Origin of the sequence: Umezawaea tangerina (genome assembly GCF_003002815.1) — a bacterium.
Classification (GTDB): Bacteria; Actinomycetota; Actinomycetes; order Mycobacteriales; family Pseudonocardiaceae; genus Umezawaea; species Umezawaea tangerina.
On record NZ_PVTF01000015.1, the window covers coordinates 170,725 to 228,395 of the forward strand.

Below are 57,671 nucleotides of genomic sequence, written 5' to 3' on the forward strand. Positions count from 1 at the left end.
GTACAGCGCGGGCACGAACCGGTCGACCAGGTGGCCTTCGGGGTCGTCGACCTCCAGCAGCTCGGCCGGGTCCGCGGTCTCGTAGACCGTGCGCGCCAGGGTGAGCATCAGCGGCGTGTCCAGCACCGGGGCCAACCGGTCGACCACCGGTGCCCACTTGTCGTTGCGCGTGGCCAGCCGCAGGTACTTCGCCACGTCCACAGAGGACAGGTCGGCCAGCTCGACCACCGCGGCGCCGGTCACCACGTCGCCCGCCGCCGCGTACTCGTCGACCCGGCTGGTCAGCACCACCGGGTCGCCCTCCCCCAGTGCCGCGTTGATCCCGCGGACCGCCTCGGCCCGCAGCTGAGGGGCGATCTCGTCGAACCCGTCGAGCACCGGCAGGATCCGGCCCGCCTCGACCAGTGCCCTGGTGTCCCGGCCGTAGGACCGCTCCAGCCGGTCGGCCATCCACTCCCGCAGGTCCTGGCCGGCGGGGTTCCACGACGCCAGGGTGAAGACCACCGGGACGCGGTCGGTCTCGACGCCGAGCACGAACCTGGTGGTGAACACCGTCTTGCCCGATCCCGGCCGTCCGAGCACCACCAGCCGTCCCGACGGCACCGCGGCGTAGACCTCGGCGACCCGGTCGAGGGTGCCGTCGAGGTCGAGCGGATCCTCGCGGTCGGGGTCGCGGTGCACGGCGGGCCAGTGGTCGGCCAGCGCCGCCGGGGCGCCGGTCCACCGCACCGGCAGCGGGTACGGGTCGTGCACGCCGCGCACGCGTTCCTCGCGCTGCCACTGGGCGCGCACGGCGGCCCTGAGGTCGGCGGCGACCCGGTCGGCGTCCGGTGTCCCCGAACGCCCCTGCCACCACTGCGACAGCGCCAGCAGCAGCCCGGCGGCCCCGAAGAGCATGCCGAGCACGCTCGACTTCTGGTCGGCCAGCTCCCAGCCGTCGCCGCGCAGGAACAAGAAGAGGCCGGTGGCGGCCACGAGGGCCACCACCGGCCAGGTCCACCGGGGTGAGGGCATCAGGACATCATGCCGGGACCTTCACCTCGTCGACCTTGTTTCGACGGAGCCGGAGCACGAGCGTCGTGATCAGCACGAGCGCGAGCAGGCCGTAGGCGACCATCGCGAACGGGCTGTCCACCAGGGCGACCGGGTTGCCCTGGCTGATGGTCAGCGTCCGGCGCAGCTGCTCCTCCGCCATCGGCCCCAGGATCATGCCCACCACGGCGGGCGCGACCGGGTAGCCGTGGCGGCGCATGAAGAAGCCGACGACACCGATCACCAGCAGGACGACCAGGTCCTCCACGATGAAGTTCACCGCGTACGTGCCGAGCGCGGCGAACAGCAGGATGCCCGCGTACAGGTACGGCCGCGGGATCTGCAGCACCTTCACCCAGATCTTCACCAGGGGCAGGTTGAGCACCAGGAGCATCACGTTGCCGATGTAGAGGCTCGCGATCAGCGCCCACACCATCGCCGGGTTGTTGGTGAACAGCTGCGGACCCGGCTGGATGCCGTAGCTCTGGAACGCCGCGACGATGACCGCCGCGGTCGCCGTCGTCGGCAGGCCCAGCGTCAGCAGCGGCACGAGCACGCCCGCCGCCGCCGCGTTGTTGGCCGCCTCCGGTCCCGCGACACCCTCGATCGCGCCCTTGCCGAACTCCTCGGGGCGCTTCGCGAGCTTCTTCTCGGCCGCGTAGGACAGGAACGTCGAGACGTCCGCGCCACCGGCCGGGATGGTGCCGATCGGGAACCCGATCGCGGTGCCGCGCAACCACGGCTTCCACGAGCGGGCCCAGAACTCCCTGGTCATCCACTTGCCGCCCAGCGGGACGACCTCGACCGGCCCGTGCCGCAGCCGCGACGCCACGTACAGCGCCTCGCCGACGGCGAAGAACCCGACCGCGACGACGACCACGTCGATGCCGTCGGCCAGCACCGACATGCCCATGGTCAGCCGGGGCTGGCCGCTGAGCGTGTCGGTGCCGATCAGCCCGGCGAACAGGCCGAGGGCCAGCGAGGCCAGCCCCCGGCTGATCGACGAGCCGAGCAGCGCGGCGACCGTGACGAACGCGACGACCATCAGCGCGAAGTAGTCGGGCGGCCCGAGGGTCACCGCGAGGTCGGCGATGGTCGGCGCCAGCACGGTCAGCAGCACCGTGGCGATGGTGCCCGCGACGAAGGAGCCGATGGCGGCGGTGGCGAGCGCGGCGGCACCGCGCCCGGCTTTCGCCATCTTGTTGCCCTCGAGCGCCGTCACGATCGAGGACGACTCACCGGGCGTGTTCAGCAGGATCGACGTGGTCGACCCGCCGTACATGCCGCCGTAGTAGATGCCCGCGAAGATGATCAGCGCCGCGGTGGGCTCCAGCGTGTAGGTCAACGGCAGCAGCAGCGCCACCGTCATGGCCGGGCCGATGCCCGGCAGCACGCCGACCGCGGTGCCCAGCGTGACGCCGAGCAGCGCGTAGAGCAGGTATTCCGGCTGCATCGCGGTCGCGAAACCCTCGAGCAGCAGCGTGACGTTATCCATCGAGGAGTGGCACTCCCTCAAAGATCCCGGCGGGCAGGGAGAGCCCCAGTCCGGACGCGAAGGCCACCTGGATCACGAGGGACAGCACCACCGCGATCAGCAGCACCTTCCACCACGGCCGGGCGCCCAGCGTCCAGGCGGCGCCCGCGAACAGCAGCATCGCCGCCACCGGCCAGCCCACCAGGTCGATGAGGACCAGGTGGGCGACCAGGAAGGCCAGCAGCTTCACGACCGTCAGCCAGTCGGTCCTGGCGTCCGCGTCGACGTCCTCGGCGTCCTCCTGCTCGCCGAACTTGCCGCGCACGGTGGCCACGACGGCCGCCAGCCCGGTGGCGACGAGCAGGACCCCCACGGCGTAGGGGAAGGCACGGGGGCCGATCGAGCTGGCCGAGGCGGGCACCTTGATGGTGCCCGCTTCGACCAGCGTGAAGATCCCCAGGACCACGATCAGGCCGCCGAAGACGTACTCCTCGATCTGCCGGCCGCGGACGGGGTCCGCGGTCGGTGTCGGAGAGTCGACAGACGTCACTTCACCAGCCCGATCTCCTTGAGAGTGGTCTGGATGGTGTTGATCTCGGTGGTCAGGAACTTGGAGAAGTCGTGACCGGTCAGGAAGGTGTCCGTCCAGCCCTTCTTGGCCAGCTCCGCCTTCCACGCCTCGCTGTCGTGCATCTCGGTGACCAGCTTGACGAGCTTGTCCTTGGCGGCCACGGAGATGCTGCCGGGGGCCACGACGCCGCGCCAGTTGATGAGCTCGACGGCCAGGCCCGCGCCCTTGAGGGTCGGGGCCTTGAGGTCGGCGTGCTCGTTCGGACCGGAGGTGGCCAGCGCGCGCAGCTTGCCCGACTTGATCTGCTCGGAGTACTCGCCGACACCGGAGATGCCGGCGTTGACCTTGTTGCCCAGCAGCGCGGCGAGCGACTCGCCACCGCCGGAGAACGCGACGTAGTTGAGCTTCGAGGGCTCGATGCTCTTCGCCTTGAGCATCATCGCGGCGAGGATGTGGTCGGTGCCGCCCGCGGAGCCGCCGGCGATCGAGACGCCCTGGCCCTTCGCGGCGATGTCGGCCAGCAGGTCGTCGACCTTCTGGTACGGCGACTCGGCGGGCACGACGATGACCTCGTCCTCGGCGGTGAGCCGGGCGATCGGGGTCGCGTCCTCCAGGCGCTTGTCCACGCCGTTGGACTCGACAGCGCCGACCATGACCAGGCCGGTGATCATCAAGTAGCTCTCGGACTTCTCGTTGGCGAGCTTCTGGAGCCCGACCGTGCCACCCGCGCCGCCCACGTTGCTCACCTGGACCGACTTGACCAGGTCGGCAGCGGTGATGCTGGCCTGCATGGCCCGCGCGGTCTGGTCCCAGCCGCCGCCGGGGTCGGCGGGAGCCATGATCTCGAGCTTCGCGAGCGAACTCGACGAGGAACCCGATGCGCCACAACCCGCGAGCGCCAAGCCCACCGCGATCGTCGCGGCCGCCACCGTGCGCGCTCCACGGGCGTGAATCGTTGACATTGTTGGAAGCCTCTCAGTCGCCGGAGCTCCTAGTGCCCCGATGGCGGCTGAGGCTAGGCAGACCGCGCGTGATCGTTAACGCACTGGCCGTAACGGTCGTATTGGTCGTTACGGTCGTGAAGCGGCTCACCAGGCACTTGGGCCAGAATGCGCAGCATGCGTCGGTCGTACTCCCTCGGTGTCTACCTGCTCGCCCTGCAGGTGATCATCGTTCTGGTCACGACCTGCACAGCCGGTCTACTCGCGGCCAAGCTCCAGAGCGACCGGATCCGCGAGGCGTACAAGGACCGGATGCTGTCGGTGGCCGAGAGCGTCGCGCGGCTGCCGTCGGTCATCGACGCGTTCGACACCCCGCACCCCGCCGAGACGATCCAGCCGCTCGCCGAGGTGCTGCGCAAGGCGTCCGGCGTGACCTACGTCGTGGTGACCGACCGCGACGGCATCCGCTACGCCCACCCGGACCCGAGCCGCATCGGCCAGAAGGTGTCGACGGACCCGTCGTCGCCGCTGTCCGGGCAGGTGTTCGTGGGCACCGAGACCGGCACGCTGGGCACGTCGCTGCGGGCGAAGGTGCCGATCAGGGCGAACGACGGGACGATCATCGGCATCGCGTCGGTGGGCATCCTGGAGACCCAGCTGTCCTCGGACTTCGCCGACGACCTGCCCGAGCTGATCGGCTGGCTGGCCGCCGCGGCGCTGATCGGGTCGCTCGGCGCCGCGCTGGTGACCAGGACCGTGCGCAGGCGGACGTTCCGCCTCGAACCCGCGGAGATCGGCCAGCTGCTGGAGACGCGCGACGCGATGCTGCACGGCATCCGCGAGGGCGTGGTGGCCGTCGACGACCGCGAGCACCTGGTGCTGGTCAACGACGAGGCGATGCGGCTGCTCGACCTGCACGAGGACCCGACCGGCCGACCGGCGGCCCAGGTGCTGGAGCGCGGCGGGCTGCTCGACCTGGCGCGCGGCGCCGAGGACATGGCCGACCGGCTGGTGCTCGCGGGCGAACGGGTGCTGGTGGCGAACCGGATGACGGCCAAGTCGCAGGGGCGGCCGGTCGGCGTCGTGCTGACCCTGCGCGACCGCACCGAGCTGCACGACGCCCTGCGCGAGCTGGACGGCCAGCGCACCATCACCGAGGTGCTGCGCACCCAGGCGCACGAGTTCTCCAACCACCTGCACGTCATCAGCGGGCTGCTGGAGCTGGACCGCCCCGCCGACGCCGTGCGCTACATCGAACGCGTCGGAGGGGCGGGGTCGCTGTCGTCGGCCACGGTCGACGGCGCGATGGCCGATCCGGAGCTCGCGGCGCTGCTGCTGGCGAAGGCGGGCACCGCCCACGAACTGGGAGTCACCTTCCGCTTCTCCCCTGAGTCCTCGGTCACGAGGGAGGCGGGTGACGACGCCCTGACGGTGTTGGGCAATCTGATCGACAACGCCGTCGACGCGGCCGGGGCGGGCGGCACCGTGCACGTGCTGGTCCGCTCCGACGGCGACGGCGCGCGCATCCTGGTCGAGGACGACGGACCGGGCATCGAGGAATCGCAACGCGGGAGGATCTTCACGTTGGGCGTCACCACCAAGCAGCCGCGCCGCACCCACGGCCGGGGCATCGGACTGGCACTCGTGTCGCGGGTAGTCACCCGCCGCGACGGCCACGTCGACATCGGCGAGTCCGAGCTCGGCGGCGCCTCGTTCGACGTGTGGCTCCCCACCCCCGTGGGGGCGGACGCGTGATCCCCGTGCGCACCCTCGTGGTCGACGACGACTTCGCCGTCGCCGCCGTGCACCGCGCGTTCCTCGACGCCCTGCCGGAGTTCACCGTCGTCGGCGAGGCCCACCACGGCATGGACGCCCTGCGCGCCGTCGAGGAACTGCACCCCGACCTCGTCCTGCTCGACATCCACCTCCCCGACATCTCCGGCCTCGAGGTCCTGGCCCGCCTCCGCGCCCGCAGCGGCCCCCCGGTCGACGTCATCGCCATCACCGCCGCCCGCGAAGTCGAGACCGTCCGCCAGGCCATGTCCCGCGGCGTCGACCACTACCTCGTCAAGCCGTTCACCCGCACGTCGTTCCTGGAACGCATGAACGCCTACCTGGCGCAGCGGGCCGAGGTGCTGCGGGTCGGCCGCGAGCCGGTGCTGGACCAGGAGGCGGTCGACCAGCTGCTGTCCGCGGGCCAGCGCAAGCCGCGGTCGACGGCGTTGCCGAAGGGGCTGTCGGCGGTGACGTTGAGGTTGGTGACGGAGGCGCTGCGGTCCACCGACGGGGACATGTCGGCGCAGGAGGTCGGGGACAGCGCGGGGGTGTCACGGGTCAGCGCGCGACGGTACCTGGAGCACCTGGTGGCCATCGGGAAGGCGGAGGTGCAGCCGCGGTACGGGGTGTCGAACCGGCCGGCGCACGGGTACCGGCTGGTGTGAGAAAGGTTGCTCGCATTCCGCAGTAGTGCGGGATTCACAACGTCATTCGCGGCTTTATCACACGTCGTCCAAGAGGGTGCACCACCAACTACGCGAACCCGCGAACCCCTGCGCGGGAATCCGAAAAAGACGAACCACTCACAGTGGAGCGAATCAGGCCGATTGGATGATTCCCGGCGGACGACGCTCACAACACCACGTTCCGGACGATTCACCTCGGTCAGGTCCCGACATCGAGGAGGACGTCTTGGACGACAAGGAAAACCGAAGACGTACGACTACGACCAGCGCGGTTCGACGTCCAACAGGACGCACCACAAGATTCCTGACGATGATCGTGGTGTCCGTTCTGACCGGACTCGGGCTCGTGTCGTCACCCACCGCCATGGCGGGCACAGACGACTACCCGTCGCAGTGGAAGAACGCCGCCCAGGACAGCAAAGTCGACTCGTGGGGCTATTACAACCGCGAGTGCACGAGTTTCGTCGCCTGGCGACTCCACTCGCGCAACGGGTTCGAGATGCCCAGGGCGATCGGCAACGCGGGTGGCTGGGGATCCTGGTTCTCCTCGCACGGCTACGCGGTCAACAGCTCCCCGGCGATCGGAGCCATCGCGGAGTCGTCGGGCCACGTCGCGTGGGTGGAGGCCGTGCACGGAGACGGAACGGTCACCATCGAGGAGTACAACCGGAACTACACCGGCACCTACGGCTCGCGCCGGGTCACCGCGTCCGGCTTCCACTACATCCACGCCAAGGACTTGGCCACCACGTCCAACGGCTCCCCGACCGGCAGTTTCGACATAGCCACCCAGAACGGGACCGGCGTGCGTTTCCGCGGGTGGGCCCGTGATCCCAACACGTCCGCACCCATCGCGGTCCACGCCTACGTCACACCCAACCACGGTGTCGCCACCACTGCTGACATCCAGCGCTCCGACGTGGGAACGCACGGGTTCGACGTCACTCGCGGAGGGATCATCGCGGGCACCTACAACGTGTGCGCCTACGGGATCAACGCACCCGGAACACCCGGTGAGAACGCATTGCTCGGCTGCAAGTCCATCACCCTGACGCAGAGCCCGATCGGGAGCCTCGACGTGGTGGAGCAGAACGGCAGCGGCGTCCGGTTCGCCGGATGGGCGATCGATCCCGACACGTCCGCACCGATCGCGGTGCACGCCTACGTCACGCCCAACCACGGTGTGGCGACGACCGCCGACGGGTCGAGGCCCGACGTCGGCGCGGTGTACCCCGCGAGCGGCGCGGACCACGGCTACGACGTGACCCGCGGAGGGATCGTCGCAGGCACCTACAACGTGTGCGCCTACGGGATCAACACACCTGGAACGGCCGGCGAGAACGCGTTGCTCGGCTGCCGGACGATCACGTTGAGGTAGGCCGGTACACCCGGAACGCCGAAGTTCGTTCAGCGGCAACGGATCCCGCGGGTACCGGCTGAGGGAGGCCGGTACCCGCGGGGGGTTTCAGGAGGCGCGGAACCAGCGGCAGCCGTAGGGCGGGAGGGTGATCTTGGCGGTGCCGTTCTTGAGCACCTTGGTGGTCCCGTCCTGCAGCTGGTCCTCCAGTCGCTCGAAGTCCTTCATCGGCAGCTTGACCGTGACCTCCGCGTCACCCAGGTTGTGCACGGCGACAACGGTTCCGTCGGCGTCGCACCGGTGGGCGAGGACGGCGGGGTTGTCGACGTCGAGGATCTGGAAGTCGCCCCAGGCGAACTCGGGGCAGTCGCGGTAGCGCTCGACGAGCAGGCGGATCCACGACAGGAGGGAGTCGGGGTCGCGGTGCTGCTGGTCGACGTTGACGTGCTTGGGCGAGAACTTGCCCTCGACGACGGGGCCGGGCAACGCTTTCGCGTCGGCGGTGGAGAAGCCGCCGTTGACGCCCGCGTCCCACTGCATCGGGGTGCGCACGGCCAGCCTGCCCTCGGCGGCGAGGTTCTCGGCCATGCCGATCTCCTCGCCGTAGAACAGGACCGGTGTGCCGGGCAGGGAGAACAGCATGCTGTACACCATGCGGATGCGGCGCTGGTCGCCGCCGAGCATCGACGGCAGCCGCCTGCGCAGCCCGCGGTCGTAGAGCTGCATGTCCTTGTCCGGACCGAAGGCCTCGAAGACCTCCTTGCGCTCGTACTCGGTCAGCTTGTCCAGGGTCAGCTCGTCGTGGTTGCGCACGAACGTGGCCCAGTGCGCGTCGCGCGGCGGCTTCGGGCGTTCGGTCAGCGAGCGGGCGAGCGCGCCGGAGTCCTGGCGCGCCAACGAGAGGTACATCTGCTGCATGCCGATGAAGTCGAAGCACATCGTCAGCTCGTCGCCGACGCCGTCGGCGTGGCCGAAGAACTTCATCGCGTCGGCGTAGGGCAGGTTGACCTCGCCGAGCAGGACGCCCTCGCCGTTGCGGCGGCTCAGGAACGCGCGCAGGTCGCACAGGTAGTCGTGCGGGTCGGGCAGGTTCGCGGCGTCGAGCTGGCCGTCGGTCTCCAGCAGGAACGGGACCGCGTCCACCCGGAAGCCGGACAGGCCGAGCTCCATCCAGAACCCCATGATGCGCACGATCTCGTCGCGCACCTCGGGGTTGGCGACGTTGAGGTCGGGCTGGTAGCGGTAGAAGCGGTGCAGGTAGTACTCGCCGGTGGGCTCGTCCAGCTCCCACAGGCTGGTCTCCTGGTCCGGGAACACGACGCCCTGCGGCCCGTCCTCCGGCGGCTCCTCGGCCCACACGTACCAGTCGCGCTTTGCCGAGTCCTTGCTGGAACGGGAATCCGCGAACCACGGGTGCTGGTCGGAGGTGTGGTTCACGACCAGGTCGGCGATGACGCGGATGCCGCGGTCGCGCGCGGTCCGCATGAACTCGACGAAGTCGCCGAGCGTGCCCAACCTCGGGTCCACGCCGTAGAAGTCGGTGATGTCGTAACCGTCGTCGCGGTCGGGCGAGGGGTAGAACGGCATGAGCCACAGGCACGTCACACCGAGCTTGTGCAGGTGGTCGATGCGCTGGGTGAGCCCGCGGAAGTCGCCGTGGCCGTCGCCGTCCGAGTCGGCGTAGGTCTCGACGTCGAGGCAGTAGACGACGGCGTTCTTCCACCAGACGTCGGCGGTGTTGGTGAGCTTCACGAGCGGACCTCCGGGAGGACCTTGGCGCCGAAGGCGTCGATGAACGGGTCCAGTTCCTGGCCCACGTGGTGCAGGTAAAGCTCGTCGAAACCGAGGTCGGCGTACTCGCGCAGCCACGCCGCGTGCCTGCCGAGGTCGGAGGAGATGTTCACGACCTCGGCCACCTTCGCCGGGGTCACGTCAGCGGAGGCCACGTCGAACGCCTCGGCGGTGTCGAGGTCCCAGCACACCGGCGGCGCGAACACGTTGCTGCGCCACTGCTCGTGCGCGACCCGCACGGCGGTGTCCTCGTCCGGGTCCCAGCTCAGGTGGACCTGCAGGTGCAGCTTCCCCCGGCCGCCCGCGTCGCGGTAGGCGTCGACCATCCGGCGCAGCTGCTCGGGCGGCGCGTTGACGGTGATCAGCCCGTCGGCCCACTCCGCGCACCACCGGGCGGTCTCCACGCTCACGGCGGCACCGATCAGGGGCGGCGGCTCGTCCGGCCTCGTCCAGACCCTCGCCCGGTCCACGGTCACCAGCCCGTCGTGGCTGACCTCCTCGCCGGCGAGCAGGGCGCGGATGATGTCGACGCACTCCCGCAACCGGGCGGTGCGGAGCCCCTTGCGGGGCCAGGCGTCACCGGTGATGTGCTCGTTGCTGGCCTCACCGGTCCCCAGAGCGGCCCAGAACCGGCCGGGGTACATCTCGGCGAGCGTGCCGATGGACTGCGCGATGATCGCCGGGTGGTAGCGCTGACCAGGGGCGTTGACGACGCCAAACGGGAGGCTGGTGGCCTCCAGGGCGGCACCCAGCCAAGACCAGGCGAAAGTGGACTGGCCCTGGCGTTCGCTCCACGGGGAGAAGTGGTCGGAGCACATCGCGGCGTCGAAACCGGCCTGCTCGGCGTGGCGGACAGCGGACAGGGACTCGGAAGGGTGGACCTGTTCGTGGGAGGCGTGCACTCCGTACGACGTCATGGGAGGGCGGGTACCCGGAATGGGGTGGGTTTAGGCGGGTGGGGGTGATTTGGTGGTTGGGGAGTGTGTGGGGCGCGGTGTGTGGCTACCTGCCCTCGGTGAAGCCTGCTTCCGGCCCTCTCACCCTCTGAGGAAGCCCAGCCCCCGGCGCGCGATTGTCTCAATGCTTGATCTTGCTTGTCAAGACGGTGAAGCTGTCTTGACAAGCAAGATCAAGCAGGAGGGCGCTGTGGATCGGGGGCAGAGGGGAAGTCTGGCTTCGCCAGCATCAGGCTCCGCCTGACTCAAGCATCGGACTTCGTCCGACAAGGCCCCAGGCGCTTCGCGCCGGATGCGCGCTGGCGGGCTGCGCCCAACGTGTATGGGGTGGCTTACTTGCTTCGGTCGCACATGTTTGACGGTGGCGCGCACCCGGTGTCGGGTGCGCGTCGCCAGTCGGTGGTTATGGGGTGGTGAAGTTGCCGGTCAGGATGATCAGGACTTGTACCTGGATGCCGGTGCCGTAGTAGTCGGTGCTGTCGAGCGACACCGTGGAGATTCGGGCCCACAGCTTGTCGAGCCAGGCTTGGCTGTTGGGGTCGCTCATCGCCGCGACGGCGAAGGGGGCGGTGAAGCAGGGGTGTTCGCCGGGTTCGGTGGTGGTGCCGGTGAGGGTGTAGCCGCTGCTGATCTTGGTGGGGTCGTTGCCGGTCTTGGACTTGATCCAGGTGGTCATCTTCGCCACTTGGGCCTTGGCCGCGCTGCCGGAGACCGTGACGGCGTCCACGCCCAGGCGCCACGGGTCGCGGCAGGCGTTCCAGCTGTACTTGCCGTCGTACTCGCTTTCCAGGAAGTTGGCCGGGGCGGGTTTCGGGGTGGTGTTGGTGTTGACCACGAAGTCGGGGAGCAGGCCGGTGGTGGGGGCGTACTGGGACTGGAGCTGGGTCACCGCGGTCTCCTGGCGGGTGCGGACCTGGTCCCAGAACGGGTCGCCGGTGGCGGCCTTGAACGCGCGGAGGTGGCCGGGCATCCAGTCGGAGGAGCGGGAGCTGTTCTTGTACTGGGAGTCGTTGCCCCAGTCGCCCAGCAGGGGGAACTTGGTGCTGTTGTTGACCTCCGCGCGCTTGATGCCGTTGATGATCCGGACGGCCTCGGCCTTGTAGTCGTAGGTGCCGGTGGTGCTGCCCCACTGCTTGTCGGCGATCAGCAGGCCGTAGGCGATCTCCAGGTCGCCGTCGGTCGCGGAGTCGCTTCCGTTGACGCTCTTGCAGTTCGCGTCCTGCTCGGCGGCGTGCAGGTCCTTGTCGTTGACTGACGGGTGGGCCTTCACGAACTTGAGGATGCCGTCGAAGATCTTGCGGGCGTCCGGGTCCTTGCCGGCCATCAGCGCGGCGATCGTCATGCCGTACCCCTCGCCCTCGGCGACGAAGGAGTGGTCGGCGTCCTTGGACAGCACGGCGTAGGTGCCGGTGCCGCACTTGGTGGTGAGGAAGTTGGCCTTCCAGAAGGCGTAGTACTTGTTCAGGACCGAGTCCTGGGTGGACTGCGCGACCGACGGCCGGAGCGTGCCCGGCACGTAGGCCGACGCCGTGACGGCCGCCTTGGCGCCACCGCCCGTGACGACCACACCGCCGACCAGCGCCGCGGACACGGCCAGCGCGCGTACTGCTCTGTTCATTCGTTCCTCCGCAAGGGGAAGCGGCGGCGGGCGAACGGAGCGTGGCAGACCGGCGAAGGGGCGGTCAATAAGTTAGGAAACTTTCCTTCCGATTAACGGGCCCGGTCACCCGGTCAGCGGATGGTCACCGCCGGGGGTGCCCCGTGCTACGCCAGTTCGGGCTTGTTCGTCGGACGCGGGTCGGTGTCGACGTCGACGACCATGCCGTCGACGACCACCCCTCCCGCGGTCGGGGGCCTGCCGTACTGGCGGTTGAGCACGGCCGTGGCGGCCCGCTCCTCGGCGCGGCGCGCGAGCCCGCGGCTGACCAGCCTGCGGGTCGGCGGGAACAGCAGGAACAGGGCCACGACGTCGCTGACGAAGCCGGGGATGATGATCAGCACCCCGGCGGCGGCGATCAGGACGCCGTCGGCGACCTCCTGGTGCGGCGCGCGCCGGGTGCGCAGCGCCTCGGAGAACGACGCCATCGTGCGCGCGCCTTCTCTGCGGAGCAGGAACGACCCGACGATCCCGCCGAGGATCAGCAGGCCGACGGTGGCCAGCACCCCCACGGACCTGCCAACGGCCACGAGGGTGGCGATCTCGACGGCCATGCCGACCAACAGCAACAGGAAGACGCGCATGCCCACTCAACGCACAAGTCGGTCAAATCGCTCCCTTGACACGTGTAACACGGTCAACACGCAGTCGTACGGGAATATTTACGCAGAACTAGCGGTGTGACAGGATATCTTTACGCGAACCAACCCGTAGGGAGCACGTATGACCGCGCTTCACGAGGTCGTGCCCGCGTCTCAGGGCGTCGACCACCAGCCGTACACCTACGTGCGCAAGGAGCTGGTCGAGCCCGACTGGCGGCGGTTCCCCGGCTGGAGCCACGTCACCGACGCGCAGTGGCGCGACGCGCAGTGGCAGCGCGTGAACTGCGTGAAGAACGCGAAGCAGCTCCGCAAGATCATGGGTGACCTGCTCGGCGAGCACTTCTACGACGAGCTGGCGGCCGACCAGGCCCAGCTGGCCACCATGTCGATGCTGCTGCCGCCGCAGATGCTGAACACGATGGCGCCGACCGCCGCGCCGGAGGACTTCACCGAGGCGTTCCTCGCCGACCCGGTGCGCCGCTACATGATGCCGGTCCGCTCCGACCGCGACCCGGAGTGGCCGAGCCACCCGCACTCCGAGCGCGACTCGCTGCACGAGGCCGAGATGTGGGTGGTCGAGGGCCTGACCCACCGCTACCCCACCAAGGTGCTGGCCGAGCTCGTGTCGACGTGCCCCCAGTACTGCGGCCACTGCACCCGCATGGACCTCGTTGGCAACTCCACGCCCCAGGTCCAGAAGCACAAGCTGCAGCTCAAGCCGGTCGACCGGCAGGACCGGATGATCGACTACCTCAAGCGCACGCCCGGCGTCCGCGACGTGGTCGTCTCCGGCGGCGACGTCGCCAACGTGCCGTGGCCGCAGCTCGAGTCGTTCCTCATGCGCCTGCTCGACATCGACACCGTCCGCGACGTCCGCCTCGCCACCAAGGCGCTCGCGGGCCTCCCCCAGCACTGGCTCCAGCCGCGCGTCGTCGAGGGCCTGGAGCGCGTCGCCCGCACCGCGTCGCGCCGCGGCGTCAACCTGGCGATCCACACCCACGTCAACCACGCCCAGTCGGTCACCCCGCTGGTCGCCGAGGCCGCCCGCACCGCGCTGGAGGTCGGCGTCCGCGACGTGCGCAACCAGGGCGTGCTGATGAAGGGCGTCAACGCCACCCCGAACGACCTGCTGGACCTGTGCTTCGCGCTGCAGGGCGAGGCGAACATCCTGCCGTACTACTTCTACATGTGCGACATGATCCCGAACGCCGAGCACTGGCGGGTGGCGGTCTGGGAGGCGCAGGCGCTCCAGCACGCGATCATGGGCTACCTGCCCGGCTACGCCACCCCGCGCATCGTCTGCGACGTGCCGTACGTCGGCAAGCGCTGGGTGCACCAGCTCGCCGAGTACGACCGCGAGCTGGGCATCTCCTACTGGACGAAGAACTACCGCACCGGCATCGAGCTGGCCGACCCCGAGGCCCTCGACCGCCGCTACCCGTACTACGACCCGATCTCCACGCTGGGCGAGACCGGCCAGGCCTGGTGGTCGGCCAAGGCCTGACGACTCGTGGGCGCGCCTGCCTCGGCGGCGCGCCCACTTGCTTGTCCGTTTATTTTGGTCAGCACTGAAGCCACTGCGCAAGTTCAAGCCCGGCTCACATGTCCGCCGTAAACGTCAGGTGGGCCGGGTCGAGGGAGCGGAGGAAGGCGGCGGGGTCGAGGAGGGTGCCCGCGGTGTGGGCGCCGGCGGTGGGGTGGGTGAGGAGGTGGGCGACGGCGCCGGCGGCGAGGGGGCCGGTGACGGCGTAGATGTCGCGGCCGGACGCGGTGGCGCGGCGGTGCTGGGGGCCGCGGGTGACGACGGCCTCGACGTGGAACGTCTGAGCGGAGCGGCCGTGGGCGTCGGCCGGGACGGGTGCGGGTGAGGTGGGGTCGGCCAGGTCGGCTAGCGGGTCGGTGTTGATGTGGACGTCGACGCGCGGGGTGCTCAGGTGGTGGGCGATGGTGACGTGGTCGGCGGTCGGCAGCCCCGTGAGCGACCGGACGCCGATCGGGTCGGGGAACCGCCAGGTGAGGGTGCTCGGGGTGGCGGGGACGAACCGGTGGTCGGTGAAGACCACGTGCCTGCCGGAGTTGCGGGCGACCGTGCGGCGGGTGCCCTCGGTGGGCAGCCAGCTGCTCAACGCGATGGCGACCTGGACGTCGTCGGCGGCGGGCCAGTCGCCGAGGGCGGCGGTGGCGAGCAGGTCGCCGAGCCCTCCGTAGAAGGCCATCGACGGCACGACGGCGACCCCCACCTCACGGGCCCGGCTGTCGAACCGGGACAGCAGGTCCATGGTGACGGTCTGCTCGGCGGAGATGTCGACGTAGTGGGCGCCCGCGCGCAGGGCGGCTTCGACGACGGGGACCGCGGTGTCGGCGAAGGGGCCCGCGCAGTTGACCACCGCGGCCACGCCGGCGAACGCCCGGTCCAACGAGGCCGGGTCGTCGACCGACGCGACCCTCGGACGAGCGCCGGGCGCGTGCGGGCGTTCGGGGTCGCGGTCGACCGGGACGGGGTCAAGGCCCAGGTCGCGCAGGCGGGCCAGGACGAAGCGGGCGGTGTGCCCGGAGGCGCCCAGTACCGCGACGGCGGTGTTCGGAGTGGTCACGCCGTCATCGTCACAGCCGTGGTCACGCGGCACGAGTGGCTGATCCGACCACATCCGTACACTTTCGGACATGCGATCCGTGGTGCTGGCGCTCTACGACGGGGCCATGCTGTTCGAGGCCGCGACGGCGATCGAGGTGTTCGGCGTCGACCGGAGCGACATCGCGGACCCCTGGTACGACTTCACGGTCTGCGGCCCCGGCGCCGACCACCTCGGTCGGGTCGCCCGTGTCGCCGGCGCCCCCACGTTCGCCCCGGTCCTCGACGCGCACACCGTCGTCGTGCCCGCCTACCACGACGTGGACGAGCCGCCGCCCGCCGACGTCGTCGCCGCGCTGCGCACCGCCCACGACCGCGGGGCGCGGATCGTGTCGCTGTGCACGGGGGCGTTCGTGCTCGCGGCCGCAGGGCTCCTGGACGGCAAGCGGGTCACGACCCACTGGTCGCACGCCGCGACGCTCGCCGACCGCTACCCGGAGGTCGTGGTCGACGCCGACGTCCTGTACTTCGACGACCACCCGATCCTCACGTCCGCGGGCAAGGCCGCGTGCATGGACCTGTGCCTGCACGTCGTGCGCGCCGACCACGGAGCGGCCGCCGCCAACACCCTCGCCCGACGCCTGGTCGTGCCGCCGCACCGCGCCGGCGGGCAGGCGCAGTTCATCACCGCCCCCGCCCCGGTCGACGGCTCCCACCTCCAGGACCTGATGCGGTGGGCCACCGAGCACCTGCACGAGCCGCTGACCGTTCGGCGGCTCGCCGACCGGATCGGCATGAGCACCCGCAACCTCGCCAGGCACTTCGTCGCCACCACCGGCACGACACCCCTGCGGTGGCTGCACAACCAGCGCCTGCACCTCGCGCAGGAACTGCTGGAGACGACCGACGCGGCCGTCGACGCGATCGCCGAGCGCACGGGCATGGGCACGGCCGCCACGTTGCGCAGGCACTTCAACCGGTCGGTCGGCGTCGCGCCGGACACCTACCGGCGCACCTTCCGGGGCGCGCGAACCACTTCCCGGCCGTAGCCCCCAGCACCGCGTTCCAGGTCCGAGCACTCCCCTCCAGCCCTTCAGGTCCGCTTTAGCGACCGCTTTAGGCCAGGCACCCAGCATTGGCCGCGAGCCGTCCACCGAAGGGACCCCGGAATGACCACGACCGAAGTTCGCGTCCTCGCGGCGGGCTCGGCGCTGCCGGGTCCGCCGGTGGACAACGCCGCGCTGGCCGACCGGTTCCGGATGGACGCGTCCTGGCAGCAGTGGGTGGACGTCTTCATCGGCACGCGGTCGCGCCACCTGGCCGTCGACCTGGCCAGCGGCGAGGTGCGGTCGTCGTTGGCCGAGCTCGCCGCCTCCGCCGCGACCCGCGCGCTGGACAACGCGGGCGTGGCGCCGGGCGAGGTCGACGTGATGGTGCTCGGCACCGCGACACCGGACCGGCTGATGCCCGCGACGGTGAACACAGTCGCCGACCTGCTCGGGATCGACGGGATCCCCACCTACCAGCTCCAGTCCGGCTGCACCGGCGCCGTCGCCGCGCTCGACATCGGCCGCCAGCTGCTGCTCACCGGCGAGCACCGGACCGCGCTCGTGCTCGGCGGTGACGTGTGCGCCAAGCACTTCGACCCCGACATCGACCTGAAGTCCTTGTCCCCGGCCGAACTCGTGAACGTCGTGCTGTTCGGCGACGGCGCGGGCGCCGCGGTGCTCACCACCGAACCGGTCGACGGCGCCCCGGTGCTGCGCCGGGTGCTCAACCGGCTCGTCGGACTGGGCCGGGCGCCCGGCCAGGTCGTCGACTGGTACGGGCAGGCCCGCCGCGCGTCCGACGGACCGGCGCTGAGCGAGGACTACAAGGCCATCGAGGAGCTGGTCCCGGTGATGGCGGTGGAGGTGCTGGAAGAGCTGCTGACCTCGTTGGGGTGGCAGGACACCGACGTGGACTACCTGCTGCCGCCGCAGCTGTCCGGGACCATGACCGCCCGCATCGTCAAGGACCTCGGGCTGCCCGCCGCCGAGGAGGTCACCTGCGTGGTGGAGATCGCCAACATCGGCAACGCCGCCCCGTTCGTCCAGCTGGAACGGACGCTGCCCGAGCTGGCGCCGGGCGACCGGGCCGTCGGCATCGCCATCGAGTCCAGCAAGTGGATCAAAGCCGGTTTCGCGCTGGAGAGGGACTGACCTGATGGAACCGCTCGTCGAGCTCACCGCGGCGCACCGGTCCGGCACCCTGGCCGACCGCTACTCCGACGTGCCCGCCCTGCTGTCCGGCCTGTCCGACGCGGACCTGACCCGCGCGGGCCAGATCCTGTCCACCGTGGACCGAAGGGCGGTGCGCGAGCGGCACCCCGCGGTGCCGGAGCTGCGGGTCGCCGTGACGGGGCACGGGACGTTGTCCGGGATCGTCGCGCCGCTGACCGCCGAACTGGCCCGGCACGGCCTGCTGCCCGACATCCGCGTCGGCGACTACGGCACCTACGTCTCCGACCTGTCCTCGCCGTTGAGCGCCCTGCACGACGGCGACCCGAAGCTGGTGCTGTGCGTGCTGACCCACCACGCCGTGTTCGAGCAGGTGCCGGTGCCGTGGCGGGTCGAGGACGCGGTCGCCGCGCTGACCTCCCAGGTCGGCCTGCTGCGCGGCCTGGTCGCCCGCTACGACGGCTCCGCCACGCTGGTGCTCAACACGCTGCCGCTCCCCCAGTCCGTGCTGGCGCGGCTGGTCGACCACCGGTCTCGGGCCCGCCTCGGTGCCGCGTGGCGCGAGGCCAACGCCGAGCTGCTGCGGCTGTCGGTCGAGCACACCGGTGTCGTCGTGCTGGACCTGGACGCGCTGCTGGCGGGCGGCGCGGCGCTGAGCGAACCGCGGATGTCCGGCTACGCCAAGGCGCACCTCACACCGGAGCTGCTCGGCGCGTACGCCCGGCAGGTCGGGCACCTGGCGCGCGCGGTGTCCGGGCGGGGCAAGAAGGTGCTGGCCGTCGACCTGGACGAGACGGTGTGGGGCGGGGTGATCGGCGAGGTCGGCCAGGAGGGCATCGAGGTCGCCGACACCTACCGCGGCGAGGCGTTCGCGGCGTTCCAGGGCGTGGTGAAGCAGCTGGCCTCGCAGGGCGTGCTGCTGGCCGCGGTGAGCAAGAACGACCTGGCGCCGGTGCTCGACGCGCTGCGCACCCACCCGCGGATGACGTTGCGGGAGGAGGACTTCGTCCGGGTCGTCGCCGACTGGCGGGTCAAGCACGAGCACCTGTCGCAGCTCGCCGCGGACCTCAACCTCGGCGTGGACAGCATCGTGTTCGTGGACGACAACCCGTTCGAGTGCGGGCTGGTGCGGCACGCGCTGCCGGGTGTGGCGGTGGTCCAGGTGGACGCCGAGCCCGCGCTGCACGTGGAGAAGCTGTTGCGGGACGGGTGGTTCGACGCCGTCGAGGCGACCGACGAGGACCGGGCGCGGCCCGCGCGCTACCGCGACGAGCTGGTGCGCACCGACTTCCTGCAGAGCTTCGACTCGCTGGAGGACTACCTCGCCGAGCTCGGCGTGCGGGTCCGGTTCGAGCCCGCCACGGCCGCCGAGGCGGCACGGGTGTCCCAGATGACGTTGCGCACCAACCAGTTCAACCTCACCACCGTCCGGCTCCAGCAGGCCGACGTCCTGCGGCTGCTCGACGACCGCGACGCCGAGGTGCTGGTGATCGAGTCCGGCGACCGGTTCGGCGACAACGGACTGGTCGGCGCGGTGTTCCTGCGGCGCGAGGGCGACGCCGTGCGGATCGACAACTTCGTGCTGAGCTGCCGGGTGTTCGCCAGGGGCATCGAGCAGACCTGCCTGGCCGAGGTGCTGCGCCGGGCCGCGGCGACCGGGGCGACCCACGTCCTCGCCTCCCACCGGCCGACCGCGAAGAACCACGGCGTCGGCGAGTTCTACCCGCGCAACGGCTTCACACCGGTGGGCGAGGACGGCGGCGTCCGCGAGTTCCGGCACGACCTGGCGGACATCCCCACCGGCCACCGGCACGTCCGGCTGACCGCCGCCGCGACCCCCGAAGGGAGCACCGCGTGAACACCATCGACGAGTTCGTGGCACTGCTGCACGACGAGGTAGGGCTGCCGGTCAGCGCCGACGACGTGGAGACCGGCCTCGACCAGGTCCCCGGCTGGGACTCGGTGCACCTGCTGACGCTGATGATGGCGCTGGAACGGCGCACCGGCCGCACCATCCCGATGCCCGAGCTGCTGGAGGCGCCCAGCCTCGGCCACATCTACCGGTTGGCGAGCGCGTGAGGCCCGCGCAGGTCGCGCGGCAGCGGCGGCAGACCCTGCACTTCCTGGCGCAGGTCCGGGACTTCTCGCCGGTGTTCCTGGCGACCGACGTCGACATGGGCGCCGTCCTCGCGCACCGGGAGGCCGCCCGCGAGGACGGCCTGCGGTACTCGGTGGTGAGCTACGTGCTGCACGCCGGGGCACGGGTGCTGGCGGCGCACCCGGACGCGAACAGCGCCCTGCGCGGGTCGTGGCGGCCGAAGGTCGTGCGCTACCCCGTCGTCAACGCCAAGCTCGCGCTCGACCGGACCGTCGACGGGCGGCGCGCGGTGCTGTCTGCCGTGCTGCCCGACCTGGCCACCGCCAAGCTCGCCGAGATCCAGCGGCAGGTGGACCACTACCGCGACGGCGACCCGGACACGATGCCGGAGTTCGCCGGTGTCCGGAAGCTGCAACGGCTCCCGGTCCCCCTGGGGCGCTTGGCGTTCCGCCGGTTCGTCGGTCCGCTGCACCGGCGCGGCGACGTGTTCGGCACGTTCGCGGTGACCTCGCTCGGGCACCGGGCCGTGGACTCGTTCCACTCGGTCGGCGGGACCACGGTCACGCTCGGGGTCGGTCGGATCGCGCCCAGGCCGGTCGTGCGGGACGGCGAGGTCGTGGTGGCGCGGGTGATGCGGCTCAACCTGTCGTTCGACCACCGGGTGGTCGATGGCGGCGAGGCGGCCGACGTGCTCACCGAGGTGAAGGACGCCCTCGAGGGATTCGAGGACACCCCGTGAACGACGTCGCCGAGCTCAAGGGGTTCATCGTCGTGCACGCCAAGGCGCAGGGCCTGCGTCCGGCGACCTACCAGCCGCTGCTGGACCGGATCACCGGGGACGAGGACGGCGCGCCCGGCTCGTGGGCGGTCGTGTGGCGCGAGGCGGGCGAGGCGCTGGAGGAGCGCGGCGACCTGCTGGGCGCGAACCGGCACTACGTGATGGCGCGGTTCCCGTTCGTGGACGGGCCGAGCCGGGCGCTGGCGCAGGAGCGGTACCTGCGGGCGTTCGGCCGCTGGAGCACCGCGCAGCGGGACTTCGAGCCGGTGGAGGTCCCGGTCGGCGACCACGTGGTGCGCTGCTGGGCCACCGGTCTGTCCGCCGCCGAGCCCCGGCCGCTGGTGGTCATCTGCGGCGGGATCGTCAGCGTGAAGGAGCAGTGGGCGCCCACCCTGCGGCTGGCCCGCAGGCTCGGGCTCGCCGCCGTGGTCACCGAGATGCCCGGCGTCGGCGAGAACACCCTGCCCTACGACGCGGACGCCCACCGCCTCTTCACCGGCATCCTGGACGCCGTCGCCGACCGCGCCGACACCGCCAGGACCACGGCGCTCGCGCTGAGCTTCAGCGGCCACCTGGCCCTGCGCCGCGCCGCCGAGGACGACCGGATCACCGGCGTGATCACGGCCGGTGCGCCCGTCGGCGCGTTCTTCACCGGGGACTGGTGGCGGGGCCTGCCGCGGGTCACCGCGGACACGCTCGCCCACCTCGCGGGCCGCTCCCCCGACGAGCTGGACAAGTTCCTGCCCGACCTGGCCCTCACCGAGGACCACCTCGACGCCGTGCGCGTCCCGGTGCGCTACCTGGCGAGCCTGCGCGACGAGGTCGTGCCCCCGGACGACCTGGCGCTGCTGCGCGCCCACGTCCGGGACCTGGTCGTGCAGGAGAACGACGACGTGCACGGCTCGCCCGCGCACGTCCTCGAGAGCCGCCTGTGGGTCGTGGAGTCGCTGATGCGGCTCACCGGCCGTCCGGGCGGCCGCACTGCGCTGGTCGGCGCCCTGCGGCGCGCCCTGCGCGGCTTCCAGAACCGACGCTCGCACAACGACGGGTAGGCGAACGCGACCATGGCTGGTTTCGACTCGACGTCCGACGACGCCATCGCCGTCATCGGGATGGCCTGCAGGCTGCCGGGAGCGGACGGCCCGGCGCGCTTCTGGGACCTCCTGCGCGACGGCCGCAGCGCCATCGGCGACCCGCCCGCCGGTCGGGACGACCTGCCCCGGCGGCCGGGCGGCTACCTGGCCGACGTGCGCGGGTTCGACGCGGCGTTCTTCGGCATCAGCCCGCGCGAGGCGACCGCCATGGACCCGCAGCAGCGACTGGCCCTCGAACTGGCCTGGGAGGCGCTGGAGGACGCCCGCGTCCTGCCCGCGGCGCTGGCCGGGACGCGGACGGGGGTGTTCGTCGGGGTCATCGCCGACGACTACGCGGCACTGGCCCACCGGCGCGGGATCCACGACATCGGGCAGCACACGCTCACCGGGCTCAGCCGCGGCGTGCTGGCCAACCGCGTCTCCTACACCCTCGGGCTCACCGGGCCGAGCGCGTCGGTCGACACCGGCCAGTCGTCCTCGCTGGTCGCGGTGCACCTGGCCGCCGAGAGCCTGCGGCGCGGCGAGTCGTCGACCGCGCTCGCGGGCGGGGTGAACCTGAACCTGGCGCCGGAGAGCACCGCGAGCGTCGAGGAGTTCGGCGGGCTGTCGCCGGACGGCCGCTGCTACACCTTCGACGCGCGCGCCAACGGGTACGTGCGCGGCGAGGGCGGCGGGTTCGTGGTGCTCAAGCCGCTCGCCGCCGCGCTCGCCGACGGCGACCGGGTGCTGTGCGTGCTGCGCGGCAGCGCGATGAACAACGACGGCGCGACCGAGGGCCTCACCGTGCCCGGCGCCGACGGGCAGCGGGACGTGCTGCGTCAGGCCTACGAGCGCGCCGGGGTGCGGCCGTCGGACGTGCAGTACGTGGAGCTGCACGGCACCGGCACGCGGGTCGGCGATCCGGTCGAGGCGTCCGCGCTCGGCGCCGTCCTCGGCGCGGACCGCGCGGACTCCGCGCTGCTGGTGGGGTCGGCCAAGACGAACGTCGGCCACCTGGAGGGCGCGGCGGGCATCACCGGCCTGCTGAAGGCCGTGCTGAGCATCCGGCACCGCACGCTGCCCCCGAGCCTGAACTTCGAGACCCCCAACCCGGCCATCCCGTTCGCCGAGTGGGGGCTGGACGTGCCCCGCGACGCGCGGCCGTGGCCGCACCCGGACCGGCCGCTGGTCGCCGGGGTCAGCTCGTTCGGCATGGGCGGCACGAACTGCCACGTGGTGCTGTCCGACTGGCCCGCCCCGGACCCCGTTCCCCAGGCCCCCGCTCCCCCGGTCGACGTGACCGGTCCGGTGCCGTTGCCGCTGTCGGGCAAGTCCGTCGGAGCGCTGCGGGCGCAGGCGGCCGCGCTGGGGTCGGTGGACGAGGACGTGGCCGCGGTGGCGGTGTCGCTGGCGTCGACGCGGACCGCGTTCGACCACCGCGCGGTCGTGCTGGGCGGCACCGCGGGCCTGGCCGCGCTGGCCTCCGGCACTCCCTCACCGGGCGTGGTGACGGGGTCGGTGACGCCGGGTGGCCTGGCGTTCCTGTTCTCCGGACAGGGAAGTCAGCGCGTCGGCATGGGGCGGGAGCTGTACCAGTCGCAGCCGGTGTTCGCCGCGGCGTTCGACGAGGTGTGCGCCGCGTTCGACCGGCACCTGGAGCACCCGCTCAAGGTGGTGGTGTTCGAGCGCGAGGACCTGCTCGACCGGACCGAGTACACCCAGCCCGCCCTGTTCGCCGTCCAGACGGCGCTGCACCGGCTGGTGGCGCACCACGGCGTGACGCCCATCGTCCTCATCGGACACTCGATCGGCGAGCTCACCGCCGCGCACCTGGCCGGGGTGTTCTCGCTGGCCGACGCCGCGACCCTGGTGTGCGCGCGGGCCCGGCTCATGCAGGCCCTGCCCGCGGGCGGTGCCATGGCGGCGCTCCAGGCCGACGAGGCGGAGGTGTCCCGGTGGCTGGTGCCGGGAGCGGGCGTCGCCGGGCTGAACAGCGCCGACAACACCGTCGTCTCCGGTGACGAGCAGGCCGTCCTCGCCGTCGCCGCGCAGTGCCGGGCGGCCGGGCGGAAGGCCACCCGGCTGCGGGTCGGCCACGCCTTCCACTCGCACCACCTCGACTCCATGCTCGACGAGCTCACCGCCGTCGCGGAGACCCTGACCCACAACCCGCCGACCCTCCCGGTCATCTCCAACCTCACCGGTGGGCAGGTCACCGCCTACACCCCCGACTACTGGGCCCACCAGGCCCGCGGCGCCGTCCGCTACCACGACGGCGTCACCACCCTGACCGCGCTCGGCGTCACCAAGGCCCTGGAACTCGGCCCCGACGCCACCCTCAGCGCCCTCACCCCCGGCGGCACTCCCCTGCTGCGCAAGGGGAAGCCCGAGGACGAGTCGTACCTCACCGCGCTCGCCCGGCTGCACGTCCGCGGTGCCGCCGTCGACTGGACGGCCGTGCTGCCCTCCGCCGCGCCGGTCGACCTGCCGACCTACCCGTTCCAGCGCAAGGACTTCTGGCTCGGCGGCACGGTCACCGCCGCACCCGCGTCCGTCGCACCGAGCGCCGACCAGCTCGACCTGGTGCGCGCGCACGTGGCGGCCGTGCTCGGCCACGGCTCGGCGGACGACGTGGCCGTCGACTCGGTGTTCAAGGACCTGGGCTTCGACTCGCTGACCGCCGTGGAGCTGCGCGACGCGCTCGGCACGGCCGTCGGCCTGTCCCTGCCGTCCGGGCTGCTCTACGACCACCCCACGCCCGCCGCGCTCGCCGACCACCTGCGGGACCTGCTGGCGGGCGTCGACCGGAGCGCCGCCGTCCTCGACACGGCCGGGTCCGACGAGCCGATCGCGATCATCGGCATGGCGTGCAGGCTGCCCGGCGGGGTCGGCTCGCCGGAGGAGCTGTGGGACCTCGTGGACGCCGGGGTCGACGCCGTCGGCGACTTCCCGGTGAACCGGGGCTGGGACCTGTCCGCGGGCGGGCCCACCGCGGCGCGGGGAGGGTTCCTGCACGACGCGGACCTGTTCGACGCCGCGTTCTTCGGCGTCAGCCCGCGCGAGGCCGCCGCCATGGACCCGCAGCAGCGGGTGCTGCTGGAGACCGCGTGGGAGGCGTTCGAACGCGCCGGGATCGACCCCGGTTCGCTGCGCGGCAGCCACACCAGCGTCTACGTCGGCGCGACCGCCCACGAGTACGGGCCACGGCTGCACGAGGCCGCGAACGGGCACGAGGGCTACCTGCTCACCGGCGGCACCGTCAGCGTCGCCTCCGGCAGGCTCGCCTACACGTTCGGCTTCGAGGGGCCGGCGGTCACCGTCGACACGGCCTGCTCGTCCTCGCTGGTGGCCCTGCACCTGGCCGCGCAGGCGCTGCGGCAGGGCGAGACCACCCTGGCGCTCGCGGGCGGCGTGGCCGTGATGGCGACGCCGGGGATGTTCGTCGAGTTCGGCAGGCAGGGCGGGCTGTCGCCCGACGGCCGCTGCAAGGCGTTCTCCGCCGCCGCCGACGGCACCGGGTGGGCCGAGGGCGCGGGTCTGCTGCTGCTCGAACGGCTGTCGGACGCGCGGCGCAACGGGCACACCGTCCTCGCGGTCATCCGGGGCTCGGCGGTCAACCAGGACGGGGCCTCCAACGGGCTCACCGCGCCCAACGGGCCGTCCCAGGAACGCGTGATCCGCCAGGCGCTGCACAACGCCGGACTGTCCACATCGGACGTCGACGCGGTCGAGGCCCACGGCACCGGGACCACCCTCGGCGACCCGATCGAGGCCAACGCACTGCTGGCCACCTACGGGCAGGACCGGGAGACGCCGCTCAAGCTCGGCTCGCTCAAGTCGAACATCGGCCACACCCAAGCCGCCGCCGGGGTCGCGGGCGTGATCAAGATGGTCATGGCCATGCGCCACGGCCACCTGCCCGCCACGCTGCACGTCGACACCCCCACCCCGCACGTCGACTGGACCACCGGGTCCGTCGACCTGCTCACCGACGCCCAGCCCTGGCCGGAGACCGACCGGCCGCGGCGTGCGGCCGTGTCGTCGTTCGGGATCAGCGGCACCAACGCCCACCTGGTCCTGGAAGGCGTCCCCACCGCGCCCGAACCGGTCATCGGCCGGGCACCGCGCGGACCCGTGCCGTGGGTGCTGTCCGGTCGCACGGAAGCGGCGGTGCGCACCGCGGCCGAGGCCTTGCTGCCGTTCGCGGACGGCGACGAGGTCGCGACCGCGCGGTCGCTGGTGACCACGCGCGCCCGGTTCGAGCACCGCGCGGTGGTCGTCGGCGACAAGGCCGAAGGACTGCGGGACCTGGACTCGGCGCACGTCGTGACGGGGTCGGTGGCACCGGGTGGCCTGGCGTTCCTGTTCTCCGGACAGGGCAGCCAGCGCGTCGGCATGGGACGGGAGCTGTACGAGTCCCAGCCGGTGTTCGCCGCCGCGTTCGACGAGGTCTGCGCCGAGCTCGACCGACATCTCGACCGTCCGCTCAAGCAGGTCGTCTTCGAGCACGAGGACCTGCTGCACCGGACCGCCTACACCCAGCCCGCGCTGTTCGCGATCGGGGTCGCCCTGCACCGGCTCGCTACCCACCACGGCGTCACACCGAACGTCCTCATCGGACACTCGATCGGCGAGCTGACCGCCGCCCACCTCGCGGGCGTGTTCTCCCTCGCCGACGCGGCGACGCTGGTGTGCGCCCGCGCCCGCCTCATGCAGGCCCTGCCCGGCGGCGGAGCCATGGTCGCCTTGCAGGCGAACGAGGCCGAGGTCCGCGAGTGGCTGGTCCCCGGCGCCGACATCGCCGGCCTAAACGCCCCCGACAACACCGTCGTCTCCGGAGACGAGCAAGCCGTCCTCGCCGTCGCCGACCACTGCCGGGAAGCAGGCCGCAAGACCACCCGACTCACCGTCAGCCACGCCTTCCACTCCCACCACCTCGACCCCATGCTCGACGAGCTCACGGCCGTGGCGGAGACGTTGACCCACAACGCAGCGCGCGTCCCGGTCGTGTCCAACGTGACCGGCGAGCTGGTCGACGCCTACACCCCCGACTACTGGGCCCGCCAGGCCCGCAGTGCGGTCCGCTACCACGACGGCACCACGACCCTGGCCGCTCTGGGCGTCACCAAGGCGCTCGAGCTCGGCCCCGACGCCACCCTGAGCGGTCTCACCGACGGCGCCGTGCCCGCGTTGCGGCGCAAGCGGTCCGACGACCTCACCTACCTCACCGCGTTGGCCCGCCTGCACGTCCGGGGCGTGGCGGTCGACTGGGCGGCCTACCTCCCCGCGGGCGGCACGGTCGACCTGCCGACCTACCCGTTCCAGCGCGACCGGTTCTGGCTCGACGCGCCGCGCTCGACCGACGCGGAGGGCCTGGGCCTCACCTCCACCGGCCACCCGCTGCTCACCGCGGTGATCACCCAGCCCGACGGCGACACGGTGCGGTTCACCGGCGTGGTCTCGCTGGGGACGCACCCGTGGCTCGCGGACCACGTGGTCGACGGGGCCGTGCTGCTGCCCGCGACCGCGTTCCTCGACCTCGCCGGGCACGCCGCCGACCACCTGGGCTGCGCGGGTGTCGGCGACCTGACGCTCCAGGCGCCGCTCGTGCTGCCAGACCGGGCCCCGGCGCGGCTCCGGCTGACCGTCGCCCCCGCCGACGACCGCGGCGACCGCGCGTTCACCGTGCACACGCTGGCGGACGAGGACCGGTGGACCGAGCACGCGAGCGGCGTGCTGTCCGGCGGGCACCCGGAACCGGGCGAGGCGCTGGACCAGTGGCCGCCGGACGCCGAGGTGGTGCCGGTCGACGACGCCTACGAGCGGCTGGCCGACCTCGGTTACGCCTACGGGCCCGCGTTCCAGGGCCTGCGGGCCGCGTGGCGCCGGGGTGACGACCTGTTCGCCGAGGTCGGTCTGCCCGCGGACGTCCAGGGGTTCGGCGTGCACCCGGCGCTGCTCGACGCCGCCCTGCACCCGCTGGTGCTGGCCGCGGCCGACGACCCGAGTCGGATCCGACTGCCCTTCTCGTTCTCCGGCGCCCGGACCCACGCGACCGGGGCCATGGCGCTGCGGGTGCGGTGGACGCGCACCGGCGCCGACTCCGCCCGGCTCGTGGTGGCCGACGGGACCGGTGCTCCGGTCGCGTCGGTGGACTCCGTCGTGCTGCGCCCGGTGGCGCGCGGTGACCTGCGGGCCGCGGGCGCGGCCGTCGAGTCGCTGTACCGGGTGGTGTGGGAGCCCGTGGCCGTCGGCGACGACCGGCCGTCGTGGGTCCCGCTCGACGAGGCGGGCGAAGTGCCGGAGTACGCGGTGGTCGCCGACTTCGACCCGACCGCGACGCCGCACGAGAACGTCCGGCGGGGGCTGGCCCTCGTCCAGGACTGGCTGGCCGGGTCGGCGGACGGCACGCTGGTGTTCGCCGTCGTGGACGGGCTGGCCACCTCGCCGTTGACCGGCCTGGTGCGCACCGCCCAGTCCGAGCAGCCGGGCCGGTTCGTGCTGGCGCACCTCGACGGCACCGACGACCTGGACTCGCTGTCCGCCGCGCTCTCGACCGGCGAACCCGAGGTCTCCCTGCGGGGCGGCCGGGTCGAGGCACCGCGGCTGGTCCGCGCGCAGGCCCCGGTCGGCCCGCCGCTCGACCCCGACGGCACCGTGCTGATCACCGGCGCGACCGGGACGCTCGGCAGGCTGCTCGCCCGCCACCTCGTCACGACGCACGGCACCAGGCACCTCCTGCTGCTCAGCCGCACCGGCCCGAACACCCCCGAGCACCAGGCGTTCCTGGCCGACCTGGCGGATCTCGGCGCCGTCGCGACCCTGGTGGCCTGCGACGCGGCCGACGCCGACGCACTGGCCGCCGCCCTGGCGACCGTGGATCCGGCACACCCCGTCACGACGGTGGTGCACGCGGCGGGTGTCCTCGACGACGCGACCATCACCTCGCTCACCCCGGACCGGCTCACCTCGGTCCTGGCGCCGAAGGTCGACGCGGCGGCGAACCTGCACGCCCTGACCGCCGAGCTGCCGGTGGGCCACTTCGTCCTGTTCTCCAGCATCGCCACGGCCATCGGCAACCAGGGCCAGGGCAACTACGCCGCCGCCAACGCCTACCTGCACGCCCTCGCCGAGCACCGGCACGCGGCCGGATCTCCCGCCACCGCGCTGGCCTGGGGGCTGTGGGACACCAGCGACGGCATGGCGGGCGGTCTCGCCGGCGCCGACGTGGCCCGGTGGCGGCGCAACGGCTTCGTGCCGCTGGCACCCGAGCTGGGGCTGGAGCTGTTCGACGCCGCGCTGCGGTCGACCGAGCCCGTGCTGGTGCCCGCCCGGCTGGACCTCGGCGTGCTGCGGGCCAAGGCGCTCGACGGGACGCTGCCCGCGCTGTTCTCCCGGCTGGCCAAGCCGCGCCGCCGCCAGGCCGACGCGGGCGCGGACACGTCGTGGGAGCGGCGGATGGGCGTGCTCGACGCGGCCGACCGCACGCGGGCGGTGCGGGACGTGGTGGTGCGGGCGGTCGCCGTGGTGCTGGGGCACGGCCCCGACACCGCCGTCGACCCGGCGAAGGCGTTCAAGGAGCTGGGTTTCGACTCGTTGACGGGTGTCGACCTGCGCAACCGGCTCATCGCGACGACCGGGATGACCCTGCCGACCACGCTGGTGTTCGACCACCCGTCGCCCGACGGCGTGATCGCGTTCCTGCTCGACCGGCTCGCCGGTCCGACGGCCGTCGTCACCCGGACCACCGCGGCGGTGAGCGACGAGCCCATCGCCATCGTCGGCATGGCCTGCCGCTACCCCGGTGGCGTGGCCACGCCCGACGACCTGTGGGACCTCGTGGCGAACGGCCGCGACGCCATCGGGGACTTCCCCACCGGCCGCGGCTGGGACGTCGACGACCTCTACCACCCGGATCCGGACGCCACGGGCAAGACCTACACCCGCAGCGGCGGGTTCCTGCACGAGGCCGCGGACTTCGACGCCGAGTTCTTCGGCCTGAGCCCGCGCGAGGCCACCGCCACCGACCCGCAGCAGCGGCTGCTGCTGGAGGTCGCGTGGGAGGCCGTGGAGCGGGCCGGGATCGACCCGAGGTCGTTGCGCGGCAGCGACACCGGTGTCTTCGCGGGCGTGATGTACAACGACTACGGGACGCGGTTCGCCTCGGCGCCGGACGGCTACGAGGGCCACCTGCTGACCGGCACGATCTCCAGCGTCGTCTCCGGCCGCGTCGCCTACACCTACGGCTTCGAGGGTCCGGCCGTCACGCTGGACACGGCGTGCTCGTCGTCGCTGGTCGCGATCCACCTCGCCGCGCGGGCGCTGCGCCAGGGCGAGTGCGGCCTGGCCGTGGCGGGCGGTGTGACCGTGATGTCGACGCCGAACACGTTCATCGAGTTCTCCCGGCAACGCGGCCTGTCCGCCGACGGCCGGTGCAAGTCCTTCTCCTCCGACGCCGACGGCACCGGCTGGGCCGAAGGCGCCGGACTGCTCCTGCTCGAACGGCTCTCCGACGCCGAACGCAACGGGCACACCGTCCTCGCCGTAATCCGCGGTTCGGCCGTCAACCAGGACGGGGCCTCCAACGGGCTCACCGCCCCCAACGGGCCCTCGCAGGAGCGGGTCATCCGCTCGGCGCTGGCCAACGCCGGACTGTCCACCTCGGACGTCGACGCGGTCGAGGCCCACGGCACCGGGACCACCCTCGGCGACCCCATCGAGGCCAACGCACTGCTGGCCACCTACGGGCAGGACCGCGAAATCCCGCTCAAGCTCGGCTCCCTCAAGTCCAACATCGGCCACACCCAGGCCGCCGCGGGCGTCGCCGGCGTGATCAAGATGGTCATGGCCATGCGCCACGCGACGTTCCCCGCCACCCTGCACGTCGACCAGCCGACCCCGCACGTCGACTGGACGTCCGGTGCCGTCGAGCTGCTCACCGACGCCCGGCCGTGGCCCGAGGCCGACCGGCCGCGCCGAGCCGCGGTGTCGTCGTTCGGGATCAGCGGCACCAACGCGCACGTGATCGTGGAGCAGGCCCCGACGGGACCGGCACCGTCGATTCCGGACACGACCGTGCCGCTGCTGCTGTCGGCGAAGTCCCCCGCGGCGCTCGCCGACCGGGCCCGGCAGGTCCGCGCGCTGCTCGACCACGCCGACGCGGGCCGGGTCGCGGCCTCGCTCGCCACGCGGGCGCCGCACCTCGACCACCGCGCGGCTGTCAGCGGTGACCTGGCCGCGGGTCTCGACGGCCTCGCGACGGGCACCCCCACGGCGCACGTCGTGCAGGGCATCGCGACCGCGCCGGGCGGGACCGTGTTCGTGTTCCCCGGACAGGGCGCGCAGTGGTCGGGCATGGCGCTGGACCTGCACGAGCAGTCCCCCGTGTTCCGGACCCACCTGGACGCCTGCGCCGAGGCCCTGCGCCCGCACACCGACTGGGACCTCCTCGACGAGCTCGCGGGCCCGCTCGACCGCGTGGACGTCGTCCAACCGGCGCTCTGGGCCGTCATGGTCTCGCTGGCCCGACTCTGGGAGCACCACGGCGTCCGCCCGGACGCGGTCATCGGCCACTCGCAGGGCGAGATCGCCGCCGCGCACATCGCCGGGGCGCTCTCGCTGGAGGACTCGGCGTCGGTCGTGGCCCTGCGCAGCAAGGCGATCACCCGCCTCGCGGGCACCGGCGGCATGGTGTCCGTGCCGCTGCCGGTCGACGAGGCCGCGGCGCTGCTGACCGACGGCGTCGAGGTCGCCGCCGTGAACGGTCCGCGCTCGGTCGTCGTCGCGGGCGACCCGGCGGCGCTCGACGCGCTGGTCGCCCGCTGCGAGGCCGACGGCGTGCGGGCCCGGCGGGTTCCGGTGGACTACGCGTCGCACTCGGCGCACGTGGACGTGCTGCGCGAGGAGATCCTGACCGCGCTCGCCCACCTCGCGCCGCGGCCGACGCGGGTGCCGTTCCACTCGACCACGACGAACGAGGTCGTGGACGGCACCGCGCTGGACGCCGGGTACTGGTTCCGCAACCTGCGCGGGACCGTGCGGCTGGAGGAGGCGACCAGGTCGCTGCTCGACACCGGCCACCGGGTGTTCGTGGAGGTCAGCGCGCACCCCGTGCTCACGGTCGCGGTCCGCGAGACGGTCGACGCGGCCGAGGTGCCCGACGCGGCGGTCGTGCCGACGCTGCGCCGCGACCACGGTGGCCTGGACCGGTTCCTGGCCTCCGCCGCGCAGGCGCACGTGACCGGTGTGGCCGTCGACTGGGCCACGGCCGCGGGTGCCGCCGGGCCGGTCGAGCTGCCCACCTACCCGTTCCAGCACCGGACGTACTGGCTGGACAACCCGGTCGCGGCGGCCGACGCCCGCGGGCTCGGCCTCACCGCCGAGCCGCACCCGTTCCTCGGGGCCGCGCTGCGGCTGGCCGACACCGACCAGGTCGTGCTGACCGGCCGGGTCTCGCGCACCACCCACCCGTGGCTCGTCGACCACGCGGTCGACGGGGCCGTGCTGCTGCCGGGCACGGCTTTCGTGGAGCTGGCCGTGCGGGCGGGTGACCGGGTCGGGCTCGACCTGGTCGAGTCGCTGACGCTGGAGGCGCCGCTCGTGCTCGCCGAGGCCGCCGTCCGGCTCCAGGTCGTGCTGGACGCGCCGGACGCGTCCGGTCGCCGGGCGCTGGCCGTGCACTCCCGGCCGGACTCGGGCGCCGACGAGGCGGACGAGCCGTGGACGCGGCACGCGACCGGTGTGCTGGCGGCCGGGACCGGCGGTGGCGAGCCGCTGGCCGAGTGGCCGCCGAGGACCGCGACCGCCGTCGACCTGTCCGACGCCTACGACGTGCTGGCAGGACACGGGTTCGGCTACGGACCGGCGTTCCAGGGCCTGCGGGCGCTGTGGCGGGACGGCGAGGTGGTCTACGCCGAGGTCGCGCTGCCCGAGGACGTGCCCGCCGACCGGTTCGGCCTGCACCCGGCGCTGCTCGACGCCGCGCTGCACCCGCTCGCCCTCGCGGCGGGCGGTGGGCTCATGCTCCCGTTCGCGTGGACCGACGTGCGGCTGCACGCGGTGGGCGCGACCGTGCTGCGGGTCCGGATCAGGCCGTCCGACGGCGGTTCCGCGCTCGTCCTCGCCGACCCGACCGGTCGGCCCGTCGCGTCCGTGGGAGCACTGGCCCTGCGGTCCGCGGGCGACCGGCTCACGACCACGGCACGGGCCGGCGGGCTGTACGAGCCGCGCCGGGTGCCCGTGGACACGACCGGCGAAGCCGAGCCGTGGGCGGTGGTCGACCCCGACGGAGTGGGTCTGGCCGCGCCGCTCGGCACGAGCGCGGGCTTCGCGGATCTCGTGGAGGTCCCGGCGGTCGTGCTCGTCCCGGTGCGCGGGGCGGACGGTCCCGGTGCCACCGCCCGCCGCGCGCTCGGGCTCGCCAAGGACTGGCTGGCCGACGGGCGGTTCGCCGACTCGCGGCTGGTGTTCGTGACCGCCGAGGACGACCTGGACGCCGCGGTCGTGCCGGGTCTGGTGCGCACCGCCACCACCGAGCAGCCGGACCGCTTCGGGCTGCTGGAGGTCGACGACTGGCACGTGCCCGCGTCCGACCTGGCCCGCGCGCTCACCGCCGGACCCGAGGCGGCGGTGCTCGACGGGGCCGTGCTCGCGCCCCGCCTGGTCCGCGTCCCGACGGTGGACGGCCCCGCGCCGGTGTTCCGCGCGGACGGCACGGTGCTGGTCACCGGCGCCACCGGCACGCTGGGTCGGCTGGTGAGCCGCCACCTGGTGGCCGAGCACGGGGTGCGGCGCCTGCTGCTGGTCAGCCGACGCGGCCGGGACGGCGCGCCCGACCTGGAGGCCGAGCTGGTCGGGCTCGGCGCGCAGGTGGAGTTCGCGGCGTGCGACGTCGCCGACCGGGACGCGCTGGCGGCCGTCCTCGCCGAGCACCCGGTGACCGCCGTGGTGCACACGGCCGGTGTCCTGGACGACGGGGTGCTGGCCTCGCTGACCGCCGACCGGCTCGACGCGGTGCTGCGGCCCAAGGTCGACGCCGCGCTCGCCCTGCACGAGCTCGCGCCGGACCTGGACGCGTTCGTGCTGTTCTCCTCGTTGGCGGGCGCGGTCGGCACACCGGGGCAGGCGAACTACGCGGCGGCCAACACGTTCCTCGACGCCCTCGCCCGGCGCAGGCGGGCCGCCGGGCTGCCGGCGACCTCGCTGGTCTGGGGCCTGTGGGCCGAGGGCAGCGGGATGACCGGGCACCTCGCCGACGCCGACCTGGCGCGGCTGGCCCGTGACGGGATCGCGCCGCTGTCGTCGGACGACGGGCTCGCCCTGTTCGACGCGGCGCTGGCGGCCGACCTGCCCGTCGTCGCACCCGTGCGGCTGGACCTGGGTGCGTTGCGCGCCAAGGCGACCGCGGGCACGTTGCCCGCCGTGTTCGCCGGCCTGGTGCGGGCTCCCCGGCGGACCGCCGAGGCGGCCGGGGCGGCGGGCTCGACGCGGGACCGGTTGGCGGCACTGCCGCCCGCCGACCGGGACCGGGCGCTGCTGGACCTGGTGCGCGGCGCGGTCGCGGCGGTGCTCGGGCACGGCGGCGCGGCCGAGGTCCCCGCGGACCGGGCGTTCAGCGCGCTCGGCTTCGACTCGCTGACGTCGGTCGAGCTGCGCAACCGGCTCGCGACCGCGACCGGGCTGCGGCTGCCCGCGACGCTCGTGTTCGACCAGCCCACCCCGACCGCGCTGGCCCGCTACCTGGACACCGCGCTGTTCGGCGCTTCCGGGACGACCGAGGTGCGGGCGGACGTCGGCGCGGACGAGCCGATCGCGATCGTCGCGATGGCGTGCCGCTACCCCGGTGGCGTCGAGTCGCCGGAGGACCTGTGGCGGCTGGTGGCCGAGGGCCGGGACGCGATCAGCGGGTTCCCCACGGATCGCGGGTGGGACCTCGACGGACTCTACGACCCGGACCCCGACGCGGTCGGCAGGTCCTACACCCGGCACGGCGGATTCCTGGCCGACGCCCCGGAGTTCGACCCGGAGCTCTTCGGCATCAGCTCCCGCGAAGCGGTCGCGGTCGACCCGCAGCAGCGGCTGCTGCTGGAGGTGTCCTGGGAGGCGTTCGAACGGGCGGGCATCGACCCCACGTCGGTGCGCGGCAGCTCGACCGGTGTGTTCGCGGGTGTCATGGCCAACGACTACGCGGCCCGGCTCACCGACGCGCCGGACGCCCTGGAGGGCTACCTGTCGGTCGGCAGCACGGTGAGCGTCGCATCCGGGCGCGTCGCGTACACGTTCGGCCTGCAGGGGCCCGCGATCACCGTCGACACCGCGTGCTCCTCGTCGCTGGTGTCCATCCACCTCGCGGCCAACGCGCTGCGCGGCGGCGAGTGCGACCTCGCGCTGGCGGGCGGTGTGACGGTGTTCGCCACGCCGACGCTGTTCGTCGAGTTCTCCCGCCAGCGCGGTCTCGCGCCGGACGGCCGGTGCAAGTCGTTCTCCTCGGCCGCCGACGGGGCCGCGTGGGCGGAGGGCGCCGGGATCCTGTTGCTGGAACGGCTTTCCGACGCCCGGCGCAACGGCAGGCGGGTGCTGGGCGTGCTGCGCGGGTCGGCCGTCAACCAGGACGGGGCGAGCAACGGCCTCACCGCGCCCAACGGACCCGCGCAGGAACGCGTGATCCGCCAGGCGCTCCGCAACGCCGGACTGTCCACTTCGGACGTGGACGTGCTGGAGGCGCACGGGACGGGCACCACGCTCGGCGACCCGATCGAGGCGCAGGCCGTGCTGGCCACCTACGGCGGCGAACGCGCGACGCCGCTGCTGATGGGGTCGGTCAAGTCCAACATCGGCCACACCCAGGCCGCCGCGGGCGTGGCGGGCGTGATCAAGGTCGTGGAGGCGATGCGGCACGGTGTGCTGCCCAAGAGCCTGCACATCGACGAGCCCAGCCGCGAGGTCGACTGGTCAGCGGGCGAGGTGCGGCTGCTCACCGAGCACACGCCGTGGCCGGAGACCGGGCGACCGCGGCGGGCGGCGGTGTCGTCGTTCGGCATCAGCGGCACCAACGCCCACGTGGTCGTCGAACAGCCCGACGCCGAGCAGGAGCAGGCGCCCACCCCGGTGCCGGTCGTCCCGCTCGTGCTCGCCGGGCACACCGAGGAAGCGCTGCGGGCCCAGGCCGACCGGCTGAAGGCGGTGCTCGCCGACTCCGACGACCTCGCCGCCGTCGGCCGCGCCTTGGCCACCGGCCGGGCGGCGCTGCCGCACCGGGCGGTCGTCACCGCGACCACGGTCGCCGAGGCCCGGTCGGGGTTGGCGGCGGTCGACGGCGGCGCGGTCGTCGACGGGCGGCTGGCGTTCGTCTTCACCGGTCAGGGCAGCCAGCGCCTGGGCATGGGCCGGGAGCTGCACGACGCGTACCCGTTGTACGCCAAGGCGTTCGACGCGGTGTGCGCGGAGCTGGACCGCGGGCTCGACCGGCCGCTGCGGGACGTCGTGTTCGGCGACGACCCGGACCCGGTCGACCGCACCGAGTTCACCCAGCCCGCGCTGTTCGCGGTCGAGGTGGCGCTGTTCCGGCTGCTGGAGAGCTGGGGCGTGCGGCCGGACCTACTGGCCGGGCACTCGATCGGCGAGGTGGCCGCCGCGCACGTCGCGGGCGTGCTGGGGCTGGCCGACGCGGCCGACCTGGTGGTCGCGCGGGGCAGGCTGATGCAGGCGCTGCCCGGTGGCGGCGCGATGCTCGCGGTGCAGGCGACCGAGGACGAGGTGCGCGCCCTGCTCGTCGGGCACGAGGCGCGGGTGGACATCGCCGCGGTGAACGGGCCGGAGGCGGTCGTGCTGTCCGGCGACGACGACGCCGTGACGCGGGTCGGCGCCGAACTGGTCGCGCTGGGCAGGCGGACCAAGCGGCTGCGGGTCAGCCACGCGTTCCACTCGCCGCACGTGGACGCTGTGCTCGACGAGTTCCGCGCGGTTGTGCGGAACCTGGCGTTCGCGCCGCCCGCGATCCCGGTGGTCTCGACGCTCACCGGGATGCCCGCGGGCGACGAGCTCACCGACCCCGAGTACTGGGTCCGGCACGTCCGCGGCTCGGTGCGCTTCCTGGACGCGGTGCGGACGCTGCGCGCCCAGGGCGCGCGGACGGTGCTCGAACTGGGGCCGGACGCCGTGCTCACGGCCATGGTCCAGGACTGCGTCGACGACGTGGCCGCGGTCGCCGTGCAGCGCAAGGACCGGCCGGAGCCGCGGGCGCTCGTGGCGGCCGTCGGCGCGGCGCACGTGCGCGGGGTGCCGGTCGACTGGGCCGCGGTGTTCGGCGGCCGGTCGGGTCCCCCGGCCCCGCTGCCGACCTACCCGTTCCAGCGGCGCCGGTTCTGGCTCACCGGCAGCGGCGCGGGCGGGGACGTGACGGCCGCGGGTCTGTCCGGGTCGGACCACCCGCTGCTCGGCGCCGTGCTGCCGCTGGCCGAGCACGACGGTGTGCTGTTCACCGGCCGGATCTCGCCGCGCGGCCACCCGTGGCTGGCCGACCACGCCATCGGCGGCCGGGTGCTCGTGCCCGCGACCGCGCTGGTGGAGGCGGCCCTGCACGCGACCACGGCGGTCGGCTGCGACCGGCTCGTGGACCTGGTGCTGCACGAGCCCCTGGCGCTCGTGGACGGGCCGCGCAGGCTGCAGATCACCGTCGGCGCGCCGGATCCCGCGGGTGTCCGGCCGGTCGCGGTGCACTCGCGCGGCGACGACGAGGACGGCTGGACCCGGCACGCGAGCGGCACCGCCGACGCGGGCGACGAGCCCGCCGTCGACCTGACCACGTGGCCGCCCTCCGGTGCCGTCGAAGTGCCGGTCGCGGACCTCTACCCGGACCTGGCCGCGCGCGGCTACCACTACGGGCCCGCCTTCCAGGGGCTGGTCGCGCTGTGGGAGCACGGCGACGACCTGTACGCCGAGGTGCGGTCCGCGGTGGAGCCCGACCGGTTCGCGGTGCACCCGGCGCTGCTCGACGCGGCGTTGCACGCCCTGCTGGTCAAGGACGACGCCGGGACGCGCGTGCCGTTCTCGTTCGACGGCGTGCGCCTGCGCCCGACCCGTCCGACGGGTCTGCGGGTGCGGCTGTCCGGGTCGTCGATCGCGCTGGCCGACCAGGACGGCGTGGCGATCGGCTCGGTCCGGGCCATGGCCACCCGGCCGGTGCGGGCGGCGGCGACCGCGGACGGCGTGCTGTTCGGCGTGGACTGGGTCGACGTCGACCTGGCGCCCGCCGACGACGTCGACCAGGTCGTCCTGCGGGTCCGGGCCGCCGAGCCCGCCCAAGCGCACGAGCTGGCTATCGAGGTGCTGGCGGACGTGCGGGCCCTGCTCGACGGTCCCGAGCGGATCGTGGTGGTGACCGACGACGGTCCCGCCCACGGCGTGCTCGCGGGTCTGCTGCGGGTCGCGGCCGCCGAGCACCCCGGCCGCGTCCGGCACGTCATCACCGACGGGACGACCCCGATGGCGCAGGCCGTGGCCGCCGGTGGACCCGCGGTGGTCGCCCTGCGCGACGGTCGCACGTCGGCACCCCGGCTCGTCCGGCTGCCGGTGCCAGAGGGCCGGGCCGCGCTGGACCCGGACGGCACGGTGCTCATCACTGGTGGCACGGGCGCCCTCGGCGGCCGGGTCGCCCGGCACCTGGTCGAGGCGCAGGGCGTCCGACGGCTGCTGCTCACCAGCCGCACCGGGGTCGACGGCGAGGTCGCCGAGGACCTGCGGGCGCGCGGCGCGTCGGTGCGGGTCGCCGCGTGCGACGCCGCCGACCGCGACGCGCTGGCCGCGCTGCTCGCGACGGTCCCGGCCGAGCATGCGCTGACGGCCGTGGTGCACGCGGCGGGCGTGCTCGACGACGGCGTGCTGGCGGCGATGACGCCGGAACGGATGGCACGGGTGCTGCGGCCGAAGGTCGACGCCGCGTGGCACCTGCACGAGCTCACCGACGGCCTGGACGCGTTCGTGCTGTTCTCCTCGATCGCCGGCCTGGTCGGCAACCCCGGCCAGGCCAACTACGCCGCGGGCAACACGTTCCTCGACGCGCTGGCCGAGCACCGCGCGGCGCTCGGGCTGCCCGCCGTGTCGCTGGCGTGGGGCATGTGGGACGACGGCATGGTCGCCGGACTGGACCGCGCCGACCGCGCCCGGCTGGAACGCGGCGGCGTGCGGCCGATGCCGGAGGCCCAAGCCCTGGCTGCGTTCGACGCGGCGCTGGCGGGCACCGGGCGCGCGCTGGTCGTGCCCGCCGCCCTGAACACGGCGGCGCTGCGAGCGCTCGGCGACGAGCTGCCCGACGTCTACCGGGACCTCGTGCCCCGCGCGCGGCGGTCGCCGGTTCCGGGGATCTCCCTGCGGCAGCGGCTGGACACGACGGCCGAGCAGGACCGCGACCAGGTGCTGCTCGACTTCGTCCGCGACCAGATCGGGCTGGTGCTGGCCCACCCGTCGCCGCGGGCGATCGACGCGGGCCGAGGGCTGCTCGACCTGGGGTTCGACTCGCTCACCGCGGTGGAACTGCGCAACCGGCTCACCTCCGCGACCGGTCTGGGCCTGCCGACGACGCTCGTCTTCGACCACCCGACCGCCGCGGCGCTCACGAAGCACCTGCGCGGGCAGCTGGCGGGGCGCGAGGTCGACCCCGTCCAGGCCGCGCTCGACACCATCGAATCCGCGCTCGCCGAGGGCGGTGAGGCCGTGGCCGCCCGGTTGCGGTCGCTGCTGCTCGCGGTGGGCCCGCACAGCGACGACGACATCGGCTCGGCGTCCGACGACGAACTGTTCGCCGCACTCGACAACGAACTCGGCAGGTAGGCATGGGGCAGACCGACAACGAAGAGAAGCTTCGCGACTACCTCAAGCGCGCCACGGTCGACCTGCGGGAGAGCCGCAGGCGGGTGCGCGAGCTGGAGGACTCGGCGCACGAGCCGATCGCGATCATCGGCATGGCGTGCAGGCTGCCCGGCGGGGTGGGCTCACCCGAGGAGCTCTGGCGGCTGGTGGCCGACCGGCGCGACGCGGTGGGGCCGTTCCCGGACAACCGCGGCTGGGACCTGGGCGCGCTGTACCACCCGGATCCCGACCACCAGGGCACGTCCTACACCCGCGAGGGCGGGTTCCTGCACGACGCGGACGCGTTCGACGCGGAGTTCTTCGGCATCAGCCCGCGCGAGGCGCTGACCGTCGACCCCCAGCAGCGGCTGCTGCTGGAGACGGCGTGGGAGGCCGTGGAGCGGGCGGGCATCGACCCGGTGTCGTTGCGCGGCAGCCGGACCGGCGTGTTCGCGGGCGTGATGTACGACGACTACGGCTCGCGGATGCCGCACGCCCCCGAGGGGTTCGAGGGCTACCTGCTGATGGGCAGCACCGGCAGCGTCGCGTCCGGCCGGGTCGCCTACACGTTCGGGTTCGAGGGCCCCGCGGTCACCGTGGACACGGCGTGCTCGTCGTCGTTGGTGTCGCTGCACATCGCGGCCCAGGCACTGCGTCAGGGCGACTGCGGACTGGCGCTCGCCGGTGGTGTGACGGTGATGGCCACGCCGGGCACGTTCGTCGAGTTCTCCCGGCAGCGCGGCCTGTCCACCGACGGCCGGTGCAAGTCGTTCTCCGCCGACGCCGACGGTACCGGCTGGGCCGAGGGAGCCGGGCTGCTCCTGCTCGAACGGCTCTCCGACGCCGAACGCAACGGGCACACCGTCCTCGCGGTCATCCGCGGCTCCGCGGTCAACCAGGACGGGGCGAGCAGCCAGCTGACCGCGCCGAACGGTCCGGCGCAGGAACGGGTGATCCGGGCCGCGCTCGCCGACGCCCGACTGTCCACTTCGGACGTCGACGTGGTGGAGGCGCACGGCACCGGGACCAGGCTAGGCGACCCGATCGAGGCCAACGCACTCCTCGCGACCTACGGACAGGACCGCGAGACCCCGCTCAAGCTCGGCTCCCTCAAGTCCAACATCGGCCACACCCAGGCCGCCGCGGGCGTCGCCGGCGTGATCAAGATGGTCATGGCCATGCGCCACAAGACGTTCCCCGCCACCCTGCACGTCGACGAGCCCACGCCCCACGTCGACTGGACCACCGGGTCCATCGACCTGCTCACCGACAACCAGGCGTGGCCCGAGGCCGACCGACCGCGCCGGGCCGCCGTGTCGTCGTTCGGGGTGAGCGGCACCAACGCGCACGTCGTCCTCGAACAGGCCCCCGTCCGGCCGCCCGTGGCTCCCACGACGACCACCGTCCCGGCGCCCCTGCTGCTGTCGGCCAAGTCCGAGGCCGCGCTGACGGCTCGGGCCGGGCAGCTGCTGCCGCTCGTGGCAGGCGACCGGGCGGCCCTCGCCTGGTCGCTCGCGACGACGCGCACGTCGTTCGACCACCGCGCGGTCGTGCTGGACGACGACGGCCTGCGCGCGCTCGCCGCGGGGAAGTCCGCACCGGGACTGGTCACGGGGTCGGTGACGCCGGGTGGCCTGGCGTTCCTGTTCTCCGGCCAAGGCAGCCAGCGCGCCGGCATGGGACGCGAGCTGTACGAGTCCCAGCCGGTGTTCGCCGCCGCCTTCGACGAGGTCTGCGCCGAGCTCGACCGGCACCTCGACCTGCCGCTCAAGGACGTCGTCTTCGAGCGCGAGGACCTGCTCGACCAGACCGCCTACACCCAGCCCGCGCTGTTCGCGGTCGAGGTCGCCCTGCACCGACTGGTCACCCACCACGGCGTGACGCCCACCGTCCTCATCGGACACTCGATCGGCGAGCTGGCCGCCGCCCACGTCGCCGGGGTCTTCTCGCTCGCCGACGCGGCGACACTGGTGTGCGCGCGGGCCAGGCTGATGCAGGCCCTGCCCGGCGGCGGAGCCATGGTCGCCTTGCAGGCGAACGAGTCCGAGGTCCGCGAATGGCTGGTCCCCGGCGCCGACATCGCCGGCCTCAACGCCCCCGACAACACCGTCGTCTCCGGAGACGAGCAGGCCGTGCTCGCCGTGGCGGAGCTGTGCCGCGAGGCGGGCCGGAAGGCGACCAGACTGACGCTGAGCCACGCGTTCCACTCGCACCACCTCGACCCGATGCTCGACGAGCTCACCGCCGTCGCCCGGACCCTCGCCCACCACCCGCTCCGCGTCCCGGTGATCTCGAACGTGACCGGGGAGCCGGTCACCGGGTACACCCCCGACTACTGGGCCGAGCAGGCCCGCGGCGCGGTCCGCTACCACGACGGACTGGCGAACCTCGGCGCCGCCACGGCTCTCGAGCTCGGGCCCGACGCCACCCTGAGCGCCCTCACCCCCGACAGCACTCCCCTGCTGCGCAAGGGGAAACCCGAGTCCGACACCTACCTCACCGCGCTCGCCCGGCTGCACGTCCGCGGCACCGCGGTCGACTGGACCACCGTGCTGCCCGAGGCGGCCGTGGTCGAGCTGCCCACCTACCCGTTCCAGCGCGAGCGCTACTGGCTCGACGCGCCGCGGGACGTGGACGCCGCCGGTCTCGGCCTCACCCCCGAGCACCACCCGCTGCTCACGTCGGTGATCAGCGAGCCCGAGGGCGACACCGTGCAGCTCACCGGTGTGGTCCCGGCGCGGTCGTGGATCGCCGACCACGTCATCGGTGGCACGACCCTGGTGCCGGGCACGGCGTTCCTGGAGATCGCCGCCCGCGCCGCCGACCTGCTCGGCTGCGGCGGCGTCGACGAGCTCGCCCTGCACCTCCCCCTGCCGCTCGGCGTCGACGACGTCGCGCTCCGGGTGACCGCGGGCCCGGCAGAGGCCGATGGCGGCCGGGAGCTGGCGATCTACGCCCGCCAGGACGACGAGTGGACGCGGCACGCCTCCGGGAGGCTGTCCGGTTCCCGGACCGCCGCGGCGACGTTCCCGTGGCCACCGGAAGGCGAGCCGGTCGGGCCCGCCGACCTCTACCCGCGCCTGGCCGACCTCGGCTACGAGTACGGCCCGGCGTTCCAGGGCCTGGTCGGCGCCTGGCGGGCCGGGGACGAGCGCTTCGCCGAGGTGGAGCTGCCCCGTGACCGGCACGACGAGGCGGGCCGGTTCGGCCTGCACCCGGCACTGCTGGACGCCGCCCTGCACGCGCTGCTGCTCGACGCGGGCGCGGGCGCGACCCGCGTGCCGTCCGCGTTCGGCGGTGTGGCGGTGCACTCGACCGGCGCGACCGCCGTGCGGGCCCGGCTCACCCGGCTCGGCGACGACGCGGTCTCGGTCGACCTCACCGACCCCTCAGGGCGGCCGGTCGCGACCATCTCGCGGCTGGAGGTCCGGGCGACCGCGGCCACCCGCCCGCTGTACCGTGTGGAGTGGGTCCCGGTGCCCACCGGCGACCAGCCCGACGACGTGGAGACCCTGGTCGTCGCGGTCCCGCCGGACGGCGTCGACGGGGTGCACGCGCTGACCGCGTCGGTGCTGGCCGAGCTCCAGGACCGGATCGGACGCGGCTCGCGGCTCGCGGTGGTGACCAGCGGTGCCGTCGCCGCGCGGCCCGGCGACCCCATCGGCTCGCTCGCGCACAGCGCCGTGACCGGTCTGGTCCGGTCGGCGCGCGCCGAGCACCCCGACCTGTTCCGGCTGGTCGACGTCGACCGGCCCGCCGACGCGCACCTGGCGCTCGCGTCCGCCGAACCCGAGGTCGCCGTCCGGGACGGGCAGGTCCTCGCGCCCCGCCTCACCCGCGCCGACGCCGCCGCGGGCGGGCCGCTCGACGTGACCGGGACCGTGCTGGTCACCGGTGCGACCGGCACGCTCGGCGGGCTGGTGGCCCGGCACCTGGTCGACCACCACGGCGCCCGGCACCTCCTGCTGCTCAGCCGCTCCGGGGACGAGTCCCCGCGGGGTCGTGCCCTGGTCGACGAGCTGACCGGGCTGGGCGCCGACGTGCGCCTGGTCGCGTGCGACGCGGCCGACCGCGACCGGCTGGCCGAGGTCATCGCGGCCGTGGACCCCGCGCACCCGTTGACCGCGGTGGTCCACGCGGCGGGTGTCCTCGACGACGCCACCACGACCTCGCTGACCCCGGAGCGGCTCACCGCCGTGCTGCGGCCCAAGGTCGACGCGGCGGCGAACCTGCACGAGCTCACCGCCGACCTGCCGCTGGGCCACCTCGTGCTGTTCTCCAGCATCGCGGGCACGACCGGCAACCCCGGCCAGGGCGCCTACGCGGCGGCGAACACCTACCTCGACGCGCTCGCCGCGCACCGGCGGTCCGCGGGCCTGCCCGCGACCTCGCTCGCGTGGGGGCTGTGGGCCGAGGAGGGCATGGCTGCGGAGCTGTCCGCGGGTGACCGCGAGCGGATCGCCCGCGCCGGAGTGGCACCGATGACCGCCGCGGAGGGCTTGGCGCTGCTGGACGCGGCGCTCGGCTCGGCCGAGGCCTCGCTCGTGCCCGCGAAGCTCGACCTGGCCGCCGTGCGGTCGCGCGGCGACGTGCCCGCGCTGTTCCGGGTCCTGGTGCGGCCCCGCGTCCAGCGCGCCGCCGCGCCGTCGGCGCTGGGCGAGGCCGAGGTGGCCGACCTGGTGCGCACCGAGATCGCGACCGTGCTCGGCCACTCCGGGCACGCGGCGATCGCGCCGGACCGGCCGTTCAGCGACCTCGGTTTCGACTCGTTGACCGCCGTCGAGCTGCGCAACCGGCTGGCCTCCGCGACCGGACTGGCGCTGCCCACCACGATGGTGTTCGACCACCCGAACCCGGCCGCGCTCGCGGTGTTCCTGCTCGACCGGCTGGCCGGGGCGAAGGCCGAGGTGCGGACCACCACGGCCGCCGCCACCGACGAGCCCATCGCCATCGTCGGCATGGCCTGCCGCTACCCCGGCGGCGTGACCACCCCTGACGAGCTGTGGGACCTGGTCGCGAACGGCCGGGACGCCATCGGCGACTTCCCCGCCGACCGGGGCTGGAACCTCGACGACCTGTTCGACGCCGACCCCGACGCGATCGGCAAGACCTACGCGCGCACGGGCGGTTTCCTGCACGAGGCCGCCGACTTCGACGCCGAGTTCTTCGGCCTCACCCCGCGCGAGGCCACCGCCACCGACCCGCAGCAACGGCTCCTGCTGGAAGTCGCGTGGGAGGCGGTCGAACGCGCCGGGATCGACCCGCAGTCGTTGCGCGGCAGCGACACCGGCGTGTTCACCGGTGTGATGTACAACGACTACGGGTCCCGGCTGGCCACCACCCCGGAGGGCTACGAGGGCCACCTGCTGACCGGCACGATCTCCAGCGTCGTGTCCGGCAGGCTGTCCTACACCTTCGGCCTGGAGGGTCCGGCCGTCACGCTGGACACCGCGTGCTCGTCCTCGCTGGTGGCCATCCACCTCGCCGCGCAGGCCCTGCGCGGCGGCGAGTGCGGGCTGGCGCTCGCGGGCGGTGTCACGGTGATGTCCACGCCCACCACGTTCATCGAGTTCTCCCGCCAGCGCGGCCTGTCCCCCGACGGCCGGTGCAAGGCGTTCTCGGCGGACGCGGACGGCACCGGCTGGTCCGAGGGCGCCGGGATCCTGCTGCTGGAAAGGCTTTCCGACGCCCAGCGGCACGGGCACACCGTCGTCGCCGTGCTGCGCGGCTCGGCGGTGAACCAGGACGGCGCCTCCAACGGCCTCACCGCGCCGAACGGGCCGTCGCAGGAACGCGTGATCCGCCAGGCGCTCCAGAACGCCGGACTGTCCACTTCGGACGTGGACGTCGTGGAGGCCCACGGCACCGGAACGACCCTCGGCGACCCCATCGAGGCGAACGCGCTCCTCGCCACGTACGGCCAGGACCGCGAGATCCCGCTCCGGCTGGGGTCGATCAAGTCCAACGTCGGCCACACCCAGGCCGCGGCGGGCGTGGCGGGCGTGATCAAGATGGCGATGGCCCTGCGCCACGGGCACCTGCCCGCGACCCTGCACGTCGACGAGCCCACCCCGCACGTGGACTGGGGCACCGGGGCGGTCGAGCTGGTGACCGAACCCGTCGACTGGCCGGACACCGGCAGGCCGCGCCGGGCCGCCGTGTCGTCGTTCGGGATCAGCGGCACCAACGCGCACGTGATCGTCGAACAGGCCCCGGTCGCACCCGAACCGCGGTCGGAGGACGACACGCCGGAACCGCCGTTGTTGCTGTCGGCGCGGTCGGAAGCCGCACTCGCGGCGCGCGCCGAGCAGGTGCACGCCCTGCTCACGGCCCACCCCGGTACCCGGCCCGCCCGCGCGCTGGCCACCCGCGCTCCCCTGCTGCGCCACCGCGCCGCCGTGACCGGTGACGACCCGGTGGCCGGGCTGCGGGCGCTCGCCGACGGCCGCCCCGCTCCGGACGTGCTGCTCGGCACCGCGACCCCGCGGGGCAGGACGGCGTTCGTGTTCCCCGGCCAGGGGTCGCAGTGGTCGCGGATGGCGCTGGACCTGCACGCGGCCGACCCGACGTTCCGCACGCACCTGGACGCCTGCGCCGAGGCCCTGCGCCCGCACACCGACTGGGACCTCCTCCACGAGCTCGCCGGCCCGCTCGACCGGGTCGACATCGTGCAACCGGCGCTCTGGGCCGTCATGGTCTCGCTGGCCCGGCTCTGGGAGCACCACGGCGTCCGACCCGACACCGTCATCGGCCACTCGCAGGGCGAGATCGCCGCCGCCCACATCGCCGGAGCCCTCACCCTGGAGGACTCCGCCACCGTCGTCGCGTTGCGCAGCAAGGCGATCACCCGGCTCGCGGGCACCGGCGGCATGGTGTCGGCGCAGCTCCCGGCCGCCGACGTCGAACGGCGCATCGCCCGCTACGGCGGCGCGGTGGAGATCGCGGCGGCCAACGGTCCGACGAGCACGGTGGTGTCGGGCGCGGTCGCGGAGCTGGCCGAGTTCGTCGCCGCCTGCGAGGCGGACGGCGTCCGGGCGCGCACCGTGCCGGTGGACTACGCCTCGCACTCCGCGCAGGTCGACCCGCTGCGCGAACCGCTGCTGGAACTGCTGTCCGGCATCCGGCCGCGGCCCTCGGAGATCGCGTTCCACTCCACTGTGGAGGGTGGGCCGGTCGACACCACGACCCTGGACGCCGAGTACTGGTTCCGCAACCTGCGCCGCACGGTCGGGTTCGCCGACGGCACCCGCGCGCTGCTCGCCACGGGCCACCGCACGTTCGTCGAGGTCAGCGCGCACCCCGTGCTCACCACCGCGGTCGGCGAGACGGTCGAGGAGGCCGAGGTCGACGCGGTCGTGCTGGAGTCGCTGCGCCGCGACGACGGCGGCGCGCCCCGGTTCCGCGCGGCGCTGGCGAAGGCTCACGTGCACGGGGTGGACGTCGACTGGCGCGTCGCGCCTGCCAACGTCGAGCTGCCCACGTACCCGTTCCAGCGCAAGCGCTTCTGGCTCGACGCCCCCGCCTCGACGGGAGACGCGGCGGCGCTGGGGCTGCGCCAGGCCGAGCACCGGCTGCTCGGGGTCACCCTGCGCACGGCGGACTCCGACGCGGTGGTGCTCACCGGACGCCTGTCGACGACCGAGCAGCCCTGGCTCGCCGAGCACGCCGTGGGCGGCACGGTGCTGCTGCCCGGCGCGGCGCTGGTCGAGCTGGCCGTGCACGCGGGCGACCAGGTCGGCCTGGGGCACCTGGCCGAGCTGACGCTCCAGGCGCCGGTCGTGCTCGACGCCGTGCTGGACCTCCAGGTGCTGGTCGGCCCCGCCGAGGGCGACGGCCGCGCGGTGAGCGTGCACACCAGCCCGGCGGGCGCCGGTGTCTGGACGCGGCACGCGACCGGCGTTCTCACCGCGGACGGTGCCGAGCCGGAGCACCTGGCGGAGTGGCCCCCGGCGGGCGCGGTCGCCGTGCCGGTCGACGGGTTCTACGACGACCTGGCCGACCGCGGCTACCACTACGGACCGGCGTTCCGCGGTGTCCGGGCGGCGTGGCGGGACGGCGAGGTCGTCCACGCCGAGGTCGCGCTGCCGGAGGACGCGGACGTCTCCGGGTTCGGCCTGCACCCGGCGCTGCTGGACGCCGCTTTGCACGCGGCGGGCCTGGCGAGCGCCGCGGACGGGGTCCGGTTGCCGTTCGGCTGGACCGGAGTGCGCCTGCACGCGACCGGTGCGCGGTCGGCGCGGGTCCGGCTGTCCCCTGTCGGACCGGACTCGATCGCCGTCCTGCTCACCGACGACACCGGCCGACCGGTCGCGTCGGTGGCGTCCCTGGTCGTCCGCCCGGTCGACCCCGCCGCGCTCGGCGGCTCCCGGACCGGCACGTCCGCGCTGTTCGGCGTCGACCTCGTGCCGGTCGGGCTGCCCGCCGCGCCGGAGTCGCGGCCGTGGGTGGCGCTCGGCGAGGACGGCTCCGGGCTGGGCCTCGACCCGGTGACCGCCGAGGTGCTGGCGGCCTCCCCCGACGGCGTCACCACCGCGCTGTGGACGTGCCCGCCGGGCGAGGTCGAGGAGGTCGTCGCCGAGGCGCTGGCGGTCGTGCGGGCGTGGACGGCCGAACCGGCCCTCGACGGCGTCCGGCTGGTGGTGCTGACCCGTGCCGACCAGCTCGCCCACCGCGCGGTCGCCGGACTGCTGCGCACCGCGCGCGCCGAGCACCCCGACCGGGTCCGGCACGTCGACGTGGACGACCACCCGGACACCCGCCGCGCGCTGGCCGCCGCCGTGGCGGCCGAGCACCCGGAACTGGTGGTGCGCGGTGGGTCCGCGGCGGTCCCGCGGATGGTGCGCGCCGCCGACGTGCCCGTGCTGGGCGAGCCCGACGACGGTCCGTGGCGGCTGTCGCTGACCATCCGCGGCGAGCTGGACAGCCTGTCGCTGACGGCGTGCCCGGAGGTGCTGCGGCCGTTGGCGGCGGGTGAGGTGCGGGTCGCCGTGCGGGCGGGCGGGCTCAACTTCCGCGACGTGCTGCTGGCGCTGGGGATGGTGCCCGACGACGAGCGGCCGCCGGTCGGCGAGGGTTCCGGCGTGGTGCTGGAGGTCGGTCCTGAGGTCACCGGGCTGGCGCCGGGCGACCGGGTCATGGGCCTGTTCTCCAGCGGTGTCGGGCCGGTGGCGGTCACCGACCGCAGGCTGGTGGCGCCGATGCCGAAGGGGCTGTCGTTCGCGCAGGCCGCCGGGGTGCCGGTCGTCTACCTCACGGCGTTCTACGGCCTGGCGGACCTGGCCGGGCTGCGGGCGGGCGAGTCGCTGCTGCTGCACGCGGCCACCGGCGGTGTCGGCTTCGCCGCGCTCCAGCTCGCCCGGCACTGGGGCGTCGAGGTGTTCGCCACCGCGAGCTCCGGCAAGCGGGACGTGCTGCGGGCGGCGGGCTTCGACGACGACCACCTGGCCGACTCCCGCTCCCTCGGCTACGCCGCGCACTTCGGCGCGGTCACCGGAGGGCGGGGTGTGGACGTGGTGCTCAACTCGCTGGCGCACGAGCACGTGGAGGAGTCGCTGGCGCTGCTGCCGCGCGGCGGCCGGTTCCTGGAGATGGGCAAGACCGACATCCGCGACCCGGAGGAGGTCGCGCGGGCGCACGCCGGGGTGCGGTACCGCGCGTTCGACGTGCTCGACGCGGGCCCGGAGCGGATCGGCGCGATGCTGGACGAGATCCGGGAGCTGTTCGACCAGGGCGCGCTGACCCCGATGCCGGTCACCGCCTGGGACATCCACCGGGCGCCGGAGGCCTTCCGGTACCTCAGCCAGGCCCGGCACGTCGGCAAGGTCGTCCTCACCGTGCCCACCGCACCCGATCCGGACGGGACGGTGCTGGTCACCGGCGGGACCGGGGTGCTCGGAGCGCTGGTCGCGCGGCACCTCGTCGAACGCCGGGGCGTGCGGCGGCTGCTGCTGACCAGCAGGCGCGGGCCGGACGCCGAGGGCGCGGCCGAGCTGACCGCGCGGCTGCGGGCGGCCGGTGCCGAGGTGTCCGTGGTCGCCTGCGACGTGGCGGACCGGGCAGCGGTGGCCGACCTCGTCGCGTCGGCGCACCGGCTCACCGGTGTGGTGCACGCGGCGGGCGTGATCGACGACGGCCTGCTGGAAGCGCTGACGCCCCAACAGCTCGACGCGGTGCTGCGGGCCAAGGCCAGGTCGGCGGCGCACCTGCACGAGCTGACCCGCGACCTGGACCTGTCCTCGTTCCTGCTGTTCTCCTCGCTGGCTGGGGTCCTCGGCAACGCGGGGCAGGGCGGGTACGCGGCGGCGAACGCCTACCTCGACGGCCTGGCCGAGCACCGGCGGGCGCTGGGGCTGCCCGGCACCTCGATCGCGTGGGGCCTGTGGGCCCGGACCAGCGCGATGACCGGACACCTGACCGGAGCGGACCTCGACCGGCTGGACCGGATGGGGATGGCCGCGATCGACGACGAGCAGGGCCTGGCGCTGTTCGACGCCGCGCTGGACCTGCACCGGCACCTGGTGGTCGCCGCACCGGTCGACGCCGCCCGGTTCCGGGCGACCGGGCGGGCGGTGCCGGACGTGCTGTCGGCGCTGGCCCCCTCGTCGGCCACCCGGAGGCGGGTCGCCGAGTCGACCACGACCGCCTCGCGGATCGACCGGCTCGTCGTGCTGCCCGCGCCGCAACGGCGCAAGGCGGTGCTGGAGCTGGTCCGCGAGTCGGCGGCGGTCGTGCTCGGCCACGGCGCGGCGAGCGCGATCGACGGCGACCGGGCGTTCAAGGAGCTCGGGTTCGACTCGCTCACGGCGGTCGAGCTGCGCAACCGGCTGGCCAACGCCATCGGCGTCCGGCTGCCCGCGACGGTCGTGTTCGACCACCCGACGCCCGCGGTGCTGGCCGGGTTCGTGGACGGCCTGCTGGTCCCCGAGCAGGAGGCGACCGCGCGGTCGGTCGTCGCGGAGCTGGAGCGCCTGCCCGTCGAGCAGCTCGACGAGGTCGAGCGCGACCTGCTCACCGCGCGGCTGCAGGACCTGCTGCGGGTGCTCACGACGCGGGCCGTGGACGAGCGGGACCTGACCGCCGCGTCCGACGACGAGATCTTCGACTTCATCGACAGCGAACTCGGCACGTCTTGACCGAGCCGTGCGAACGAAGGGGCTGAGCCCGGATGTCCAACGCCACTGAGGAGAAGCTCCGCGAGTACCTGAAGCGGGTCACCACCGACCTGCAGCGGGCACGGCGGGAACTCCGCGACGTCGAGGCCGACGCGCACGAGCCGATCGCGATCGTCGGCATGGGCGGCCGCTTCCCCGGCGGCGCCCGGTCGCCGGAGGGGTTGTGGGAGCTGGTCCGGGACGGCCGCGACGCCATCACGGAGTTCCCGGCAGGCCGCGGCTGGGACGTGGACCGGCTGACCGATCCCGACCCGGAGACGCCGGGCACGACCTACGTGACGCGGGGCGGGTTCCTGCACGACGCGGACCTGTTCGACGCGGAGTTCTTCGGGATCAGCCCCCGCGAGGCCGAGGCGACCGAACCGCAGCAGCGGCTGCTGCTGGAGACCGCGTGGGAGGCGCTGGAGGACGCCAGGATCGACCCGACGTCGGTGCGCGGCAGCGCGGGCGGGGTGTTCGTCGGCGTGATCGCGCAGGAGTACGCGACCCGTCCCGGTGAGACGCCCGCCGAGCTGGAGGGCTACCTGCTGACCGGCAGCACCACCAGCGTCGCGTCCGGGCGGCTGTCCTACACGTTCGGGCTGGAGGGCCCGGCGGTCACGATCGACACGGCGTGCTCGTCGTCGCTGGTGGCCATCCACCTCGCGGTGCAGTCGCTGCGCCGCGGCGAGAGCTCGTTCGCGCTGGCGGGCGGGGCGACCGTGATGGCGAGCCCGAGCCTGTTCGTCGAGTTCTCCCGCCAGCGGGGCCTGTCCCCGGACGGCCGCTGCCGGTCGATGAGCGCCTCCGCCGACGGCACCGGCTTCGCCGAGGGCGTGGGGGTGCTGGTGCTGGAGCGGCTCTCCGACGCCGAACGGCTCGGGCACCGCGTGCACGCCGTCATCCGCGGGTCGGCGGTGAACCAGGACGGCGCGTCCAACGGCCTCACCGCGCCCAACGGGCCGTCGCAGGAACGGGTGATCCGGGCGGCGCTCGCCGACGCCCGGCTGTCCACCTCGGACGTGGACGCCGTCGAGGCGCACGGCACCGGCACCACCCTCGGCGACCCCATCGAGGCCCAGGCCCTGCTCGCGACCTACGGCCAGGGGCGGACCGAGCCGCTGCGGCTCGGGTCGGTCAAGTCCAACATCGGGCACGCCCAGGCCGCGGCGGGCGTCGCCGGGGTGATCAAGATGGTCATGGCGATGCGGGCGGGCGAGTACCCCGTGACCCTGCACGCGGACGACCCGACGCCGGAGGTCGACTGGTCGGCGGGCGCGGTCGTGCTGTCGACCGCGCCCGAGGCCTGGCCGGAGGGCGACCGGCCGCGCCGGGCGGGCGTGTCGTCGTTCGGGGTGAGCGGCACCAACGCGCACGTGATCCTCGAACAGGCGCCCGCGGCGGTGCCCGAGGCCTGCGACCCGGTGGACGGTGTCCTGCCCTGGCTGCTGTCCGCCCGCACGGAACCCGCGCTGGCCGAGGTCGCCGACCGGCTGCGGTCCGGAGTGGACGGTGGCGCCGCCGAGGTCGCCTGGTCGCTGGCGACCACCCGCGCGGCGTTCGACCACCGGGCGGTGGTGCTGGACCGCGCCGGGCTGGACGCGGTCGCCTCCGGCACCCCCTCACCGGGCGCGGTGACCGGGTCCGCGACGCCGGGCGGGCTCGCGTTCCTGTTCTCCGGCCAAGGCAGTCAACGCGTCGGCATGGGACGGGAGCTGCACAAGTCGCAGCCGGTGTTCGCCGCCGCGTTCGACGAGGTCTGCGCCGAGCTCGACCGGCACCTCGACCACCCGCTCGCGACCGCGGTCTTCGAGCGCGAGGACCTGCTCCACCAGACCGCTTACACCCAGCCCGCCCTGTTCGCGGTCGAGGTCGCCCTGCACCGGCTGGTCACCCACCACGGCGTCACACCGGACGTCCTCATCGGACACTCGATCGGCGAGCTGACCGCCGCCCACCTCGCGGGCGTGCTGTCGTTGACCGACGCCGCCACGCTGGTGTGCGCGCGGGCCAGGCTGATGCAGGCGCTGCCCGGCGGCGGAGCCATGGTCGCCCTCCAGGCCACCGAGGCCGAGGTCCGCGAATGGCTGGTCCCCGGCGCCGACATCGCCGGCCTCAACGCCCCCGACAACACCGTCGTCTCCGGAGACGAGCAGGCCGTCCTCGCCGTCGCCGACCACTGCCGGGAAGCAGGCCGCAAGACCACCCGACTCACCGTCAGCCACGCCTTCCACTCCCACCACCTCGACCCCATGCTCGACGAGCTCACCGCCGTCGCCGAGACGCTGACCCACAACGCACCGCGCGTCCCGGTCGTGTCCAACGTGACCGGCGAGCTGGTCGACGCCTACACCCCCGACTACTGGGCCCGCCAGGCCCGCGGCGCCGTCCGCTACCACGACGGCGTCACCACCCTGACCGCGCTCGGCGTCACCAAGGCCGTCGAACTCGGCCCCAGCGCCACCCTGAGCGCCCTCACCCCGGACAGCACTCCCCTGCTGCGCAAGGGGAAGCCCGAGGACGAGTCGTACCTCACCGCGCTCGCCCGGCTGCACGTGCGCGGTGTCGCCGTCGACTGGACCGCCTACCTCCCGGAGGCCGCGACCGTCGACCTGCCCGGCTACCCGTTCCAGCGCGAGCGGTACTGGCTGCGCAAGCCCGCGGGCGGCGTGCCGGAGGACCTCGGGCTGGCCGGGCACGACCACGCCCTGCTCACCGCCGTGGTGCGCCCGGCGGACGGCGACACGCTGCTGCTGACCGGCGCGCTGTCGCTCGGCACGCACCCGTGGCTGGCCGACCACGCGATCGGCGGAACGGTGCTGCTGCCCGGCACCGCGCTGCTGGACCTGGCGATCAGCGCCGGGGACGCGGTCGGGTGCGCGGCGGTCGAGGAGCTGACCCTGGAGCAGCCGCTGGTGGTGCCCGCGACCGGCACGACCCGGTTGCAGGTCGGGGTCGGCGCGGCGGACGAGTCCGGCGCGCGGAGCGTGACCGTGCACTCGCGCCGCGACGGGGAGGACTGGACCAGGCACGCGAGCGGTCGCCTCGGCCCGGTCGCGACCGTCGAGCGGGACGACCTGGCCACCTGGCCGCCGACCGGGGCGGATCCCGTCGCGGTGGAGGACTTCTACTCCGGTCTGGCCGACCTCGGGTACGGCTACGGGCCCGCCTTCCGCGGGCTGACCGCGGCCTGGCGGTCCGGCGCGGACGTCTACGCCGAGGTCGCGCTGCCCGCCGACCATCACGGCGAGGTGACGGGCCACGGCCTGCACCCGGCGCTGCTCGACGCCGCCCTGCACTCCGTCGCACTGTCCACCACGGACTCCACGGCCGAGTCCGTCCGACTGCCGTTCAGCTGGAGCGGCGTCACCCTGCACGCCGCCGGGGCGACCGCGCTGCGGGTCCGCCTCTCCCCCGCCGGCAAGGACGCGGTGGCGCTGCTGCTGGCCGACGACTCGGGCAGGCCGGTCGCCTCCGTGGCGTCGCTGGTGCTGCGCACCGCCCGTGCGGGTGCCCTCACCACCGCGGGTGCCCGCCCGCACGAGCTGGAGTGGGTGGCCGTCCCCCTCGACGCCGCCGACGCGCCCGCGCCGACCGTGGTCGAGCTGACCGGCACGGCGGACGTGGTCGCGTCGACGCACGAGCTGACCACCCGCGCGCTGGACGTGGTGCGGGACTGGATGTCCGGCGACGGCGGCACGCTGGTCGTCGTCACCAGGTCCGCCGAGGCCGCGCTGCCCGGCGACCGGGTCGACGACCTCGCCGCCGCGGCCGCCCGCGGCCTGGTGCGCTCGGCGCAGTCCGAGCACCCCGGCCGCGTCGTGCTGGTCGACGTGGACGGGACCGACGAGTCCGCCGCGGCGCTCCCGGCGGCGGCCGCGGCCGGCGAGCGGGAGCTGGTGCTGCGCCGGGGATCCGCCTACCGGCCGCAGCTGGCCCGCGGCACGGGCCGGGACGTGCTGGACCGGCCGTCGCAGGACGCGTGGCGGCTCGACGCGACCGGCGCGGGCACCCTCGACGGGCTCGCGCTCGTCCCGCACCCGGAACCGGGGCTCGCACCCGACGAGGTGCGGATCGCCGTGCGGGCGGCGGGGCTGAACTTCCGCGACGTGCTGATCGCGCTGGGCGTGTACCCCGGTGAGGCCCTGATCGGCAGCGAGGGCTCCGGTGTCGTCGTGGAGGTCGGCGCCGCGGTGGCGGACCTGGCGCCCGGCGACGAGGTCATGGGGCTGCTCGCGGGCGGTGTGGGGCCGACGTCGGTCACCACCCGCGCGCTGGTCACCCGGATCCCGGCGGGCTGGTCGTTCGCCACGGCCGCGTCCGTCCCGATCGTGTTCCTCACCGCCTACTACAGCCTCGTGGACCTCGCCGACCTGCGGCCGGGCGAGTCGGTGCTGGTGCACTCCGCCGCCGGTGGCGTCGGCATGGCCGCCGTCCAGCTCGCCCGGCACCTCGGCGCCGAGGTGTACGGCACGGCGAGCACCCCCAAGTGGCCGGTGCTGCGCGAGTGCGGCCTGGACGGCGACCGACTGGCGAACTCCCGGACGGTCGGCTTCGAGGACGAGTTCCGGCGGGCGACCGGTGGACGCGGCTTCGACGTCGTGCTGGACGCGCTGGCGGGCGAGTTCGTCGACGCCTCGCTGCGGCTGCTGCCGCGCGGCGGCCGGTTCCTGGAGATGGGCAAGACCGACATCCGCGACCCCGAGGAGGTCGCCAGGACCCACGCCGGGGTGCGCTACCGCGCGTTCGACCTGATGGAGGCGGGCGGCCCGCGGATCCAGGAGATGCTGCTGGCGCTGGTGGAGCTGTTCGACCGGGGTGTGCTGGAGCCGCTGCCCGTCACGACGTGGGACGTGCGGCGCGCGCCGGAGGCGTTCCGGTTCCTCGGGCAGGCCAAGCACGTCGGCAAGGTCGTGATGACCGTGCCCGCCTCCGCCGACGGGACGGTGGTGGTCACCGGCGGCACCGGTGCGCTGGGCGCGAAGCTCGCCCGGCACCTGGTGCGCGACCGCGGTGTGCGGGACCTGCTGCTGGTCAGCCGAAGCGGGGGCGGGGACGACCTGGCGGCCGAGCTGACCGGCCTCGGCGCGCGGGTGCGGGTCGCCGCGTGCGACGTGGCCGACCGCGACGCCCTCGCCCGGCTGCTGGCGGGTGAGCGGGTCGCGGGCGTGGTGCACGCGGCCGGTGTGCTCGACGACGGGCTGCTGGCCTCGCTGACCCCGGACCGGCTGGCGGCGGTGCTGCGCCCGAAGGTCGACGCCGCGTGGCACCTGCACGACCTCGTGGGCGACGTGGCGTCGTTCGTGCTGTTCTCCTCGATCGCGGGCGTCGCGGGCAACGCGGGCCAGGCGTCCTACGCGGCGGCGAACTCGTTCCTCGACGCGCTGGCCCACCACCGCCGCTCGCGCGGACTGGCCGCGACCTCGCTGGCGTGGGGTCCGTGGGCGGGCGACGGGATGGCGACCGGGTCCGCGCGGCGGTGGGACCGCGGCGCGGTGCGGGCGCTGTCCGACGCCGAGGGCCTTGCCCTGTTCGACGCGGCGACCGAGTCCGGCCGGGCCGTGCCGGTGCCGGTGCGGCTGGACCCGAACGCCCGTGACGCCGCGGACTTCCCGCTGCTGCGCGGGCTGCGCAAGGCCCCGGCCCGGCGCGCGGTGGTCGCGGGCGGGTCGGCGGACCGGCTCGCGGGCCTGTCCGGGAGCGACCTCGACCAGGCCGTGCTCGACCTCGTCCGCGCGCAGGCCGCGCTCGTGCTGGGCCACAGCGGCCCGGAGGCGATCGTGCCCGCCCGCGCGTTCACCGACAGCGGGTTCGACTCGCTGACCGGGGTCGAGCTGCGCAACCGGCTGGCCGAGGTGACCGGGCTGTGGCTGCCCACGACGCTGGTGTTCGACCACCCGAACCCCGTGGAGCTGGCCGCGTACCTGCGCGCGGAGCTCGGCGGCGGCGCGGCCGCGGCCGAGTCGACCGACGCTCCGACCGCGGTGGACGACGACCCCGTCGTGATCATCGGCATGGCGTGCCGCTACCCCGGCGGCGTCACGTCGCCGGAGGAGCTGTGGCGGCTGGTGGTCGACGGGACCGACGCGATCGGCGCGTTCCCGGTCAACCGCGGCTGGGACGTCGACGGGCTGTTCGCCGACGACCCCGACACCCCCGGCAGGTCCTACGTGCGGACCGGCGGCTTCGTGCACGACGCCGACGAGTTCGACCCCGACTTCTTCGGCATCAACCCGCGCGAGGCCACCGCGCTCGACCCGCAGCAGCGACTGCTGCTGGAGACCTCGTGGGAGGCGGTCGAACGGGCGGGCATCGACCCGAGGGCGCTCGCGGGCACGGCGACCGGCGTGTACGCCGGGGTCATCGCGGCGGACTACGCCTCGCGGCTGCCGAAGGTGCCCGACGACGTGGAGGGCTACCTGTCGACCGGCAACACCACCAGCGTCGCCTCCGGCCGGATCTCCTACACCCTCGGCCTGCGCGGTCCGGCGATCACCGTCGACACCGCCTGCTCGTCGTCGCTGGTGGCGATCCACCTCGCGGCGGGCGCGCTGCGGCGCGGCGAGTGCGACCTCGCGCTCGCGGGCGGCGTGACGATCATGCCCAGCCCGCTGAACTTCGTGGAGTTCTCCCGCCAGCGGGCGCTGTCGCCCGACGGGCGGTGCAAGGCGTTCTCCGCCGACGCGGACGGCACCGGCTGGGGTGAGGGCGCGGGTGTGCTGCTGCTCGCGCGCCTGTCCGACGCCGTGCGTGAGGGACGCGAGGTGCTGGCCGTGGTGCGCGGCTCGGCGGTGAACCAGGACGGCGCGAGCAACGGTCTGACCGCGCCGAACGGGCCGTCGCAGCAGCGGGTGATCCGGGCGGCGCTGGCCGACGCCGGACTGTCCACCTCGGACGTCGACGCCGTCGAGGCGCACGGCACCGGGACCGCGCTCGGCGACCCGATCGAGGCGCAGGCCCTGCTCGCCACCTACGGTCGGGGCAGGCCCGCCGACCGGCCGCTGCTCCTCGGGTCGGTCAAGTCCAACATCGGGCACACGCTCGCCGCCGCCGGGGTCGCGGGCGTGATCAAGATGGTGCAGGCCATGCGGCAC

The 57,671-nt window shown here is 73.9% G+C and carries 22 protein-coding genes (2 of these 22 only partly in view); 13 read left to right on the top strand and 9 right to left on the bottom strand.

Annotated features, from left to right (window positions below):
- The 4 genes in view from CLV43_RS39315 to CLV43_RS39330 are tightly spaced (at most 7 nt apart) and all read right to left on the bottom strand, a layout consistent with a single transcriptional unit that may run on beyond the window.
- A protein-coding gene (locus CLV43_RS39315) for an NACHT domain-containing protein (RefSeq protein WP_146175091.1) crosses the window boundary here: on the bottom strand, positions 1-1,014 show its 5' portion. 783 nt of this gene lie to the left of the window's left edge; the window shows 1,014 of its 1,797 coding nt (coding positions 1-1,014); its start codon is at positions 1,012-1,014; its stop codon lies beyond the left edge, outside the window.
- 7 nt (positions 1,015-1,021) lie between these two features.
- Positions 1,022-2,527: a tripartite tricarboxylate transporter permease gene (locus CLV43_RS39320; protein ID WP_106194392.1), complete on the bottom strand. Its 1,506-nt coding sequence runs from the start codon at positions 2,525-2,527 to the stop codon at positions 1,022-1,024.
- Positions 2,520-3,056, bottom strand: coding sequence for a tripartite tricarboxylate transporter TctB family protein (locus tag CLV43_RS39325; RefSeq protein ID WP_106194395.1), 537 nt, complete (start codon positions 3,054-3,056; stop codon positions 2,520-2,522). The genes CLV43_RS39320 and CLV43_RS39325 overlap by 8 nt, the downstream gene beginning before the upstream one ends.
- The gene (locus CLV43_RS39330; protein ID WP_245887307.1) at positions 3,053-3,916 is read right to left on the bottom strand and encodes a Bug family tripartite tricarboxylate transporter substrate binding protein; all 864 of its coding nucleotides are present in this window, start codon (positions 3,914-3,916) and stop codon (positions 3,053-3,055) included. The genes CLV43_RS39325 and CLV43_RS39330 overlap by 4 nt, the downstream gene beginning before the upstream one ends.
- 279 nt (positions 3,917-4,195) lie before the next feature.
- Here CLV43_RS39330 and CLV43_RS39335 point away from each other — a divergent pair, with 279 nt between their 5' ends.
- The 3 genes from CLV43_RS39335 to CLV43_RS39345 all read left to right on the top strand — a co-directional run bounded on the left by CLV43_RS39335 (position 4,196) and on the right by CLV43_RS39345 (position 7,858).
- Positions 4,196-5,773, top strand: coding sequence for an ATP-binding protein (locus tag CLV43_RS39335; RefSeq protein WP_245887310.1), 1,578 nt, complete (start codon positions 4,196-4,198; stop codon positions 5,771-5,773).
- Positions 5,770-6,459 (top strand): response regulator, encoded by a 690-nt coding sequence (locus CLV43_RS39340; RefSeq protein WP_245887313.1) that lies wholly within the window; start codon positions 5,770-5,772, stop codon positions 6,457-6,459. Before CLV43_RS39335 ends, CLV43_RS39340 begins: the two co-directional genes overlap by 4 nt.
- A gap of 331 nt (positions 6,460-6,790) precedes the next feature.
- Entirely contained in the window at positions 6,791-7,858 is a 1,068-nt protein-coding gene (locus tag CLV43_RS39345; protein WP_211304771.1) for a CHAP domain-containing protein, read from the top strand.
- Positions 7,859-7,945: 87 nt separating this feature from the next.
- Here the strand turns inward: CLV43_RS39345 and CLV43_RS39350 are convergent, their stop codons facing one another.
- From CLV43_RS39350 to CLV43_RS39365, 4 genes are all read right to left on the bottom strand, one after another.
- Complete coding sequence (locus CLV43_RS39350) at positions 7,946-9,589, bottom strand: alpha-amylase family protein (protein ID WP_106194407.1); 1,644 nt, start codon at positions 9,587-9,589, stop codon at positions 7,946-7,948.
- Positions 9,586-10,545: a TIGR03885 family FMN-dependent LLM class oxidoreductase gene (locus tag CLV43_RS39355; protein WP_106194410.1), complete on the bottom strand. Its 960-nt coding sequence runs from the start codon at positions 10,543-10,545 to the stop codon at positions 9,586-9,588. The genes CLV43_RS39350 and CLV43_RS39355 overlap by 4 nt, the downstream gene beginning before the upstream one ends.
- 442 nt (positions 10,546-10,987) lie before the next feature.
- The gene (locus tag CLV43_RS39360) at positions 10,988-12,202 is read right to left on the bottom strand and encodes a family 8 glycosyl hydrolase (protein ID WP_106194413.1); all 1,215 of its coding nucleotides are present in this window, start codon (positions 12,200-12,202) and stop codon (positions 10,988-10,990) included.
- Positions 12,203-12,348: 146 nt separating this feature from the next.
- Complete coding sequence (locus tag CLV43_RS39365; protein ID WP_106194415.1) at positions 12,349-12,825, bottom strand: FxsA family protein; 477 nt, start codon at positions 12,823-12,825, stop codon at positions 12,349-12,351.
- Between the two features lie 139 nt (positions 12,826-12,964).
- Here CLV43_RS39365 and CLV43_RS39370 point away from each other — a divergent pair, with 139 nt between their 5' ends.
- Positions 12,965-14,347 carry a KamA family radical SAM protein gene (locus CLV43_RS39370; protein WP_106194418.1) on the top strand — a complete coding sequence of 461 codons (1,383 nt, stop codon included), beginning with the start codon at positions 12,965-12,967 and terminating at the stop codon, positions 14,345-14,347.
- 94 nt (positions 14,348-14,441) lie between these two features.
- Here CLV43_RS39370 and CLV43_RS39375 read toward each other — a convergent pair whose 3' ends face one another.
- Positions 14,442-15,437, bottom strand: a complete 996-nt coding sequence (locus tag CLV43_RS39375) for a saccharopine dehydrogenase family protein (RefSeq protein WP_245887315.1) — start codon at positions 15,435-15,437, stop codon at positions 14,442-14,444.
- 70 nt (positions 15,438-15,507) lie between these two features.
- Between CLV43_RS39375 and CLV43_RS39380 the strand changes: the two genes are divergently transcribed.
- The 9 genes from CLV43_RS39380 to CLV43_RS49795 all read left to right on the top strand — a co-directional run.
- Positions 15,508-16,464: a helix-turn-helix domain-containing protein gene (locus tag CLV43_RS39380; RefSeq protein ID WP_106194425.1), complete on the top strand. Its 957-nt coding sequence runs from the start codon at positions 15,508-15,510 to the stop codon at positions 16,462-16,464.
- Positions 16,465-16,584: 120 nt separating this feature from the next.
- Entirely contained in the window at positions 16,585-17,616 is a 1,032-nt protein-coding gene (locus tag CLV43_RS39385; protein WP_106194428.1) for a 3-oxoacyl-ACP synthase III family protein, read from the top strand.
- Positions 17,617-17,620: 4 nt separating this feature from the next.
- The gene (locus CLV43_RS39390; RefSeq protein ID WP_106194431.1) at positions 17,621-19,492 is read left to right on the top strand and encodes an HAD-IIIC family phosphatase; all 1,872 of its coding nucleotides are present in this window, start codon (positions 17,621-17,623) and stop codon (positions 19,490-19,492) included.
- Complete coding sequence (locus CLV43_RS39395; RefSeq protein WP_106194434.1) at positions 19,489-19,713, top strand: acyl carrier protein; 225 nt, start codon at positions 19,489-19,491, stop codon at positions 19,711-19,713. The genes CLV43_RS39390 and CLV43_RS39395 overlap by 4 nt, the downstream gene beginning before the upstream one ends.
- Positions 19,710-20,471: a 2-oxo acid dehydrogenase subunit E2 gene (locus CLV43_RS39400; RefSeq protein WP_211304772.1), complete on the top strand. Its 762-nt coding sequence runs from the start codon at positions 19,710-19,712 to the stop codon at positions 20,469-20,471. The genes CLV43_RS39395 and CLV43_RS39400 overlap by 4 nt, the downstream gene beginning before the upstream one ends.
- Positions 20,468-21,562 (top strand): alpha/beta hydrolase family protein, encoded by a 1,095-nt coding sequence (locus tag CLV43_RS39405; RefSeq protein ID WP_106194436.1) that lies wholly within the window; start codon positions 20,468-20,470, stop codon positions 21,560-21,562. Before CLV43_RS39400 ends, CLV43_RS39405 begins: the two co-directional genes overlap by 4 nt.
- Positions 21,563-21,574: 12 nt before the next feature.
- Positions 21,575-39,409, top strand: a complete 17,835-nt coding sequence (locus tag CLV43_RS39410) for a type I polyketide synthase (RefSeq protein ID WP_106194439.1) — start codon at positions 21,575-21,577, stop codon at positions 39,407-39,409.
- Between the two features lie 2 nt (positions 39,410-39,411).
- On the top strand, positions 39,412-50,559 hold the full coding sequence (locus CLV43_RS49790) for a type I polyketide synthase (RefSeq protein ID WP_106194442.1): 11,148 nt from the start codon (positions 39,412-39,414) through the stop codon (positions 50,557-50,559).
- A 32-nt stretch (positions 50,560-50,591) separates the two neighbouring features.
- Positions 50,592-57,671 carry the 5' portion of a type I polyketide synthase gene (locus tag CLV43_RS49795; protein ID WP_170156214.1) on the top strand. The gene runs 4,179 nt beyond the window's last position, so 7,080 of the gene's 11,259 nt are visible here — the first part of the coding sequence; its start codon is at positions 50,592-50,594; the stop codon falls past the right edge of the window.

Excerpts from the sequence above, each read along its gene's own strand:
- CLV43_RS39370 (WP_106194418.1), top strand. The coding sequence starts at position 12,965 with ATGACCGCGCTTCACGAGGTCGTGCCCGCGTCTCAGGGCGTCGACCAC.
- CLV43_RS39390 (WP_106194431.1), top strand. The coding sequence starts at position 17,621 with ATGGAACCGCTCGTCGAGCTCACCGCGGCGCACCGGTCCGGCACCCTG.
- CLV43_RS39355 (WP_106194410.1), bottom strand. The coding sequence starts at position 10,545 with ATGACGTCGTACGGAGTGCACGCCTCCCACGAACAGGTCCACCCTTCC.
- CLV43_RS39345 (WP_211304771.1), top strand. The coding sequence starts at position 6,791 with ATGATCGTGGTGTCCGTTCTGACCGGACTCGGGCTCGTGTCGTCACCC.
- CLV43_RS39360 (WP_106194413.1), bottom strand. The coding sequence starts at position 12,202 with ATGAACAGAGCAGTACGCGCGCTGGCCGTGTCCGCGGCGCTGGTCGGC.
- CLV43_RS39320 (WP_106194392.1), bottom strand. The coding sequence starts at position 2,527 with ATGGATAACGTCACGCTGCTGCTCGAGGGTTTCGCGACCGCGATGCAG.
- CLV43_RS49790 (WP_106194442.1), top strand. The coding sequence starts at position 39,412 with ATGGGGCAGACCGACAACGAAGAGAAGCTTCGCGACTACCTCAAGCGC.
- CLV43_RS39385 (WP_106194428.1), top strand. The coding sequence starts at position 16,585 with ATGACCACGACCGAAGTTCGCGTCCTCGCGGCGGGCTCGGCGCTGCCG.
- CLV43_RS39335 (WP_245887310.1), top strand. The coding sequence starts at position 4,196 with ATGCGTCGGTCGTACTCCCTCGGTGTCTACCTGCTCGCCCTGCAGGTG.
- CLV43_RS39410 (WP_106194439.1), top strand. The coding sequence starts at position 21,575 with ATGGCTGGTTTCGACTCGACGTCCGACGACGCCATCGCCGTCATCGGG.
- CLV43_RS39365 (WP_106194415.1), bottom strand. The coding sequence starts at position 12,825 with ATGCGCGTCTTCCTGTTGCTGTTGGTCGGCATGGCCGTCGAGATCGCC.
- CLV43_RS39380 (WP_106194425.1), top strand. The coding sequence starts at position 15,508 with ATGCGATCCGTGGTGCTGGCGCTCTACGACGGGGCCATGCTGTTCGAG.
- CLV43_RS39330 (WP_245887307.1), bottom strand. The coding sequence starts at position 3,916 with ATGGCTCCCGCCGACCCCGGCGGCGGCTGGGACCAGACCGCGCGGGCC.